Origin of the sequence: Candidatus Microthrix parvicella Bio17-1, from assembly GCF_000299415.1 — a bacterium.
Taxonomy (GTDB): Bacteria; Actinomycetota; Acidimicrobiia; order Acidimicrobiales; family Microtrichaceae; genus Microthrix; species Microthrix parvicella.
This window is the reverse complement of sequence record NZ_AMPG01000002.1, coordinates 57,525-115,195: the sequence shown is the minus strand read 5'-3', so window position 1 is coordinate 115,195 and position 57,671 is coordinate 57,525. Positions and strand designations below refer to the sequence as shown.

Here is a 57,671-nt window from a genome sequence, read left to right as displayed (position 1 = left end):
AGGCGCCGGGCGCTACAGGTCGGCAATGATGCCGGCGCGAATTGTCTGGTATTCCTCTGGGGTGAGGAGTCCCTGCTCGAACATGGCGGCCGCACGCTGCAGGCGGGCGGCCGGGTCGGGCTGCGCCGGCATCGTGCGGGGCGGCTCGGGCCGAACGGCGATTGCGGCCGCCTGATGCGGCAGGTAGCGCTCAAGGATCGGAATCAGGCCGGCCTTCAGCTCCACGAACGACAAACCGGGAACGGCGAGGATCCAGACACCGTCGGCGTCCTCGATCTCGATGAAGCTGTTGGTCATCGACTTCTTTGCGACGACCGCAAGTGCGCCGAGCAACATGACCCTCGTGGCCGTGATCTGTTCGGTGACCTGATCCTGGTCGAGAACGTCCACTCGTTTGATCGATGCCCACGACAGCCTCACCCCCGGGTTGCGACCCTCCGAGATGCTGATTCCCGCCGGGAAGAACGTGAGGTCAAGGCGGTCTTTCTGCCTCGGGATCTTCGAGTGGCTGCCCAAGTATCGAACCTTGCGGAGGCGCGAGATGCGACGACTCCAACCAGGCGTGTCCGGGTAAGCCATGGGCCTCACTCACAGTCGATCAATGTTCAGATCGCCAACTCGGTCTCGGGGGCTCAGGCGTCGAGCACCTGGGCGGCGATGAGGCGCTCGAGGTGCCGGTCGTCCCACCAGTTGAGCTGGAGGGACTTGGCCCGACGGAAGTACAGCTGGATGTCGGCTTCCAGGGTAAAGCCGATGCCGCCGAAGATCTGCTGACCGATTGCGGTCACGTCTCGGAACGTCTTGGCGGCAAACAGCTTGGCCATCGGCGCCAGCTTGGCAATGTCCCGACCGGTGTCGTGGCTCCATGCCGCCTCGTAGGTGAGCACCTCGGCACCGTCGACGGCGGTTCGGCAGTTGGCCATGTCGTGGCTGAGCGCCTGAAATTCGGCAAGTGCCTTGCCAAACTGCTTGCGCTCCTTGGAATAGTCGGCCGTGATCCTCAGCGCCTGGTCGGCGCCACCAACCGCCTGGGCGGCCAACAGGATCATCGCCTCGGTCAGGGTCTGGTTCCAGTTGTTCCAACCGGTGCCGGCGTCGCCGAGGCGCACAGCCGGGGTACCGGCCAGGTCCACCTGATACTGGGTGTCCGAGGCGATACTCATCTGCTGGGTCAGCGTCATCCCCTCAGCGCCGGCGTCGACGACGAACAGGTCGACCCTGTCGTCCGCAGCGCGGGCCGCCACCACCAGATGCCGAGCGGCCGAGGCGAAGAACACGTGGCGCTTGGTGCCGGTGAGCGCGAACCCGGCGTCGGTGGTGACCGCCTTCGTGGTGATGCCGGCGTCGGTGAACCCGCCCCCGGGCTCCTGCACGGCGACCGTCCAGACCGTCTCGCCCGAGGCCAGCGTGGGAAGCCATTGGGCCTGCTGGTCCTCACCGGCACCGCGGGCGATGAGCCCGCCGGCCAGCACCGAGCTGACCAGGTGCGGGGAGGGCACCAGGTTGCGACCAAGCTCCTTGTAGACCACGACGGCGTCCACCATCGACATGCCGGAGCCGCCGTGAGCCTCGGGAAGCAGCAGACCGATCAGGCCGAGCTCGCCGAGCTGAGCCCACAACTCGGGCGAGTATCCGGTGGGATCGTCCTCCAGGTCGCGCACCCGCGTCAGCGGGCTGAACCGGTCGGCCACCCCGGCGACCATCTCGGTGAGCATGTCTTGTTCGCTGCTGAGGTCAAGATCCAATGGCATGGTTCGGTGCTCCTAGGTGTATCGAATGAGAGAGGGGGTTGGCGTGGCGGGGCGGGATTGCCGGTTCAACGACCGGCGGCGGGTTGCCAGGCGTCGCCTTGGCGGGCCCACGGGTTGTCGTTCCGGTCGTTGGGCAGGGCGATGCGAGCCGAGCAGGTCGACCCGACCCGCGCGGTGTCTTCGGATGCGTCGGGGCCTCGGACCATGAGGGCCACATCGACGCTCACCCAGCCGCAGCCGGCGTCGTCGGTGTTGACCCCGGTGACCGTGCCCGAAAATGTCATCGTGTCGTCGGGGAACACCGAGGTGCGCATGCGAAAGGTCATCGAGCCCAGGCGTGCGTGCGGGCCGGCCCAGTCGGTGAGGTAGCGCTCAAACCAGGCCGCCTGGTTGGGGGTGTTCAAGAAGATGTTGGCCACGCCGTTGCGTTCGGTTGCGAACTTGAAGTCGTGGTGCATCGGCCGCCAGTCGCGGCTGGCCACTGCGCCCAGTACCACTGTTGTTGCGGTGACCTCGATGGCGAGTTCGGGCAGCAGGTCGCCGCTGGAGACATCACCGTGCAGCAGCACCGGTGCTGCGATGTCGCTGGATACGGGGCTCATGAGTCACTCCCGGCGGTTTCGGCCTCGTCGCGCCGGTAGCCAAAGCCGGTGTAGCTCTCGATGCCGACCAGGTCGTGGTTTTGATTGTGGTATTCCAGGTCGATCACCCAGAATCGGCCCGATCCCAGCTTGGTGGTTTTGGGGCCGCTGACCGACTTGAGCACCTGCGCGTGGCTGATCACATCGCCAGGGCGAACCGGGTCGTAGAAGGTGAGCGTGTTGTCGGTCATCACCGCCTCGGGAAGATCGAAGGTCGCTTTGAGGTCGAAGTGCACCTGAAGCGCCAGCTGTTCGCCTTCGGCACCCGGTTCCCAGTAGTGCGGTCGGATCCACAGCGAGAGCGTGGTCGGCGGGGCGATCGGGCCACCGGTCAGTGCCTGGGCCACGCCCTCATCCCAGTACAGCGGGTTGCCGTTGGCCGTGGCTGCGAGCGTGTTGAACCCGTAGGCACGCTCGACCGGAAAGTTGGCGGTCACCGGATACTGACGCTTGCCGATCAGCGCTGCGATCTCCGAAGGCACCCCGGTTTCGAGAGCGGCCTGACGGGCCTGGTCTGTGTGGGTGGTGTCGCTCATGCGGCGGCTCCCTCGGCGATGGTGGCGGTGATCTCGGTGCCGGTCCAACCTGCATCGGCGAGCAGCTCGGCCGTGTCGGTGGATGAGGTGTCGGGTAGCGACTCGGGGGCATCCCTGCGCACGGTGCCCGCCCAGATGCGGTCGAGCTGTGCCAGGTCGCCGTCCGTGGGGTGAACCGCCCGCCCGACGAGCCCTCGGGCCTCAACGTGTGGATCGATGGTCATCTCGGGGATGGTCATCACCGGGGCGACACAGCAGTCGGCGTCGCCGAGTTGCCCGGCCCAGTCGCCGCGGCTGCGGGTGGCGAACACCTTGGTCATGGCGGCTCGCAGATCGTCCTGCGCCTCGTCCTCGTACTGCGCGGATCCAAACCGCTCGGAGTCGAGGTCCAGCTCGCGGAGCAGGTTGGCGTAGAAGCGGGGTTCGATGGCGCCAACGCTGATCCAGCCGTCATCGGCGCACCGATAGATGCCGTACCAGGCGTAGCGGCCGGTGAGCACGTTGTGGCCGGGTCCGGGCTCGGTGCCGGTCACCAGGTACTCGTCGACGTAGAGCGACATCATGGCCACCACGCCATCGACGATGGAGACGTCGAGGTAGCGGCCCTCGCCGGTGTTACCCCGGCCGATCAGTGCGGCCATGATCGCCATCGCCGCCTGCATGCCGCCGGCGGCAATGTCGGCCACGGTGGCGCCTGGCAGGGCCGGGCCGCCATCGTCACGACGGCCGGAGCAGTCGAGAAAACCACCGACTGCCAGGTAGTTCAGGTCGTGGCCGGCCCGCTGGGATGCGGGACCGTTCTGGCCGTAGCCCGATGTGGAGCAGTACACCAGCCGCGGGTTCTGCGTTGACAGTTCGTTCCAGCCGATGCCGAGGCGGTCGGCCACGCCGGGACGAAAGCTCTCAATCACCACGTCGGAGGCGGCGGCCAGCGCCTGTGCGGCGGCCCGTCCCTTGTCGGCCTTCAGGTCCAGCTGCACCCGGCGGGTGCCGCGTCCACCCGAGTAGGCAAACGCAGGGGGGGTGATCGTCACAGCGCCGGCGCGGGGCACGGCCCCGACCTTGGTGATGGTGGCGCCGTAGTCGGCCAGGATCGCCGATGCCCGCGCCGCGGGGCCCACGGTGCCGAAGTCGAGTACGGAGACACCGGCGAGCAGGTCGGAACTCATCGGCGCGCCGGGTTGCTGGGCGTGCTGGTCACGGGATCCATCGAGTCGGCCCTAGAAGTTGCGGGGCAGGCCGAGGCCGCGTCGGGCGATGATGTTGCGCTGCACCTCGGAGGCGCCGCCACCGATCGTGTCGATCACCGTGTAGCGGTAGGTCGACTCGGCCCGGCCCGCCATCGGGGCCTCGGCGGTCTTCACCCGCAGCTGGCTGCCGGGGGCGCCAAGGTCCATCGATGCATCGGCAAGGCGTTTGGAGTATTCGGTGGTGAACAGCTTGTACTCCGAGGCCTCCACGGTGGGCGGCTGAAACTCGGTGGCCCCTTCGCGGTGGGCCTTTTCCACCTTGACCGCAGCGGCCACAAACTTCAGGCCGATGGCCCGGGCCACGGCGGCCTCGGTGTGCAGGTGGGCCATTTTGGCCCGGGTGACCTCGTCGTCGATCAGCGGCTCGCCATCTCGGGTGGCCTCCTGCACGTACTCGGTGAGCACGTCGAGGCGCTGCTTGATCGGCGCGTAGGTGAACATGGTGAAGCGCTCCAGATCGAGCGCCTGGGAGATGTACTGGAAGCCCTTGTCGATCTCACCGACCGCGTAGTCGCCCGGCACGAACACGTCGTCGAAAAACACCTCGTTGGTGCGTTCGTCGCCCATCGTCCAGATGCCGGTGATCGTGATGTTCTCGTGGTTCATCGGCACCAGAAACAGGGTGATGCCATTCCACTTGGGTGCATCCGGGTTGGTGCGGGCGCCCACCCAATACCAGTCGGCGAAGTGGGCCGAGGTGGTCCAGGTCTTCTGGCCGTTCAGCATCCAGCCCTCGACCCCGTCCACCGTGGTGGGCTCGGCCTTCAGCTTCATGGCGGCGGCATCGGAACCCGCGTCGGGCTCCGAGTAGCCGACGGCGAACTCCACCTCGGCGTTGAGGATCTGGGGCAGGAACTCGGCCTTGAGCTTGTCGGAGCCGTGGGCGATCAGCGTCTTGCCGATGATGCCGATGCCCTTGCCGATCTGGGGGCCGCCCCGCCCGGCGAGTTGTTCGTTCAGCAGGTACTCGTACACACCGTCGCCCTCGGTGCCGCCGTACTCGGTGGGCCAGGTGATGCCCAGCCAGTTCTTCTTGGCCAGCTTGCCCATGAACGCACGGCGCTCGGGGGTGTCGACGATCTGGGCCATGTTCTCCCGGGTGACGTCGAAAACCTCGGGATCATCATGTGCGTCGAGAAACGCCTCGACGTCTTTGGCGAAGGTCTGCTGCTCTTCGGAGAACTCGAAATCCATATCGCTCCCAAATCTGACGGACCGTCAGATTCTACGGAGACGCCGCCCCGGGTGCACGTTGCCCCCCCGCCGCACGCAGCTCGGTTCCTACGAGCCGCCGCTGATGACGCCGTCGGTGACCAGGGCGTCGAGCTGTCCGGCGGTGAGTCCCAACAGCTCGACAAGCACGTCGCCGGTGTGTTCGCCCACCCATGGCACCCGCCGTTCGGGTTGTTCGGGAACCCGGGAGAGCTTCACCGGGTTGCCGGGGGTCAGCACCGGCGCGTCGACACCGTCGGGACGGTCCATGGCCACCAGCATGTTGCGGGCGGCGACGTGCGGGTCGGTCAGGACCTCGGTGGGGGTGAGCGCCGAACCTGCCACCACTCCGGCGTCGGCCAGCGCCACGGCGGCCTCCTCCCGGGTGAGCCCGGCAGCCCAGGCTTCCAGCGCCGGGCGGATCACGTCGTCCAGGTGCTCCCCCCAGCCGGTGCGCTCGGCAAAGCGGGGGTCGCCGACCCACTCGGGGTAGCCGATCAGCTCGGCCAACCTCGCAAACTGGTGCTCGCGCACCAGTTGGATGACCAGCGAACCGTCGGCGGTCCGAAACGAGCTCAGCACGTAAGGCGCCGGGTCGGGCTCGCTGGCTTGGCCGAGCGAGGCAAAGTTGGTGACCACGTCGGTCATCGCCAGCACCGAGTCCAGCATCGCCACGTCTACGTGCTGGCCCTCTCCGGTCACATCACGTTGCCGCAGGGCCGCGAGCACGCCGATCACCGCAAACAGTCCGGCGGAGATGTCGCCCAGGGCGCCGACCGGATTGACGTGCAGCGGTTCGTCGCCGTGGCGTTTGAACTCGTAGATGCCGGACATGCCTTCCACGATGGATGCATACGCCGGTCGGGTGCGGTAGGGGCTGGCCGGGTTGCTGCCGAAGCCCGACACCGACACCAGCACCGCACTTGGGTTGGCATCGGCCAACACCTTCGGTCCGAGACCGAGGCGGTCAAGTGTGCCCGGTTTGAAATTTTCGGCGATCACGTCGGCGTGGGAGGCCAGCTCGAGCACCAGCCGTCGACCGGCCGCCGACTTGAGGTCGATACCAACCGAGTCCTTGCCCAGGTTGGAACGGAGGAACGTGGCGCCAACCGTTCGCCCCTGCGGGTCGGTGATGGAAGGTTGTGATTGGCGGCCCGACTCGCCATCCACCGGATGCTCAACCTTGATCACGCGGGCACCCAGCCGGCCCATCAGCTGAGTGGCAAAAGGCAGGGCCGCCATCTGCTCCAGTGCCAACACCACCAGCCCGTCCAGCGGCCGGCCCGCAAACGGCGACCGCCCGTCGGCAGCATGGTGAGGCGACCTTGGGCCGGTGGTGTGGTCGCTGTGCTGCTGGCTGGTCATGTCCCGAGTCTGCCGCAGAAGCCCCGCCGGACCGCTGGTCAGGAGTTCAGCCAGGAGGTCACCAGAGTGGCCGTTCGGTTCGGCCCCTCCAGGTGGGTGGCGTGGCCCGCACCGGGCACCGAACGGAACTGGCCCTGCGGGAGTTCGGCCGCCAGGCGCTGACCGATCGAGGTGAACTTCTCATCGTGTTCTCCGGCCAGCACCAGCACCGGCGTGTCGATTTCGACGAGTCGGGGCCACAGGTTGTCCTGAGCGCCGGTTCCGGCCAGCCTCAGTGAGCCCGCCAGTCCGGTGGCGGTGTTGGTGCGGCGCTCCTGACTGAACTTGGCCCATTCCGGCAGGCCCGCCCACATGGGCATCGCCAGCCACCGCTCGACAAATGCGTCGACGCCTTCGTGTTCGATCCGCTGGGCCAGCACCTCGTCGGCGGCCGCTCTGGCTCGACGCTCGGCCGGGTCTTCGATGCCGCCGGTGGCCCCAATCAACACGGCGCGACGAACGACCTCCGGGTGGGCCAGCAGCAGGTGCAACAGCATCCGCCCACCCAGTGAGTATCCGAGCCAATCGGTCGCTGGGGCTGAGCCGAGCCGATCGGCGGTTGTCCACCCGTCGGCTGCGGGCCCGCCCGCCCCATGACCGGGCAGGTCCAGGGCCTCGATGACCCGACCGGTGGCGAGGAGGCCTTCAACCGGTCCCCAACAGGCTCGACTCTGAGCAAATCCGTGCAGGAGCCGGAGCGTTGGTTGGTCCTCGATGGTCATGGTGAACCGATGCTGCCACCCGAGCGGCATCAGCTGCTGCTCCCTGCGCCCAACGTCCTGTGATGAGCTACAAATGCTGTCCGTCGCAGTCGTGGCGACTTTGAGCCTGATCGGCGGGTGCGGGTGCGCACCGGCTCCGCCACCGAACACCACCGTCTACTTCGTTGAGCAGTTGTACGACGGCAACGTCCTGCTCCCGGGAATGCGTGACGATGGCAACTGGACGGCCAAGGCCACGCCGGTGGTTCGCCCGGCCGGAATCAAGTTTGGCTCGGGAGAGATGTGGAGGGTCGACCGGTGGACGGGCTGGGGCACCGCTCGAGCGGTCGGCGCCGGCAGCTACGGCAACCATGGGACGCGGGTGCGGGGCAATGTGGTGCTGACCCAACCCAAGAAATGCGCCGGTCGTTGGATGTATACGCAGTTGGAGGCGAACTACACCGAGCGGGTTCCGTCCAACCTGAGGCCGTACGTCCCGACCGTGGTCCGCATCACCACCTGCTGAACCACCCAACCCACAGGTGCCGAAAACCCGGATCGGTGGGCATGTCGGCGCGCCCATAGTCTGCTGGGGTGTCATCCGACGATGGGCCCGTCCCGCATGATCCGGATGTGGCGGTCACTTTTGCCGCCACGTTGATCGATCAGTGGCGACGCAGAGGGGTCCGTCACGTGATCGTGAGCCCGGGGTCGCGCAGCACCCCGCTGGTGCTTGGCTTGCAGTGGGTGCTCGACCAGCAGGCAGCCGACGCCGGTGATGCGCTCCGGGCTCACCTGGTACTCGATGAGCGCAGCGCCGCATTCCAGGCGGTTGGCGTCGCCCGAGCCGGCGGCAGGCCCGCCGTGCTGATGTGCACCTCGGGTACGGCGGCGGTGGAGTACCACCCGGCGGTGGTGGAGGCGCACCTGGCGGCGTTGCCGCTGTTGATCTGCACCGCCGACCGCCCCCCGGAACTCCAGGGCACCGGTGCGCCGCAAACGATCGATCAACGAAACCTCTTTGGCACCTCGGTGCGCAGCTACCTGGAGCCCGGGCCACCGACGCAGGCCGGCAGCCGTGGCTGGCGCCTGCTGGCCGACGAGGCATTCCGCACCGCCACGGGACTGCGCCCCGGGCCGGTGCACCTCAACCTGGCGTTCAGGGAGCCACTGGTGGGTGCGGTGGGGCATCTGCCCCCATCGACCGATGTCGACGTGGGGGATCACCAGGTCCCGATGCGCGCCGCCCCGCTGCAGGAGCCGCTGGAGCGCTCGGTGCTGGAGCGTCTGGTGGAGCGCTGCTCGGGCCGACGGGTTGTGGTCATGGCCGGCGAGCGTGCCGTGCCCACTGACGCGCCGACCGACGTGAGGCAGCGAATGCTCGATGGTGCCGCGTCGTTGGGGTGGCCGGTGTTGGCCGACCCGCTGTCGGGACTGCGGCTCGACCACCTGGCGGTTGTTCCCAACTTCGACCCGATCCTTCGGTCGGAGGTGGTGGCTCGGTCCTTGCTGCCCGATCTCGTTATTCGGCTGGGCGGGCTCGTGTCCTCGAAGGTGGGCAACCGGTGGTTGGCTGGGGTTGCCGAGCAGGTGGCGGTCGATCCGGGCGGGTGGTTTCCCGACCCCGACCAGGTGGTGGCCGAGCGCCTGGACGCCGAGCCGGCGCTGCTCATCGAACGTCTCGTTGAGACACTCGATCACCGGCGCGCCGGGGTGACGTTCGAAGGTCCGGATCGCTCAGCGGCCGGTCACAGGCTGAAGGTGGCGCCACCGGCCTGGACCGATCGGTGGCGCCGCGTGAGCCAAGCGGTGGCGGAGGAGCTGTACCGGGCACGCCCCGACGTGGTGGAGTCGGCGGCGTTGGCCGCCGCCCTCGACGGCGTGCCCGCCGGTGGGCACCTGGTGGTGTCGTCGTCGATGCCGGTGCGCGACCTGGAGTGGTTCGGACCGCAGGTGCCGGCCGGGGTCACCGTGCACTCCAACAGAGGTGCAAACGGCATCGACGGGGTGATCGCCACGGCCGTCGGGGTCGCTCACACGGGTGCACCCACCGTGGCGGTAGTGGGTGACCTGGCCATGCTGCACGACGTCGGGTCGTTGATCTCGGCGGCTGCGGTATCCAACCTGGCGGTGGTGGTGATCGACAACGGAGGTGGTGGCATCTTCTCGTTCCTCTCGCAGCATGAACTGCTTCCGGACGACCAGTTTGAGCGCTGGTGGGGCACCCCCAGCGGGGTTGACGTGGTTGCCGCAGCGTCGGGGCTTGGCCTGGAGGTTGCCGACGTGAGGCCGTCAGAGCTGGCGGGCGAACTCCAGCGGCGCTTGGCGGCGGGCTTGTCTGAGGGGACCGCTGCAACCGGCGGTTCGGTGGCGCCGCGGCGCCGCACGGTGCTGTGTCGGGTGGTGTCCAACCGTGAGACCAACCTGGTCCAGCATCAGCGTCTGCTGAGCAAACTGGCGGCATCCGCCGAGGCGGCCTTGGGCATCGACCCCTGACCCGTATCGGCGCTGCGGAGTTCCGCGTCGTCGTGCCAGGCCCGAGCCTGCGACAGCGACCAAGTCAGCGGGCGTTGTGGATGATTGCCCGGACGCTTCTACGATGGAACCAGTCAGCGAAAGCCGCTTCCGTGGTTGGGAGTGCAGGGGAGGAACCAATGCCGGAATCCATGCTTGAACCGCAACCCGACCCGCACCACGACGAGGGCACGGTGAAGTTGCCCGATGGGCGTCGGCTTGGCTGGGCCTCGTACGGCGATCCCGACGGTGATCCGGTGCTGTGGTTTCACGGCACCCCGGGCGGCCGCTATCAGGTTCCGGTCGGGGTCAACCCCACCGGCCGATCAAACGGGCTTCGGGTGATCACGGTCGAGCGGCCGGGCACGGGCAACTCCACCAACCACGGCTACCGGTCCCTCAAGGGTTTCGCCGCCGACATCGACGCGGCCGCCGACCGGCTGGGTCTGGATCGCTTCGCCGTCGCCGGGCTGTCGGGCGGCGGCCCCTACACGCTGGCGGTGGCCCACGAGTTGCCCGACCGGGTGGTCACCTCGGCGGTGCTGGGCGGGCTGGCACCCAGCATCGGGCGGGGCGCCGTGTTCAGCTACACCCAGCTGACCACCGTGGCCCAGGCACTGCTCAGCCCGCTGCGGCGCACGGTGGGTGCCATGTTGTCGGTTGGTTTGGAGGGCGTGGCCGAGTACAGCCCGGCGGTCTACACCGCCTATGCCAAGTTCAACGGCCGAGCCGACCTCGAGGTGATGATGCGCCCCGACGTGATGGCGATGTTCCTCCACGACATCACCCAGACCGGTCCGCTGCGGGCCCCCTTTCACGACCTGACGCTGTTTGGTCGCCCCTGGGGTTTCGATCCGGGCAACATCGAAGGCCCTGTGCTGATCTGGCATGGCGATGCCGACCACATCGTGCCGCTGGTACATGGCCGACGCCTGGCCAAGTCGGTGCCCAACTCCCGTCTGATGCTCATGCCGGGCAAGGGCCACTTCGGAGGGTTTTCCGAGGTGACCGACGTGTTGGAGACCATCCGCGGCGTCTGGGACGGTGCCGATCAGGTGACCGGCCACCAGCGGCGCGACGCCGACGGCATGATCACCGATCGACGTCCGGCCGGGGGGACCGTCGACCACCCAACGGTTCCAACCAGCGAGGCGTCATGATCGACGGCTTTCGATGCCCCCGCTGCGACGTGGAGGTGGACGAGGAGTTCTACGGCCCATGTGGCAGCTGTCGCTCCGAGTTGCGGTCGGCGCACTCCGGCGAGGGTCGCACTGTGGAGCTGGCCGATTATGAGCCCAAGATGAACGTGACCCCCAACGCGGTGGCCACCAAGGAGTAGTGACCGGGCCTTACGGGCGGATGAGGTGGGGCAACACTGCGGCGAACTTGGCCCGTGTCTCCTCCAACTCCGCCTCAGGGTCGCTGTCGGCCACGATGCCAACTCCGGCCAGCAGCCGGGCCGTGGTGCCGTCGAGGAGTGCCGAGCGAATGGCGACGGCAAACTCGCCGTTCCCGTCGGCGTCAACCCAGCCCACCGCTCCGCCCACCCGGTCGCGGTCCAGGCCCTCCAACTCGTCGATGAGTTCCAGCGCCTCGGCGATTGGCCAGCCACCCACGGCGGGGGTGGGATGCAGCGCAGCCACCAGGTCCAGCACCGTCGGGGCCGGGTGGCTGAGCCGCCCCTCCACCAGTGTGGCCAGATGGAGGACCGCTCCTGCCTCTACCACCTGTGGTTCCGGTTGGGCGTCCAGGTAACTGCACCAACCCAGCAGTGCATCGTGGGCACGTTCGATGGTGACGGCATGCTCGTGCCGCAGCTTTTCGGAGCGCAGCAGTTCACCGGCGCGTCTCAGGTCGGTTTGTGGGTCGCCTGAGCGGGGCAGCGTGCCTGCCATCGGTTCGGCCCGCACGGTGTCGTCGATGCGGCTGACCAGCAGTTCGGGGCTGGCCCCGACGAAGCCGTCCAGACAGAACACATACCCGGCCGGCGCAGTGGGGAGGAGGCGGCGATACAGCGCGATCGGATCGAGCGGAGCCTCCGACGTGAGTCGCAGCTCGCGGAACAGCACCGCCTTTTCAAGTTGGCCGGCGGCCATGCGGCGGGTCAGCTCGTCAACCTTGGCCATCCATTCTGCGTCGCCGATCGATGCGCGCAGGCGCAACTCGGGGGGCGGCCCGCTGATCGCCGCGGTGTCTCCGCCCAACTCGGACCCTGTCGGGTCGGTCGCCAGGTGGTTCGTGGACCGGCCAGATGGGAACGGCGGGGAAGGCGTCGTTCCGGCGGCGGGATTGGCCGGAGAGATCGTGGTGACCCAGGACGACCCGTGCACGTCTCGCCCACGGACGAGTCGGGGGATGGTGACGGCGGCGGTCCGACGGCGGTCGAAGGGGAGGGCACAGAAGGCCACCGGGCCAGACGCCGGCTCGCCGTCACGCCCCTCGCGGTCAATGGCGGCCAAAGCCTCGCTGATCGCGGCCACGTCGTTGGCCCAACCGCCGGTCCGGCCCAGTTCGACCCTGCGGGCAACCCCGTGCGCCACCAGCGTGCGGTTGGGGGACCGAAACGCCATCGCCCCAGCGGCAAGATGATCGAGGGGGTCGTCGCCGGTGCCCGCCCGCGTCGTGACGGCGTGCAGTTCGTCGGCCTCGGTGCGACCGTCAGCCACGGTGGCGGGTGGCGGTGAACAGCTGAGCGATGCCGCCGGACAGTTGACGGTGATGGCCGCGGTCGAATCCGGCAGCACCGATGAGGCTCAACGTTTCGTCGGGCTCCGGGAGGTACTCAACCGAGCGGGGCAGGTAGGCGTAGGCGCGGGCGTCGGAGAACATGGCGCCGATTCGGGGCACCACCCGGCCGAAGTACTGCTCGTAGCCAAACTTCAACACCGGGTTGGATGGTTGGCCCACTTCGAGCAGACCGATGCGGCCGCCGGGTCGCAGCACCCGGGCCAGTTCCTCAAAAAATGGCGGCAGCGACTCGAAGTTGCGCAGCGCGAACCCGCAGGTGACCCCGTCCAGCGAGCCGTCGGGAAACGGTAGGGCCAGGGCGTCGCCCTGCGCCCGGGGAAACGGCCGCGGCGCCGCCGACAGCATGCCCATGGAAAGGTCCACCCCGACGGCCGACATGCCGTGACGTTCCAGTTCGTACACCAGGTCGCCGGTACCCGCGGCCAGGTCGGCGATCAACGAGGTGGGCGCCAACCCCAGCGCATCGACGGTGGTTCGCCGCCAGCGCACATCGAGGCGCCCGGTCATGATGCGGTTCACCTTGTCGTAGTTGGGGGCGATGGTGTCAAACATCGCCCTGACCGCCACCACCTTGTCGGGCCCGGTGGGAAGGGGCTGATCGCTTCGGGGGATCAGCTCGGAGGAGTCGTGCCGGGTGGCGGCTGCGCGCTGGGTTGCCATGGGCGAAGGCTACGGGGTGGTGTGGACACTGCCGAAGGCGAGGGTGGCGACCGTCCGCCGGCGAAGCCCGGCCGGTCGGTTCAGCCGGTGAAACGCGGTGCCAGCGGTTCGGCGGCGCCGCTGGGGCCGGCCGCCGGATCGTCGGCCAACGAGTCGGCCCCGTCGGTGCCGGATGTCGGGTTGTCGCACACGCCGGTTTCGCCAGGTGGAGGCTCGACGCAGGGCTCGAAGTTCACCATCACCAGGTCGAGCTCGTGGGCGACCCCCTCGTCGTCGGTCTGGGTACCCCGGTAGCTGATGCCGGATGTGAGGTCCAGGGCGACCGTGCCCTCCAGGTCCAGTGGTCGACCATCGCCTCGGTCGTCCAGGTGCAGCCGCACCTTGACCGCATCCAGTCCACCCGAGATGTCTGCGGTCAGGTAGCCGCCATCGAGCTCGACGCGGTCGGAGAACAGGCAGAACCGCGTGATGGAGAACCGCTTGCCGTCCACCACCAGCCGACCGGCGACCGCACCGGCCACGTCAAAATCGTTGGGCAGCGGGGTGCGCGGCTCGTCGAGACGGGAGGTGGGCACCGGGACGAAGTCGATCCGCTCGTACGGGTTTCGGTCGCCCGTCTCCACGACGAGACCCAGGGTGTCATCGTCGACCGCCACCAGGTCGCTGTAGGCGGCCGGTCCGGGCACGATCAGCGGTCCGGGAGCCCAGTCGGCGCCCGTCGTGGAGGTCCACAGTGCCAGGCCGCGTCGATACGTGGGATCCGAGGGCGAGGCGAAGACGGCCCGGTCGCCATCGGGGGTGGTCAGCAGCGACCCCTGCACGACCGGCACGGTCACGGACGGGTCGACTTCGAGCGCCTGCCCGGATGGCCACCGGTCGAAGGAGGCACCACCGTCGCTCGACCGGGCGAAGATGCGGCCGGAGGCCTTGCTCGACGCGTTTCTCGATGACAGCACGAGCGTGCCGTCGGCCAGCTCGGCGATCGCGGTCTCGTCGGGGATCGGCCCGGAGTCCGGATCGGAGATCAGGGTGGCCCCGATCCGCCAGGACCGGCCGCCGTCGTCGGACACGACGAGCACCAGCGTCGCCTTGCCGTCGGCCGACGTGTCCGCAGCCGCCACCAGGCGTCCGGCCGAAGGGCCGACGGTGAGTTCGACGCCGTGGCCGGGTCCGGGCCGGAACCGGTCGATGACCGACTGCGGCACCTGCGGAGTGGTGCCGAGACCCAACGGTTCGGGCGGGCTCCAGCTTGCGCCGTCGTCGCTGGAGCGGCTGATCCTCAGGCCGCTGCCCTCCCGGCAGTGGTGGATGATCAGCACCTCGCCGGCGGTCGGACCGGTGGCGGGCGCCAACAGCACCGGGTCGGAGGGGATGCAGCCGACACCTTCGGTGAGCACGGGCGCCACCTCGGCCTTCGCACCCCAGGTTCGGCCGCCATCGGTCGACCGGCGCGACACGAGGGAGTGCGGGTCGCTGTCCAGCGGGGAGAGCGTCCGCTGCTCGGCCGCCACCACGATGGCGCCCGTCGGCGTGGTGGCGGCGCCGGGAATGCGGTAGGTGTCGACCCCGTCGGTGTCCCCCTGAAAGATGGTGACCGCACCCTCGGCCCGGGGGGCCGGCACGGCCGGTCCGGTTCGTTGCGGCGCGTCGGTCGTATCGCAGACGGCTGCCGAAGCGGATTGCCCGAACAAGGCCAGCAAGGCGAGGGCCGGTCCGACCAGGGCAAAGCGCCGGACACCACGGGGAGCGTCTGTCCGGCGCCACGTCGCTGGATTGATCATCGAGTTCATCTCCTGGTTGACCTGTGCGGTGAGCGTATCGGCCCTTGCGTCTCAGCTTGGGTGGCCTGCGCTCAGCCCTCGGTCGCCTGCGCTCAGCCCTCGGTCGCCTGCGCTCAGCCCTCGGTCGCCTGCGCTTTGGCCCAGCGGTAGTCGGCCTTGCCGGCGGGGGAGCGCACGATCTCGTCTCTCCAAACGATCGCCTTGGGCAACTTGTATCGGGCCACGTGCTTGGCGGCCTCGGTGAGCAACTCGTCCTCGGTGGCCGACGCGCCCTCGGTCAGCTTGACGATGGCGACCACCTCGTTGCCCCAGCGCTCCGAGGGTCGCCCGCACACCACCACGTCGATGACCCCCGGATGGGCGGAGATGGCCTGCTCCACCTCCTCGGCGAAGATCTTCTCGCCGCCGGAGTTGATCGTCACCGAATCGCGGCCGTACAGCTCGAGCGTTCCGTCGGCCAGGATGCGGCTGCGATCCCCCGGCACCGCATAGCGGACGCCGTCCAGTTCGGGGAACGTGCGGGCGGTCTTGGCCTCGTCGCCCAGATAGCCCAGCGGCACTCGGTTTCGCTGTCCCAGCCATCCCATCTCGTCGTCGCCGGGTTCGAGGACCCGGGTGAGGTCCTCGTTGAGCACGACCATGCCGGGGTGGGGCGAGAAGCGCCCGGTGGAAACATCGCCGCCGGCGCTCGAAACCTGTCCGGCCTGGGTGCCCGTCTCGGAGCTTCCCAGCCCATCGATCAACATGATGTTTGGGAGCGACTCCAACAGACGCTCCTTGATGGGCGCCGACAGGATGGCACCACCGGATGTGAGGACGAACAACGCGCTCAGGTCGGCGGGTTTGCCGCTCGCAGCCGAGGCATCGACGGCGTCCAGCAGGGGGCGGGCAAACGCGTCGCCCACCAGCAGCAGCACGTTGGCCTGCTCCCGTGCGAGCAGGTCGACCACCGAGGGCGCATCGAAGCGGTCGACCACGTCGGTCACCACCACGGTTCCCCCATTGGAGAAGGCGGTGAATGCCGCCCAGTGTGCCGCGCCGTGCATGAACGGCGGTGCGGGCACCGTCTTGGTGGGGTTGGCGGCTGCTGCGGCCGCCACGAGGGCGTCAACCGATTCCCATTCCTCGGGTGCGCCGAAGGGCCTGCCGCCAAGCGAGGAGACGTAAATGTCGGCCTGGCGCCACATCACGCCCTTGGGCATGCCGGTGGTGCCACCGGTGTAGAGGATGTAGAGGTCGTCCGGCGACCACGAGGCGCGAAGCGCCGGGTCGAGGTCGGTCGATGCGTCTGCCAAAGCCGCCTCATACCAACGGGCACCGTCCAACAGCGCGTTGCCCGAGTCGTCGTCCACCTGCAACAGCACCGTCAGATGGGGGAGCTGCGGCAATACCGCTGCCAGTGTGGGGGCGAACGCCGAGTGGTAGATGATGGCCCGGGCGCCGCTGTCCCTCAGCAGGTACAGCAACTCCTCGGCCACGTAGCGGTAGTTGACGTTGAAGGGGGCGGTGCGGGCCATGTAGGCGCCGATCATGCCCTCCAGGTATTCGTTGCCGTTGTGGAGGTACAGCGCCAGGGCATCCTGGCCGATTTCGTGGCTGGCCAGTTCGCCACGTTCGGTCTGGACGCCCAAACCTGCATCGGTCAGGACGTTTGCCAACTGATGGCAGCGATCCTGCACCTGGGCGTAGGTGAGGCGGAGGTCCCGAAACACGATGCACTCTCGGTCGGGTATGGCAGTGGCCAACGACTCGAACACCTCGGCGATGTTGGTCTGCAAGCTGGGCATGGGCACGCGGTCCCCCTGGTGCGACGGTTGAGCGATCGAGCCTAGGTGAGCAGGGGCTCCGTGCCGAAGAGAGGCGACCCCGGCGTAGGTCGAGCCCTCAGTCGCGGCAGACGGTGCCGTCCTCGGGCACGTCGAGGTGAACCAGGTATGCAGCGGTGATTTCGTCCACGCAGGGGTTGCCGTAACTGGTGTGTCCGGTGCCCTCATGGGTGAGAAGCACCGCGTTGTCCAGGTTCTGCGCCATCGCCTCGGCTTGGGCAAACGGCGTGGCTGCGTCCCCGGTGTTGCCCACCACCAGGATCGGGTTTGATGCGACGGCCTTGGGAAAGGGTCGGGGTTCCACCGGCTTCACGGGCCAGTTGGCGCACGGCAGCAGTTCGTTGCCGATGCTGCCCCCAAGACGGGGGGAGGCCTTCTCGAGTCGGGCGACGAACTCGGCCCACTCCTTGTCGCCGTCCGGGTGAGCCTGGTCGATGCACTCGATCGCCAGGTACGGGGTGTACTCAGCGCCTCCGTAATAGCGGTCGGCCAGGTTCAACAGCGCACTCGGGTCGCCGTCTTCGGCCTCGGTCAGGGCCTCTGCAAATGCCGGGCCCTCGTCGGGCGAGTAGGTGGCGGAGATGGCGGCGGTGGCCAGTTCGGCCGGGCCCAGGGTGAGGTCACCCGACCCGATCGGTTCGGACTCCACCCGCTTGGCCAACCTGTCGTACAACTTGGCTGTGCCGCCTTTGGGGCATGACGATCCACACGATGCAAAGATGGCGTCCAACGCGTCCTCGAAACCCTGGGTTTGGGCGGTGAGGAACTCTTCCAGATCGGCGTCGGGGTCGACCACGCCATCGAGCACGATCGCTCGGACCCGATCCGGGAACTCGTCGGCGTAGAACGATCCCAACGCGGTGCCGTAGCTGAAGCCGTAGTACGTCATCTGGTTTTCACCGAGCGCTCGCCGGAGCGCATCCATGTCCTTCACCGAGTCGCTGGTGGAGACATGAGGCAGCAGGTCGGCCGACGACGTCTCGCAATCGTTGGTGATCTGTTGGGCGGTGTCGTTGAGCGCCTTGGTTTCGGCAGCGTCGTCGGGTGAGGGGTCGAGTGCCCGGAAGTCGTCGACCGAATCGTCGCAGCTGACCGAGTCGCTGGAGTTGGTGCCGCGGGGGTCCCATCCAACAACATCGAACCGATCGTTCAGTTCGTCAAATGCCGGCTCCTGAAACACCCACTCCACCGTCTCCACCCCGGAGCCGCCCGGCCCACCGGGGTTGACCAACACCGAACCCTGTGATCTGCCGCTTGATGGTCGACGGGAAACGGCCAGGTTGAGGGTGTCGCCCTCCGGTTTGCTCCAGTCAAGCGGCACCACAAGGGTGGCGCACTGGAGTTGGCCGCAGTCGCTCCAGGACAGAGGTTCGGGGGCGTAGCCGCCGAGCGGGTCGTCCTCGACCAACACCGTGGTGGTGGGGCCGGAGGGTCTCGGCGACAGCACCGTCGTGCCGGATGCCTCACCCGAACCGCCGTCGCTGCGTCCGCCTGCCGCGTCGCCTCCCAGACCGGTGGAGCAGCCGCCAAAGAGGAGCGCAGCAAGCAGCACCATGGTGGTCGGCAGCCGAGTGGGTCGAGCGCCGTTGGCCGTGATCACCGAGATCGAGTGGATTGGGTCACTCGTAGTAACGGAAGATGATCTCGGCCACGCAGCTGGGCTTTGGCGCGTCCTCCACCTCGAAGGTGAACGTCATCGTGACCTGGGCGCCGTTGTTGGGCAGGTCCTCCAGCGAGTCCAGCTTGGCGCCGAGGCGCAACCTGGAACCGACCGGCACCGGCGAGGGAAAGCGAATCTTGCCCGCTCCGTAGTTGACGCCCATCTTCATGCCGGTGACGGTCATGATGCTGGGCATCAGCGCCGGGCCGAGTGACAGCGTGAGATAGCCGTGGGCGATCGGTCCGCCGAAGGGGCTCTCCTTCGCGGCGCGCTCGGGGTCGACGTGGATCCACTGGTGGTCGCCGGTGGCGTCGGCAAACGTGTTGACGCGCTCCTGGGTGATATCGAGGTACTCCGAATAGCCGAGGTGCTGCCCGACGAGTTCCTTCAGTCCTGCAATGCCATGTACTTCGGTAGCCATGGGCGAGAGTCTGCCACGCGCCGCCGGCGTGCCGGCAGCGGAGCCGGCTACTTGAACCAGGTGCTGACGTATCGCTGCGACTGGGAGTGCAACAACAGTGCCACCAGGGCGGCCTCGAAGAGCAGGTTGAGCGGTGAGCGCAGACCGATGATGTAGAGCAGGTCGAATCGTTCGACGGCGAAGGAGATGTATGCCCGAAGGATGAACGGGCTGAACGATGCCACCACGGCGAGGATGTAGCCGCGTTTTTCCTCGTTGGCGAGGCCGAGGCCGCCGACGAGGTAGGCAACGACGGAGAGGACCAGCAGAAGCATCCCGATCCCACCAAACCCCTTGGGACCGCCCAGGATGCCGATCACCAGAAAGAAGGCGTCGATATAGAGCAGAATGTTGGCGATCTGAAGTGTTTGGGGGAGTGACCGATTGGTCCAGCGACGTACTTCCATGAGGGTAAGTGTGCCAGGCGCGACGCAAACCGATCTGGTCGGCGTGTGCCTGGCGGCCGGCGCCGGCAGTCGGCTGATGCCGCTCACCCTGGAGCGGCCCAAGGTGTTGTGCCCGGTCGGTGGCCGCCCGATGCTGTCGTGGGCGCTCGATGCGCTGGTGGGGGTGGTTGAGGAGGTGGTGGTCAACGTGCACCATCACCCGGCGATCATGCTGGAGTACCTGAGCTGGGCGGTCGACACCGAGCGGGCGGGCGGCGGGCCGACGATGCAGTTTTGGCGGTCGTTTCATGGTCAGCGCCACGAGCGGCCGGTGGTTTCGAGCCTTCGGTCGCTCGGCTCGCTGGTGGGCGCGGCTCGGTCGCCCGACGTCTCCGGAATGCCTGCCGGCACCGGGGCACCGTCGCCGACGATCCAGGTCGTCGCCTCGGTGGAGGGTCCGGACGCGTTGGGTACGGCGGGGGCATTGGCCAACCTGGCCCATCACCTTGACGGCCGCTCGGTGCTGGCCGTCAACGCCGATTCCGTCTTCGACGCCGATCTGGCCGACGTGGTCGCAGCCTGGGACGGCGAGCGCCCGCTGGTGGCCCATGGCGGCCGGGATGGGTTCCGGCCCGGGGTGCCCGTCGTCGCCTCGATCACGCCGTGGAGTGCGATCGAGGCGTTGCCACGGTCGCCGTCGGGCCTATTTGGCCACCTCTGGCGGGACGCCCATGCCGAAGGTCGCCTGCAAAGCGTGCAGTTGGATTCGCCGGTGTTGGACTGCGGCACTCCGGCGTCGTACCTGGCGGCCAATCTGGCGCTCTTCGGTGGCGCCACTTCGGTGGAGGTCGGTCAGGTCGACGCAACCGGCGCAGGTGACATCGCCCGAGAGAACCCGGGCGACACCGTCGAGCCACACGAGGGTGTGACGCGCAGCGTGCTGTGGAGCGGCGCCAGGGTGGGTCCGGGGGAGCGCCTGGACGGAGCCGTGCGTACGTCGGACGGACGCACGGTCCTGGTACGGCCGGTGCCGTCAGCGCCCTGGTGAACGGGTGGGCGGCGCCACCTGAACCGCTGTTTCGGAGCTCGATGAGTCGGGGTTGGAGCGCGTGTGTGTCGAGGTGGCAACGGTCTCGGCCTGCTCGCGGCTGCGAGAGGCGAGCTGCCCACAGGCCGCGTCGATGTCGTCGCCACGGGTGTCGCGCACGGTCACGGTGATGCCGGCGCGGTCGAGCCGATCGCGTGCGGCGCGAACCCCGGCCGGGGCCGTGCCGGTGGTTGGCCATCCGGGCGTCGGGTTGAGCGGAATGAAGTTGACGTGCGCCCGGGCACGACGCGCAAGTGTAATGAGGGCGTCCAACTGCTCGGGGGTGTCGTTGACGCCGTCGATCAGCGCCCACTCGAAGCTGACCCGTCGCCCGGTGGTTGCCCGCCATGCGACGGCGGCGTCAACCAGTGATTTCAGGTTGTGGCGCCGGTTGATCGGCACCAGCTCGTTGCGCAACTCGTCGGTGGCGGCGTGCACGGAGATGGCCAGGCTGACCGGCAGGCCTTCACCTGCCAGCCGGGTGATGGCGGGCACCATGCCAACCGTTGACACGGTGAGGTGGCGTGCCGACAGCCCGACCTCGTCACGCAGGCGTCGCACAGCCGCCACCGTCGGTCCATAGTTCGCCAGCGGTTCACCCATGCCCATGAACACCACGTTGGACAGTCGCCGAGGCGACGCCTGCCGGGCCACCATCACCTGCTCGACGATCTCGCCCGCTGTGAGGTGCCGGGTGAAGCCGTCCTGACCGGTGGCGCAGAACCCACACGCCATTGCACATCCGGCCTGGCTGGACACGCACACGGTGGCACGGTCTCCGTAGATCATGAGGACCGTTTCGATGGTGGCGCCGTCGTGAAGACTCCAGAGCCACTTGGTGGTGTCCCCACCGTCACCGACGCTGCGACGAACCTCGGTGAGTCCGGAGGGGAAGGTCTCGGCAAACCCTGCCCGAAGCGACTTCGGCAGGTTGGTCCACGCTTCGGGCGGCGTTCCCTGCGTGTACAACCCGTCCCAAACCTGGTCCACCCGGTAGGACGGCGCCTTCGTAGGGCCGCGCCCCACAGCGGTTGCATCGCCCGAAAGCCAGGCGGCGATCCCGGCCCGGTCGACGTCGTAGGGCCCGATCGGACCCACCACACGACGGCTCATGAGCCGGCCCCCGGCCCGTAGGCGACATTGGTGTGGTGCACCGTGTAGCCGAGTCGTTCGTACAGCTTGAGCGCTCTGGTGTTGTCCGATTCGGTCCACAGCATGGCCTGCTCGGCGCCCCGAACCCGGTATTGATGGTCCATGCCCGCCTGCACCAGGGCCTGGCCCAGCCCCCGGCCCCGAGCGGAGGAAGCCGTTGCGATGACGTACACCTCGCCGAGCGCCACATCCGCGCCGGAGGCGTCTGTGGCGGAGGTGGCCGGGTGAAACTTGGTCCAACAGAAGCCCGCCAGCGCGTGGGTGGTGTTGGGTGGTCGGGTGCCATCTTGGATCGTCGCCGCCTCGAACTGCGCCGCATCGACGACGAAGAACCCGTCCAGGTCGACCCACGCTGCGGTCAACGTGGCAGCCATCCCGGCGTGGTTCTGGTGGCCTTGTTCGGGGTGCCACGAGAACGCCTGGTTGTTGAGTTCCAGCCAGGCATCCACATCCCGATCGGGGTCGAAGGTGCGCAATCCGGGAATGGGAGGGGGCGCCTCCATGGGAAGCGGGCGACGGAGCTGTACCAGGGTGCGGAGCCTCACCCATCCGGCCTTGGCCGCCACCCGTTCAACGACCTCTGGAGGTGCCTCGATCCACCACTGGATCTCCCCGCCGTCGTTCGCCAGTTCGCGCAGGTCCGCCGTCACCCCGGCCGCCTGCTCGGGTTGGTCCCAGGCGATGGCCGGGTAGCTGACGCGCAGGCCGGAGTCGGTGCGTTCTTCGGTGCGTGTGATGGGACCCATGCCATCAGGGTAGGTCCGACGTAGGGAGAACGACCCATGTGACCAAAGTCATAACTAGGTCGTTGGACGCGAAGAGTGGCCAAGGCCGCCGGCCAAAATTGAGAAGTCTCACCGCAGGACAGGCGTGTTTCCCCACGTCGTGGGGCGTTGGCCGCGGGGATGGCTCGCAGAGGGACTGAGATGGCCGGTCACGGCACAAAATGCACTCTGAGTGGTCGGTAGGGTCGGTCCATTCCTCACTGTGGGTGTGGATTTGGCGCGGTAGAAAGGTGGACACCGGGCGACGGGTTCGTTACATTTCTGCTTCGGCCAGGCTCCCGCCGCCTGGCCAAGCGGCGACATCGGGATCCCGCCACCCGGTTCGCCAACTGGAGCCCCTCCGGGGGCTCCAGTTTCTTTTTGGGTCATTGTGCTCAACCTTGGTGCAGAGGGCGCCATGGGTGGAACTGCCCACGACGGTGCCGGCCCTCCTCCCTCCGGCCCCCTCCCGTAGCATCGACCACATGCGTGCTGTTGTGCTCAAGTCGTACGGAGGCCCCGAGGTTCTGACCATTCGGGAGGTGCCTGATCCGACCCCCGGACCCACCGAAGTGGTGGTGGACATCGCCGCCACCGCGCTCAACCGGGCCGACCTGTTGCAGCGCCGGGGCCTGTATCCCGGCCCGTCGATGGATCACGAGATTCCAGGCATGGAGTACGCAGGCACCGTGCGGGAGGTGGGCAAGCGGGTCCACCAGCTTGCGGTGGGCGATCGGGTGATGGGCATCGTCGGTGGCGGGGCCTATGCCGAGGCGATCGCGGTCGACGAGCGCCAGGTCATGGCGGTGCCCGACGCGGTTGGGCTGCCCGCTGCGGCGGCGATCCCCGAGGCGTTCCTCACCGCATTCGACGCGTTGGTCGTGCAGGGCGGGCTGACGTCGGGCCGTTGGGCCTTCATCCACGCCGGGGCCTCCGGGGTGGGTACGGCAGGCATCCAGATTGCCAAGGCCATCGGTGCCCGGGTGATCGTTACGGCGTCGGAAACCAAGCTGGAGGCCTGCTCGGCCCTGGGCGCCGATCTGGTGATCGACTACCGCAACGAAGATGTGGTCGCCCGCACCAAGCAGGCCACCGGCCCTGTCGGCGTCCACACCGTACTGGACGTGGTCGGCGCCGACACGCTGGCCGCCAACCTGAAGATCGCAGCGATCGGGGCCCGCATCATTCAGGTGGGCACCATGGGGGGCGGCAGCGGCGACATCAACCTGGGTGCGCTCATGATGAAGCGGGTGGCGCTCATCGGCACGGTGCTGCGATCCCGACCGGCGGAGGAGAAGGCCACGCTCACACAGCGGGTGGCCACCGAGCTTCTCCCCATGTTCGACGGCGGACTGCTCAAACCGGTGATCGACACCACCTTCGCGGTTGAAGACATTGCAGCCGCACATGAACACATGGAGGCCAACGCCAACGTGGGCAAGGTGCTGATCACCATCGGCCCTGGGGCGTGAGCACGCCGCACATCTCGGCGCCCGACGGCGCGTTCGCTCCGTCGGTGCTGCTGCCGGGTGATCCCCTGCGTGCCCGGTGGATCGCCACCGAGTTGCTCAGCGACGCTTCGGAGGTGACCGAGGTCCGGGGCATCCTGGGCTACACCGGCAGCTGGCGAGGCCGACGTGTGTCGGTTATGGGCACCGGTATGGGCGTGCCCTCGATGAACATCTACGCCACCGAACTGGCGCGCCACTATGGAGTGACGCGCCTGGTTCGCATCGGTTCGTGCGGCGCCATCGACGACAGGGTGGGCCTGCGCGACCTGATCGTCGTGTCGGGCGCATCAACCGATTCCAGCGTCAACCGTCGCCTCGTGGCGGGCCACGACTTTGCGGCCACCCCCGACTTTGCGCTCACCCGGGCTCTGGTGGAACGCGCCGAGACGTCGCCTGCAAACGCCTCCCCCGAAGGCGGGTCGACATCGACCACGCACGTCGGACGGGTGTTCACCTCCGACACCTTCTATGGCCAGCCGGCCTCGGAGCTCGACCTCCTGCGTGCCAGTGGCCACCTGGCCGTGGAAATGGAGGCTGCCGGGCTGTTTGGTGTGGCGGCGAGCGAAGGTGTGGCCGCAGCGGCACTGCTCACCGTGTCGGACCATCTCAACGGCGACACCCACCTGAGCGCGCAGGAGCGCCAAGTGGGTTTCTCGGCAATGGCCGAGGTTGCCCTCGATGCGGTGACCGTCTGACTCCGTCGCCGTTTGGCTGACGCCGGGGCTCAGCGAATGGAGAAGGGCACGTAGTCGCGCTCGCCCGCACCGACGTAGATCTGGCGGGGGCGGATGATGCGCTGGTCCTGCTCGAGTAACTCGGTGTAGTGCGACAGCCAACCGGCCACGCGTGGGATGGCGAACAGCACGGTGAACATGTCCATCGGAAACCCCATCGCCTGGTAGATCAGGCCGGAGTAGAAGTCGACGTTGGGGTAGAGCTTTCGGTCGACGAAGTAGTTGTCGGCCAGCGCCACCTCCTCCAGCTTGAGCGCAATATCCAACAGCGGGCTCTTGCCGGTGACGTCGAACACCTCGTAGGCGGTGTTCTTGATGATCGTGGCCCGGGGATCGAAGTTCTTGTAGACCCGGTGGCCGAAGCCCATCAGGCGCTCCTCGCCGGCCTTGACCCGGTCGATGAAGGCGGGCACGTTGTCGATGGAGCCGATGCGTTCCAGCATGTGCAGCACCGCCTCGTTGGCGCCGCCGTGGCGGGGTCCGTACAGCGCCGAGGCCGCAGCGGCCGTGGCCACGTAGGGGTCGGCGTGGGCCGAGCCGACGGTGCGCATTGCGGTGGTTGAGCAGTTTTGCTCGTGGTCGGCGTGCAGGATGAACAGCACGTCGAGCGCTTTGGCCAGCACCGGGTTGGCGTCGTAGCGGGGCTCGGCGGTCTTGAACAGCATCGACAGGAAGTTGGCCGAGAAATCGAGGGAGTTGTCCGGGTAGACGAAGGGCATGCCCCGGCTGAATCGGTAGGCGCCGGCGGCCAGGGTGGGCATCTTGGCGATCAGGCGCACGATCTGCTTGCGCCGCACCTCGGGGTCGAAGATGTCCTTGGCCTCGGGATAGAAGGTGGACAGCGCCGCAATGGTGGCCACCAGGATGCCCATCGGGTGGGCGTCGTGATGGAAGCCTTCGAGGAACTTCTTGCGCACGTTCTCATGGATGAACGTGTGATGGGTGATCTCGTAGCGCCAGGTTTCGAACTCTTCGGCGGTGGGCAACTCGCCGTTGACCAGCAGGTACGCCACCTCGAGGTACGACGAACGTTCGGCCAGCTGCTCGATCGGGTAGCCCCGGTAGCGCAGAATGCCGTTGACGCCGTCCAGTTCGGTGACGGTCGAATCGGCGGCGGCGGTGGTGCCGAACGACGGATCGTTAAACCAGACGCCGGGCATCAGCTGGTTCCAGGGTTTGGAGTCCACCCCGCCCTGATCGATGGGAATCTCGACGGATTCGCCGCTGCGGTTGTCGGTGATGGTGATGGATTCGGTCACATGCTCATGGTAGCGAGACGCGCCGATGCTCACTGCCCACCCTGGGGTGATCTGGCCCGAAGCCCACCCTGTTTGGCGGCCGACTCACTCACCACATCGATAATCGCCTGCGCAACGGTGCGGGCCGCCGCCGAGGGCATCCGCTTTCGTCGACGCGCCAGCCCCACGGTCCGGCCTTCGATGTCGGTAATGGGTAGTGCCACCCAACGGTCACCGCCGTCGAAGGGAGCGGCTGACGCGGGCAGGATGGCGGCGCCGAAACCGGTGAAGGCCAGCGATGCGATCAGCCGCAGGCCCTCGATCTCCGCCTTGGGCTTCAGCACCACCCCGGCCGCAGCGCAACGTTCGTCGAGCAGTGCCCGGTACCGACTCCCAGGCACATCGAGAATCATTTCCCAACCGTCCAGGTCGGCCACGGACACCTGGGTGCGGTCGGCCAGCGGGTGGTCCGTGCCCACCACCAGCACCAGGTCCTCGTCGAACAGCGATTCCATGGAGATTGCGGGGTCGTTCCCCGCGTAGGACACCACGGCGAGGTCCAGGTCACCCTCCGCCACCCGGGGCAACAGCACCGAGGTGGTGCCGTCCAGCAGGGTCAGCGCAATACCCGGGTGGTTCGCGGCCAGGTGATTGAGCAGCAGCGGCACCAGCCACCTGGCGGTGGTACCGATCACCCCCAGCCGTACTGCGCCGATCACCTCGTCGCGCAGCGCCGCCAGGTCTGACGCCAGCGCATCAAGCTCCCGTTCGATGCGCAGCGTTCGGGAGGTCACCAGCGCGCCTTCGGGGGTGAGTTGGTTGTTTTCCCGGTCCACCAGCGTGACCCCCAACTCCCGTTCCAACCGGGCGACGTGGGCCGACACGTTGGACTGCACGGTTGACAGCGACCGGGCCGCCGCCGAGAAGCTGTGATGGTCGCCGACGGCGCTGAGTGCACGAAGTGCTTTGAGTTCCACGTCGGCAGCGTACCCGACCCATCTGAATTTACGATGTAAAGTATCTTCTCAAACTGTTTGCAGCATTGCGTGCTCGGGCTTATGGTGTCTTTATCAAGTCGCCGAGGGGAATCAATCCCCCCTCATCTCCTCGGCCTCCAACCGACGGTTACGTCCCCCCGTACCGCGGTTCACACTGAAGGGCCGGCTCCCCCCGCCGGCCCTTCAGTTCTTTTTGGGGACGGGTTCTGCGGAGCTTAACTGGGCGTGAGTTCGGGGATGCACGGACCCAATCCAAGCTCGTGGAGCCCTCGAAGGTCACCGTCGCCAAAGTGGGTCGTTTCGATGTTGCTCTCGGGGTACATGAGCTGCGACGGGTCATCAACGTGATCAAGACCAACCAGGTGACCGGCCTCGTGTTGCACCACCGACCTCGCCGCTGACTGGCCGTCCGGTGCTTCGGCGATGATCTCGGCGATCTGCGAGCCATCCAGCATGATGATGCCGGTGACGTAACCGGTCGATTGCCTGCTCACCTCGCTGTCGGCAGTCGAGCGGGTGACGCGGTACGAGGTGCTCCCGGCCTGTCCGGCCACGGCTCCGGCCAGGCCGGGTACCACATCGGGGTTGCTCCAGGCGATCAGCACCGGTGCCCAGTCGGCGCCGTAGCGGTTCGGCTGGACGCTCTCCCTGTTGGGTCCGGGTGATTCGTCCGTTCGTCCCACGGGTTTGAACACCAGGCCGGTGGCGGCGCTCACCTCGGCCAACGCATCAGTGATCAGCCGGTCGCCGTTCGGCGGCGCGTCCGCGTCGTTGATGACGTAACGAATGGGGCGGCATGGGTCGTAGGTCACCGGTGCGTCCGCGTCGGGGCGCATGGCGATGAACCGGTAGGGGCCGCTTCCGGTCGGAAGTGCCGGCGGGCCTCCCAGGGGGGTTTCCGATTCTGCAACAGGTTTCTGGTTCGTTTTGCCCGCTGGGTCCGCAGGCAGCTCTTTCGGCTCAACCCGGTCGACCATTGCGTCACCTCCGGTCCAGGCCGGTGCTGCGCGTTCGGTCAGCTTTGGCGTCAGAACGACCGCGAGCCCGGTGGCAACCATGGCTGTGATGACGGCGATCAGCAGCAATCGCAGCACGGACGGCGGTCGAGACCTTCTCTGGGGACGAATCTCGGCGGCGCCCCAGCCACCGCGCGGAACCGGGGCGGTTTGCGCCGGAGCGATGCTCTCTGCGGTCAGCCGTTCGTGGAGGGCCCGCTGGCGTTCAAGCCGTGCAGCCTCTCGTTGGCGCTCCTCGGCGGACGGCTCCAGCGGCGGCGCACCATATTTGCCACCGGCTGTAAGTTCGGCCGGGTCAAACCACCACGGCGAGTTGCTGGATCCTGATTCGCCGTCGGTGGGGTCCCACTGGTCATCAGCAGGGGAGTCGGGTGGCGCCACCCTGAAAGCGTAGCCAGGACGGCATTCAGGCTGGTTACCTGTTCAGGATCAACCTTCTTCTGGGCAGGGTTCGGTGATCACAGTTCCGGGATGCAGGGGCCCTGGCCCAGCTGATTCAGGCCGCGTCGGTCGCCTGCCTGAAACTCGTTGATTCCGAGGGAGCCCTCGGGGTTCATCAGCTGCGTGGGGTCGGGCACGTGATCGAGTCCCAGCAGGTGGCCCACCTCGTGCGTCACGACCGCCAACGCTGCTCGGCGGCCCTCGGGTCCTTGCGCGAGGAGCTCGGCGATTTGTGGTCCATCCAACGCAATGTGGCCTGAGACGAACACCGAGGTGCGGTCCACGCGTTTGCCGTCCACTTCGACGTCGTCCACCTCCAACCATGAACTCCCGCCCAGACCGGCGACGGCACCTGCAAGCGTCGACTCGTTCTCGGGGCTGGTCCACCCAATCAGCACGGGCGCCCAGACGTCACCGTAACGATCGGGTTGGTAGGCCTTGCGAGCGGCCGAGGGGGCCTCGTCGGTGGGGCCAACCGCTTCGAACACCAGGCCGGTGGCATCGCTGGCCGCAACCAGCGCCTCCTGCACCATCAAGTCGGCCCCGGGCGGGGCCTCGGCGTTGTTCACGACGTAACGAATGGTTCGGCAGGGGTCGTAGGTGACGGGGCGTTCGGGGGCGTCGGGCCGCATGGCGATGAAGGCAAAGTTCCCGTCGGCGGTGGGTAGGGGAGGAGGCGTTCCGAGCGGGGTGGGCGACGGGTCGTCTTGGGGCGTCGGTCGGTCCACCTGGGTGCTCTGCTCGCCGAAGTTGCCGGTACCGCCCGCCCAGCCCAGGCCGCCCTCACCCGACCCGGCCCAGCGTTCGGCCGTGAGGACGGTGGCGATCAGCGCAATCACAGCCAAAATTGCGACAAAACGGTTGTTGCCAGGGCGTCTGCGTCGTCGCCTCAGCCGACTCTTTGTTGGGGCGGAGGCCATCCGGGCATTGTCGAGCTGTTGTTGCGCCGCCAATCGCTCGGCCAGGGCTCGCTGACGGCGGACACGCTCGGTTTGTTGCTCGTCGGGTGGCCAGGAGCCCGGTGGTGGCCTCATCGTCACCCTTTGATGCTACCGACCGCCACCCAGCCTCCGGTCCTCGCTCTGAGCGTCCGCTGTTTGGGTCATGCGCGCAAGAGGTCCCAAGCGAGGTCAGCCGCCCTGCCACTGCAAGCGTGAGGCAGAGTGGCGCAGTTCCGGGATCATGGCTTCCCGGACAGTGCAGAGCAGCGTCGGGTTGGCGACGCTGTTGTGACCCCTTCCTGAGAGCGCCGGCGCCTGGTCGGTGACGGCCCCACCGTGGGGGCCTGGGTCACGTCCGGCCCGGCCAGTTTCCATCGGTGCTGTTGCACTCGTGTGCAGAGCCTCAAGGGACGCTCCGACATGCTCCGCTGCGCTGGTTCCTCGCTTCGCTGTCCATGTCTGCGCTCTACGCCCTTAACCCGCCGCCCCCGAGCCCACCCTGTCGACACATGGTCGAGGCGCCGTTCCGGACGCCTCAACCGTCCCGAAACCTCAGTACCGACAGGAGCCACCCAACATGGGCCGATCACTTGCGGACCTCGCAGCACTCGCCACCGATCCGAACCTGGACCCGGACGAGCGCATGTGCCACGCCGCAACGCTCACCAACCGAGCGCACGCCACGACAGCCGCACTCGCCCGTACGTGCGCCGTCCGGGGAGAGGAGACCTTGGAGGACTCGGGGAACGTTCTGGCCATGTCAGCGGGGGACGTGGGCCGCCTGGTTGGCTGGAAGCAACTGCGCCTTGTTGGCGTTGGCTGAGTGTCGGCGGGCGCCCCGAGCGTGGCGCCGTACTGGGCGGTGCTCGCTGTGCTGCGCTCCGCTCCGCTCCGGGCGGCGCTCCTGTTCGGCGCTGCCGCCGTCGTTCAGACACCGGCCCGGACCGCCAAGTTCGACCCAGCACCAACCAACCTGAGCCACGAACCCCGATCACCAAGCCACGTATTTACCGGATGCAGTGATACAGAACGGCACCCCACCTGGTACGTCTCCTCCGCCAGCGAGGAGGACAACCGTCACATCGGAAACAGGCGGGGTCGACGCTCACCGGGCGAACTGCAGGTGGGCGACCATGACTGGAGCGCTCCAGTCGGGGGCGTCGTCGAGAGACTGGGGCCCTAACGCGATCAGGATCCAAGCCCAGGTAGTCGCAACGGGCGTACCCTGCCGCTGCGCAGCAAGAAGACCAACGGTTCGCCATCGGCAGTCACACCGGGTCGCTACGATTTGACTACACACATCGGTTCGGAGCAGCGGTGCACAGCAGTCACGACGGGATACAACAGAACGCGCTGACCGCAGCAGTGCCACTGAGCAGCCAGGGGACTGGCGGGCACCTCAACCCCGCACCGCCCTCTCGGCCTGCGGTCGAAACGCTACGTTCATGAAGGGAACGGCAAACAACTGATGGGATTCCTAGACAAGCTGAGGGGCCGCAAGGTCGTCAGCGGTCCTCCCACCTCAGGGCAACCGGTTTCCCGGCCATCTCGCACCCGTCCGCAAAGTGGAGAGATCACGTGGGTTCCGGCTGGTCAGCCTTTCCAGGTGGACGGACAGGTAATCGCAGGCGGGCTGCTCTATGTCGGGTCACGGGCACGTTCCGGCGACGGCCAGACCTTCGAGCCCGCTCTGATTGACCCATCACTTCCTGTGCAGTGGAGGCGGCCCGACCTGACCGGGGCCACGATGGGCTACTGGCCGTCCTACGGTGCCCTGGACCCGTCGGCCCGCGCCGGCTACCTCAACTGGCTGCTCGGTGGACGGTCCGATCCCAACGCGTATATCGGCTTCGTTTTCTTGTACTTCTACGGGTTTGAGCGCCGCTTCCTTGTCGACCTTGGATCGAACTCGAACCACCCTGACGCTGCGCTCATCACCGCCGAGGTCCTTCGACTCCTGGCGATCTACGGCGACAACGGGTCTTTCCAGATGTACGCAGGTCGTTTCCTCGCGCTGATCGAGACCATTTCAGCAATGACGGCCCCAGTCACCCCACCTGCTTGGGCATCAGTGCCACGAAGCTGGGAGATCCCGCCGGTCGTTCGGGTCGGCCTCGGCCGGTACGTCGCCGCTAAACAACCGATCCCTGCCGAGTGGGCTCTCGCGTTTCTACGGTTGCACCCCGAGGCGAACCTGCGTACCCCTGCCACTCGGTGCACCGACGAGTTCGACGAGCTTTTCGTTCAGCGGTACCGGGCCAAGTTCGGCGACGGGATCGTGGCCCGGATTCCCAAGGCCCGCGTCGAAGTTCACTATCAGCCTGCATCGGGCGGTCTGCGCGGCGACTACCGCCAGCGGCTCGAAGACGTCCCCGATGTCTGTGCATCCAAAGCACTGTTCGACAAGATCCGTGAGGTCGAGGCGAGCTGCACTGACTCCCTCGACGCTTACAGCCGGTTCCTTGGACGGAACCCAGATGGTGCCAGCGAACCTGCAGCGCTCGGCCTGCTCCCCGACGAACTACTCGCTACCCGTGGCGGTGCCACCCTCGACAGTCTCCGAACCTGGGGTGCAACTCTCGCTGAACAGGGCGCTGTGGCAGTACTGCTCGACGACGTCGTGCAGCGTTGGGCCCCCGGGCGCACAGAGAAGCTCACGAAGAAAGACGCGGTATCCCTCGCTTCGCTGCTTGCCAAGTTCAACATCGGTATCGAACCCGACGTCCGGTTCGGTGGCAAGACACCCACGCCAGGTTCCACAGCGGTGGTGTTCATCCTGCCAGACCAAGCACCCGCGGCACCATCGGCCCCATACGCTGCGGCTGCAGCCCTCGTGCATCTCACAGCGGTCGTTGCGTCATCCGACGGCAGCATCGACGACGGCGAGCGGCTCCACCTCGCACGGCACCTTGAAGCATCGCTCGAACTCGACGGACCCGAGCGGGCCCGGCTCAACGCCCACTTCACCTGGCTGACCGTCGGCAAACCAAGCCTTACCGGCGTCAAGACCAAGGTCAACGCGCTCTCTGTGGCGCAACGCAGTGCCATCGGCCTGTTCCTCGTCGACCTCGCCGCCGCAGACGGGGTCGTCAGCCCCGAAGAGATCACCACGCTCACGAAGCTCTACAAGCTGCTCGGAATCGACGAAAGCGAGCTCTACCGGACGGTCCACACCCTCGGCACCGACACCGACACCGGCCCGCTGACCGTCCGCACTGCCGACTACGACGCGCCCCGCCATGCCATCCCAGCACCAGACCCTGCAGGTACCGGTATCCGCCTCGACCCAGCCAAAGTCCAAGCACGAATGGCCGAGACAGCAACTGTCACCGCCCTACTCGCCGACATCTTCACCGAAGAAGACCCCCCGGCCGATCCGGTGCCGTCAGCGCCTTCACCAGATGACTCCGACGGTGTGACGATCGAGGGCCTCGACAGCGCCCACAGCGCTCTCGCCGCGCACCTCCTAGCCCAAACCACATGGGAACGGGCCGACGCTGAGAAAGCCGCTGGGAACCTCGGGCTTCTAATGTTGGCGGGTGCCATCGACCGCATCAACGAGGCCGCCATGGACATTTGTGGCGAACCTCTCATCGACGGGGATGACCCGCTCGAACTCAACCACTACGCCGCCCAGGAGCTCTACGAATGACCGGACAACGCTCAGCACCCGCACCGATCCGGCCCCGCGAACGCGACGCCATCTTGCAGTCGCTGCGCGCCGGAGTTGTCCCTCGCATCGGCCAACAGCACATCCAAGTCGGTAGAGCCAACGAGGTCACCGCCCTTCTGGCTGACATCGAACGCATCGCCGACGGCGGGTCCGCAATCCGGTTCGCTATCGGCGAGTACGGCGCCGGCAAGTCGTTCTTTCTAAACCTCATTCGTTCCATCGCTCTCGAGCGAAAACTCGTCACCGTGCACGCCGACCTCGCCCCAGACCGCCGTCTCCACGCCACCGGTGGTCAAGCAAGAAGCCTGTACGCCGAACTAATGCGCAACGTGTCCACCCGGGCCAAGCCTGACGGCGGTGCCATGCCCTCGATCATCGAAAGGTTCGTTGCCGACAGCCTCACCGCATCCACCAGTCGCGGCGTCGCACCCGAGATCGTGATCCGTGAGCGGCTCGCCGAACTCGAAGAGATGACTGGCGGCTACGACTTCGCTGAGGTTATCGCCGCGTATTGGCGAGGACACGACACCGGCAACGAACAACTCAAGGCAGATGCCGTGCGATGGTTGCGTGGCGAGTTCACCACCCGCACCGACGCCCGCGCCGCGCTCGGTGTCCGAACGATCATCGACGACTCGACGTTCTACGACCACCTCAAACTCTTCGCCCGATTCGTGCGCCTCGCCGGCTTCTCTGGCCTGCTCGTCAACCTCGACGAGCTCGTCAACTTGTACAAACTGTCGAACACACAGGCCCGCAACGCCAACTACGAGCAACTCCTACGGATCCTCAACGACTGTCTTCAAGGTTCCGCCGTCGGGCTCGGGTTCGTTCTTGGCGGCACCCCCGACCTTCTGCTCGACACCCGACGTGGCCTCTACTCGTATGCAGCACTCCAATCTCGTCTCGCTGAGAACACTTTCGCCGGCGCTGGCCTCGTCGACTACTCCGGGCCAGTGCTTCGCCTCCCGAACCTGGCACCTGAGGACATGTATGTCCTGCTCGACAAGCTCCGTCACGTCTACGCCGGCGGGATCCCCAACAATTACCTGGTACCTGATGAGGCGCTCACAGCGTTCATGACCCATTGCTCAACACGGGTCGGCGACGCCTACTTCCGGACCCCTCGCACCACGATCAAAGAGTTCATCAACCTTCTCGCCGTCCTGGATCAGAACCCCGACATCGAGTGGTCCGAGCTTGTAGAACGAGTCGAACTGGCTCCGGAAACCAACCCGGACCTTGCCCCGCTCAGCGAAGACGAGCCCGCACAGCCTCTGACGGCTACTGCTCCCACGCAGGCACCGGACGCCCCGATCGAAGAGGACGATGACGACCTCGCCACCTTCAAGCTCTGAATCGAGCGGATCGCAGTCATTCCCCCGGCTGCACCCGTCCATGCAGCGATGGGTGCATGAACAGGGCTGGACGACGCTCCACGACGCTCAGGAGCGAGCGATCGGGCCGATCCTCGACGAGCACCACGACGTCATCATCTCGGCGGCCACAGCGGCAGGTAAGACCGAAGCTGCCTTTCTGCCGATCTGCTCAGCGTTAGCTCACCAACGCGACGTTGCCAGAGGAGCCCCAACCGCTGACCCGTGGGAAGGCCACGACCCTTGGGCGCCACCGGTGCCACCGCCTGCCCCAGGCATCGAAGTCCTGTACCTGTCGCCGCTGAAAGCACTGATCAACGACCAGTACGACCGGCTGGACATGATCTGTGACCGGGCCGATGTCGCGGTCCACCGTTGGCACGGTGACGTGGCCGGAAGCGAAAAGCGCAAAACCGTGAAGCACCCTTCGGGGGTGCTGCTCATCACCCCGGAGTCACTCGAAGCCCAGTTCGTCAACCGTGGCAACGAGATCGCAACGATGTTCGCAGGTCTTCGCTACGTCGTCGTCGACGAGCTCCACTCATTCCTTGCCACACCCCGAGGTGCCCAACTCCAGTCGCTGCTGAACCGCATCGAGCTGGCCGTCCGACGACGACCGCCACGCATCGGGCTCTCTGCCACGCTCGGCGACATGTCTGCCGCAAAGGCGTTCCTCCGTCCTACCGGACCTGACAACGTGCTTGTGATCGAGTCAACCTCTGACGGTCAGGAACTCAAACTTCAGCTCCGCGGATACCGCGCGGCAGCACCCGATCTCCGTGGCCGCCAAGTGCGGGCCGCCGAAGCCGCCGGGCAGACCGTCGAGATCGAACAGGTCGTGAACGGTGACCAGCTCGACATTGCAGAGCATCTGTTCAAGTCGCTGCGCGGCTGTGACAACCTCGTGTTTGCCAACGCAAGAAGCGACGTCGAGACGTACGCCGACTTGTTGGCCAGGCGCTGCGAACGCGCCAAGGTTGCCAACGAGTTCTGGCCGCACCACGGGAGCCTTGCGAAGGATGTCCGAGAAGTCGTCGAGGCGCAGCTCAAGGACCGAACCCGGCCGGTCACCGCAGTGTGCACGTCAACACTCGAGATGGGAATCGACATCGGCTCCGTTGCGAGCATCGCCCAGATAGGTCCGCCGCCTTCGGTGGCTTCGCTTCGACAGCGACTCGGACGTGCCGGACGCCGGGGCGAACCAGCGGTGCTTCGCATGTACGTCACCGAGAAGGAGCTCGATATTCGATCGGCGCCAGCAGGTGAGCTTCGATGCAGTCTCGTCCAGACCGTGGCCATGGTGCGCCTGCTCCTTGAACGTTGGCTCGAACCTTCCGACGATGCAGGACTGAACCTATCGACGCTGATCCAGCAGGTCCTGTCCGTCATCGCGCAGCACGGCGGTGCCACGGCAGCTGAGCTTCACGGCGCCCTGTGCGGACCTGGGCCCTTCAGCGACTCGGATCCGGCACGTTTCAGTCGGCTCCTTCGATCCATGGCCGCCCAGGATTTGATCGTTCAATCCGGGGACGGCCTGTTGCTGCACGGCCAGTTAGGCGAGCGGGCTGTCAACCATTACTCCTTCTACAGCGCATTTCAAACCCAGGAGGAATGGCGGCTCATCGCTGACGGCAGGCCTCTCGGCACGCTGCCGGTCACCCAGCCTCTCGCCATCGGCGGGCTACTCATCTTCGCTGGTCGTCGCTGGCGCATCACCGGCGTCGATACGGTCGGCCACGTCGTCGAGCTGACCCGAGCCGCCGGCGGAGTACCTCCGCCCTTTGGTGGCGAAGTCGCACTCGTTGGGGATCGGGTCCGTGAGGAGATGGTCGCGGTCTATCAAGGCACCGATGTGCCCGTGTGGCTGGATGCCGAAGCCAAGACTCTTCTTGCCGAGGGTCGTAAAGCTTGGCGGCGCCTCGAGCTCGACCAACATGTTCTCGTTGCAGCCGGCAACGACACCATCATTCTTCCTTGGGTGGGGGATCGCGGTCTGTCCACCGCCGCGCTTGCCCTGGCAACACAAGGGCTAGTCGTGAGCGTCGACGGTCCCACTTTGACGGTCACCGACTCCTCCCCCGACCAGGTCGTTGCCGCCGCCAGATCCCTCCTCGCCAAGCCCGTCCCGGACCCATTGGAGTTCGGACGGCATGTCGAGAACTCCGAGGTCGACAAGTGGGACTGGGCGCTCGATGCCGAGCTTGCTGCCGAAGCAACCGCAGCCCGCATCATTGACGTAGCGGGTGCTTGGCGTGTCCTCGTTGCTGTCGACGCACAGCCCGGTTCGAAGCTGGGCTCACCAAGCGACCCCACCGCCCCATCGGTACCGTCGCCGCTACTTCCCCCCCCCCCACCCCCACCCCCACCCCCACCCCCTCCGCTTCCTCCTCTTCCTTCTCCTCCGGAGCCGAAGGGTCCCAAGCCAGGGTCGCTACTTGGTCATCTCCTCGAAGGTGGTGGACGTCTCGCCGTCATCGATGTCGAAACCACCGGCCTGTACAACAAGGACCGCGTCGTCGAGGTCGCCATCATCACGATCGACGAACATGGGACGGTCGACGAGATCTTCGAAACCCTCGTCAACCCTGGCCGTGACGTCGGGCCGACCTGGCTTCACCAGGTCACCGCCGAAATGGTCACCGACGCACCCATGTTCTACGACGTCGCCCATCACGTCGCTGCCAGGCTCGACGGAGCTGTCGTTGTTGGTCACAACCTGTCCTTCGACCAGCGGATGCTGTCCTCCGAACTCGCCGCTGCCGGCATCCTCATCCAGTGGGGTGACGGCCTCGACACCCTCAAAGTGACCGGCTGCAAGCTTGGTATCGCATGCGCTGAGAACGGCGTCGAGTTCGGTGGCGACGCCCACAGCGCCAAAGTCGACGCCTACGCAACCGCCGGGCTGTTGCTCTCGGTCGCCCAAGCTTTCACCCGGCCAGGCACACCTGCTTCGGCACAACCCATCGAAGTCCGACCGGCCCGCCTTCACAGCCGGAGCAGATCGAGCCAGGCTGAAGAACCTGCGCCTTACCTGGCGGCCCTCGCTGCTGGTATCCGGACTGCCGCCGATGTCGCCCCGTACGTCGTGTTGCTCGGTCAGGCGCTCAGCGATCTCAAACTCACTCAGGAAGAACGGGCCGAACTTGCTGCGATGGCAGACGATCTCAATCTCACGGGCGAGCAGGTCGAACGGGCACACCGGGAGTTCCTGAGCAGGCTCATAGATGCCGCACTCGACGACCACATCGTCACCGAAGCCGAGTACGACCAGCTGTGTCGTGCCGCAGCACTCCTCGGAGTCGACGTCTCTGTTGTCTCTCAACGCACCGACGGGTACCGGTCGACAGGTGGCGACCTCACGCTCACCGAAGGGCTGCAGGTCTGCTTCACCGGTGCCGCTCTGGATGCCCACGGCCGTGAGCTCTTACGCGCCGAGCTCGAGGAGCTTGCCCAGGACAGAGGTCTCATTCCAACGAACAGCGTGACGGCTAAGGCATGCGACCTTCTCGTTGCTGCCGACCCGGCATCCCGGTCCGGCAAAGCGGGCAAAGCCCGGAAGTTCGGCATCCCGGTAGCAGCAGTCGCCGCCTTCCTCGCCGCATCCGGCCCCGGTGACAGCCTTCCGGTATCCCGGTTGGAGTCCTCTGGCAAAGCGCTCGTGTGCGTGCGCTGCGGTTCATCCTGGCTCGCATCCCGGTCCTCAAGCCGGCCGGTCTGTGTCGAATGCCGAGAAACAGCCTGATATCAGGCAGAACAGCCCCGCACAGGGCGACACTCCATTCGCCGAAAACCCCTTCAACTGCAGGATAGACGAGGGCTGAAAGGCACTAGCCGCAATGCCGTTAACTTACGAGGGTGAGGGTGATTTCGGGTAGGTGGACTGGTTGTGGCCAGTCGGCGTGAGCCGCCCGTTTGACGTGCCACTTGGTGTACTTGCGTTTGACGACGCGGGGGAACGATCTGGCTCGTCGTTTGGGGTTGAGACGCCGAGCGAGGAGGGTGGTGGCGATGTTCCAGAGCCTGGCGAGTTCCAGCTCAGGGGGAAAAGCCGCCCTGTTGGGCGGTGTCTCGGGCGATCCTGAGTGCGGCAACGAACGAGACCCGGTCTGGGTCTCGGCCGCCGTTGACCTCGACGTCGGCCATCATCAGCCGGATGGCGTAGTGGCAACACAACATGGCCCACAGTTCCTGGTGGACCAGCTCCGGTGACTTCGACCGCAGCACACCCCGAGCACCACGCTGATGGGTCTTCAACTCATCGAAAACCGTTTCGATCTCCCACCGCTGCCAATACGCCGCGGCGAGGTCGCCGGCATCAATGTCGGCGGGGTCCAAGACGGTGGTGATCAACCGGAACCCGCCGTCGGTGTTGTCGTCACCGTCGGTGTCGAGTGTGCCGTTGTCGACGGTGTAGTCGATCACCCGCACCCTGACCGGGTTCGCTTTGCGGCCCGCCCGGCCTCCACGGCGGATCTCGCCGAGCCATGACCCGTCACCAAGGTCCTCCACGAACACAGGTTTCAGGTTCTTCTTGACCCGCCACAACAGATCGGCTCCGGTCGCTTCGGCCCGAACCCACAGGTCGTAGCCATAGAACCCCCGATCGGCGATCACCAGGCTGCCCGGTGTGAACCGGTCGACCAGCCCTTTCGACAGGCCGACCTCCGACGTTGTGTACGGGCCGATCTCCGCGTCCAAGATCGCATGGGTGCCACACTCCGCGACCGCGACCAGGCGGGCCAACGGAAACGCGGAACGTTCACCCTTGGACACACCAGCCCGACCGAAATGCTCATCATTGGCGGTCGTGTCGGGCACATCCATCGTGGTCCCATCGATCGCCAACAAACGCCGGCCACCCAGAAAACAGTCGTCCCAGTCCGGTTTGCCGATCGGCACAGCACCCCGACGGAACAACATCTCCAACGGCTCCGGGCCCAACCGGACACGGGCCTTGAACAACGCCACCTTCGACGCCATCTGCGGCGGACCGTCACCACCCTGGGCCCACACCAGCCCCGAAGACACCATGCCCAACACGTCCTCATAGGACCCGTCAGACCAAAGCGCCAACCCCAAACAGAAATAGGCCATCACCCGGGCCGGGAGCGCCCTCACCCGCTGCTCCTTCCGGCCACACGCCTCGACCACCTCATCGACAAGCGCTCGTGAGAACGCCTTCTCCAACACTCCCACCGACACCGAATCCGCCAACTGACCACCGGCAACAGCCGTTCTCTGTCCAACACGAGCCATCCGCCGATACTACACCCATGTAGTTCTAAGTTAACGGCATTGGCACTAGCCGCGATCCGGCACGTTTCTCCGGTGTTGGCGGCCTGAAAGCCGTTTTGGTGTGAGGGGGGTTGGTATCGGATGTGGTGGGGTGCTCGTGGCGGGTTCAGAGGGCTGCTACCCGGCTGTCCAGTGTGTTGAGGTGTGTTCGGGTTGGTGTGTGGGGTCGGTGAAGTAGCCCGGCCGAAGGTTCGGGCTGGTGGACTGGCTGTCTGGAGTAGGTGACGGTCAGATCTGGAGTGGTGCGGGCGGGTTCATGGTCCGGAGGCGGCGTCCTGCGTTGCGGAGGTGGGGGTTCCATGGCCATTGTTTGGGCCATAGCGTCCAGGTTTGCCGGTTGCGGACGCGGAGGATCGCGGGTGTGTTGAAGAGGCAACGTCTCAGCTTTTTGGGGTGGGCGTGTTCGAACTCGGTGCCGGCGAGGAGGTCGAGTTGGAACCAGCGACAGAGGGTGTGGGCCCAGCCGACCATTGAGGTCCAGACCTTGTTGCGGGCGGTGTCGGGGAACGGGAACCGGTCGAGGCCACAGGTTTTGAGTCGTTTGATGTTCTCTTCGACGTGGGCGTGTTCGCGTTGGAGCCGGTCGATCTCCAAAGCTGATTCGCCTGGGAGGTCGGAGATGATGATGGTGTGGCGCCAGCCGTTCGTGTCGAACATCCGCTGCTGGGCGCCGGGGTGTAACGGTTCGCGTCGGACGACGACTCGGGTGCCGGGCGGGTAGTGAACATCGAGGTCGTCTTTGGGTCGTTTCTTCAGCCCAACCCATCTGGCGATGGCTGGGTCGTCGGTGACCTCAACGACTTGGGCTTTGCGGGCGTCGACGTCGGAATGCTCGTCGTCGAGGTCGACGTTGTGGGGTTCCAACGCCTGTTCCCAGTTGGTGTTGTCGTCGAAGCTGAGGATCACCGAGCTCAAGACGGTGTTCGACCTTCCGGTGACACAGAACCGGACGTTGCGGTCCCACATGTCCCACATGAACCCGAGGGTGTGCCCGGCCGAATCGGATCTGACGAGGATTTCGTTGGCCGCGTCAGCAGCGACAGCGCCGGGGCGATGGGACCGGGCGACGCTTTCGGGGAGCGCGTCCAGTCCTGCGTCGACGATCCCAACGAGATCGGCGATGGTGTTCGCGCCGGCGTTGCCGGGCCGGTGCTCAACAGCGAGAGCCTCACCGGAGCAGTCAGCGAAACACGCGACCGGGTGGAACCCGTACCCGCGTTTGTAGTTGCCTTTGGCGTCTTCTTTCTCCGAGTGCACACGGGTGAGGGTGGCGTCGATGTCCAAGGTCACCCGACGGCCGGGGTCCGACCAGCCGTGTTCGGCCCACACCCGGGTGCGGACCTCGGCCATCACGCCGTCGATAGCACCAGTCGATCCGGGTGTTTTGGCGAAGTCGGCGATCATCCGCCGGAACGTCGTGTCCGAACCGACGTCACCCAGCACACCTTCGGCGGCTTGGACCATCGCCAGGTCGGTGCAGCAATCTCCTCCGGCGTTCAACATCAACAAGCCATGGACCAACAACCCGCCCCGGTCAACAACCGGTATTCCCGGGCCCAAATAGGGCACAGCACCGGCGAACCCGCCGGTCACTCCCAGCCGGTCGGTGTACTCAGCGAGCGGCCCCAAGCCAGCCAACGCGACGATCTTGTCGGTCTCATCATCGCCGTCATAGCGGACCGGTTCCGACGCGCTACATTGCACCTGACGGGTGCGTTCCATCCCAGCCTCCTTGTGTGTCTCGACAACCACAAGTTTGCCGGAACGGAGCGCATTTGTCGCGTCCGAACCTAGTTCTTCACGGTTCTACCATGCCGGATCGAGGCTAGACGGCAGGACCGACGCGGGAGTTCAAGTCCCCCTCCGACACAACTGTGACGTCTCAGGACTTCGGAACCTCCCAAACCCCGGGTTTGGAGGTGCTTCAAGGGCCGGAGGGTGACCGGTAGGCAGAGTCCGCCCTGAGTCCTAAAGGGAGCCGAGGCGCCGATTTGAAGGCGAGTCTCCGAACGTCGCCCGATTGCGTGAATTCTCACAAGGGGGGAGGTGTGTTCGACCACTTGCGAGGTTGCCGAGGTCGGTCCTACCACTACTTGTCAGACTGGCGCTGCGAAACGTCCGTCGGCTGCCGACGGCGAGTTGGGCAGCCTGCACCCTGCCGGACTCGAAGCGCTTCGGCTTGCTCGAAAGACGGCGACCCCGGCGGGGACAGGGGATCGATCCTCAACAGATTGTTCGCCATGTTTGTCTGCGTGGCGGGACGCGTCAGGTGGCAGGTCGGGTAGCTTGCATCCAATGGCAACGACCTCTGATTCGACCGGCGCCACATCCTCCCGACATCAGGCGACAGACCGCGGTGCGGCGTTCTTCGACCTCGACCGGACGCTGCTGCGCGGTGCCTCGGGCCGGGTCTACGGCGAGGCGCTCCGACGGGTGGGGCTGGGTCCCCGTCGAACCGGCATCGAAGACCTGGTCTTTGGGATCTTCGACACCATCGGCGAGACGTTGCCGGCCATGTTCATCACCCGCCAGGGGGTGCGGGCCACCAAGGGCTGGTCGCAGGCAAAGGTGCAGGAGGCGGCTGAGTGGGCTGCGCCCCACCTGGCAGACATCCTTCAGCCGTGGGCACATCAGCTCTTCGACGAGCACCGCGAGGCGGGTCGTCCGTTGGTGATGGCCACGACCACCCCGTATGACCTGGTCGCCCCGTTGGCTGAGGCGCTGGGCCTGGATGCTGTGGTGGCCACCCGGTACGAGACCGATGGCGAGGATCGTTACACCGGCCGGGTGGCGGGTCATTACGTGTGGGGCCGAGGCAAGCTCCAAGCGGTGGCCGAGTGGGCCGAGGATCACGACATCGATCTCGATGCCAGCTATGCCTACAGCGACAGCTTCTATGACCAACACCTGCTGGGTGCGGTCGCCCACGGTGTGGCGGTGAACGCCGACCCTCGCCTGGCGCTGCTGGCCATTGCCCGGGGCTGGCCGCAGATCCACCTGGATTCACCCCCCGGGGTGCCCAAGTTTCTGGGCATCGAGCCTCAACAACTGTTGTTTCAGCTTGTCCGAAGCGAGTTTTTCCCCTACGTGCGCTTCGATATGGACGGCATCGACCTGCTGCCGAAGGAGGGTCCGGCGATCATCGTGGCCAACCACCGCTCGTATTTCGACCCGTTGGCGGTGGGCGTGATGGTGGCCCGGGCCGGCCGGCCGGTGCGCTTCCTTGGCAAGAAGGAGGTGTTTGACGCGCCGCTGGTGGGCGATATCACCAGAGCGCTTGGTGGCATCCGCGTGGAGCGGGGCAGTGGATCGGACGAGCCGCTGGCCGCCGCCACCGACGCACTTGCCGCAGGCGAGGTGGTGGCCTTGATGCCCCAGGGCACCATCCCCAGGGGCCAGGCGTTCTTCGACCCCGAGCTGAAGGGCCGCTGGGGAGCGGCTCGGCTGGCCCAGGAGTCGAGGGCACCGGTGATACCGGTGGGAGTGTGGGGTACCGAGCACGTTTGGCCCCGCAGCTCCAAGTTGCCCCACGTGTGGAACGTGTTGTCGCCTCCCACGGTGAGACTGCGGGTGGGTGGGCCGGTGGACCTGAAGTACCGGTCGCTGAAAAAGGACACCGAGCGCATCATGGATTCGCTGGTCGACCTGTTACCCGCCGAGGCACGAGAGCACCGCACACCGACCGAGGAGGAACTGGCCCGCACCTATCCCTCCGGTCGGGTGGAGACCGACAGCGACCACGAGGCCGACCGCCGCCCCGGCAGCGACTGAGGGACCGAGCAACCTCATCGAGGAGTGACATGGCACCGACCGCGTTTCTGCATCCCTTCGCCCGGCCCGCAGCCGAGCAGTTCGTCAACATGGTGCGCGGGGAGGGTGCTGCGGTTTGGGACGACGCCGGCAAGCGCTACGTCGACGCGATGGCGTCGCTTTGGTACTGCCAGGTCGGTCATGGACGCACGGAGATCGCCGAGGCAACTGCCGCCCAGATGGAGACGCTGGAGGCGTTCCACACCTTCGAGATGTTCACCAACGACCCGACCGAGCAGCTGTGCGCAGCGTTGGCCGAGCGATCGCCAATGGACGGCACCCGCGTGTTTCTCACCAACTCCGGCTCGGAGGCGGTGGAGACGGCCCTCAAGCTCAGCCGTCTGTTCTGGGCGTGGCAGGACCAGTCGGAACGACGGGTGATCATCTCGCGTCGACGCGCCTACCACGGGGTTGGGTACGGCGGCACCACCGCACAGGGGCTGCCCGCCAACCGGGAGGGTTGGGGCGAGTTGTTGGCCGACGTGGTGCATGCTGACGCCGACGACCTGGCACAGGTGAAGGAACTCTTCGCCACCTACGACGGGCGGGTGGCGGCGGTGATCGCCGAACCGTTGCAGGGAGCCGCCGGCGTCTACCCGCCGCAGCCGGGCTACCTGGAGGGGTTACGTGCCCTCTGCGACGAGCATGGGGCGCTGCTGATTTTCGACGAGGTGATCAGCGGATTCGGTCGGCTCGGTCACTGGTGGGGTGCACAGCGGTACCAGGTGACCCCCGACCTGATCACGTTCGCGAAGGGCGCCACGTCGGGCTATTTGCCGCTTGGCGGGGTGCTCACCGGCGCAAAAGTCAACGAGGTGCTGCAGGCCGATGACACCCGGATGCTGCGTCACGGCTTCACCTACTCGGGGCATCCCACCGTATGCGCGGCGGCGCTGGCGAACCTGGCGATCATCGAGAACGAGGGGCTGATGGCCAAAGCGGTGGCCATCGGTGAGCGACTCGGCCCTGCGCTGAAGCAATTGGTCGACGAAGGGCTCGCAACCGAGCTGCGAGGCAGCGAAGCCATCTGGGCCCTCGGTCTGAACGAGGGCGTCGCACCGGCGGCGGTGCGCGACCACATGCTGGCCAACGGGGTGATCCCCAGGCCGATCCCAACCTCAACCGTGGCCTTCTGCCCGCCGCTGGTGATCGGGGACGACGACTTGGACCTCATCGTTGCGGCCACCCGGTCGGCTCTCGCTGAACTTGCAGGGACTCAGGCATGAGCATGCTGGGTCGGTCGGGCTCCGCCGGTGATGCACCCAAGCCGGGTGACCCCGCGGTCGCCGCCATGCTGGCGGATTCTGAGCTGGCACCGTTTTGGCTGAACCGCCCGGAGGTGGCACTGCCCGCCCGGCCTCCGATCCGTGGGCATCATCAGGCCGACCTGGTGGTGATCGGCGCCGGGTTCACCGGGCTGTGGGCGGCACATCAGGCACTGGACGACGAACCGAACCTTGACGTGCTCGTCATCGACGCCTCCGGGCCGGGCGACGGCGCCTCGGGCCGCAACGGGGGGTTCTGCGACGCGTCGATTACCCACGGCGTAGCCAACGGCATGGCGCACTGGCCGGAGGAGTACTCAAACCTGCACCGTCTTGGCAACGAGAACCTGACGGGTTTGCTCGCCGACCTGGAACGTCACGGCATCGACGCCTGCTGGGAGCCGGTTGGTGAACTTGACGTGGCCAACGCCGACTGGCAGTTGGAGGATCTGCTGGGAGGTGTGGCGGCGCTGCGACGGGCGGGCGACCGGGTGACCGTGCTCGACCGGGATGCGGTACAGGCCGAGGTGGCGTCGCCCACCTTCGTCGGTGGGGTGTGGCGCCACGACAACGTGGGCCTGGTCGACCCCGGGCGCCTGGTGGCCGGGCTGCGGCAGGCCCTGGTTGGCCGCGGGGGTCGCCTGGCCGACCACACGTCGGCGGACGGCCTGGAACGGTCCGACGCCGGCGTGGTCGTTCGGGGCCCTGGCCTGGAGATTCGTGCCGGGCGGGTGATGGTGGCGACCAACGCGTTTCCCGGCTTGGTGCCGGCCATCCGCCACCAGGTGGTGCCGGTGTACGACCACGTGCTGGTCACCGAACCACTCGATGCCGCCCGCCTCGAGTCGCTGGGTTGGGCCAACCGCCAGGGCGTGGGCGACGCCGCCAATCAGTTTCACTACTTCCGGCTGACCCCCGACAACCGGGTGCTGTGGGGCGGGTACGACGCCATCTACCACTACGGAGGCAAACTTGGCCCGGCGGTGGAGTCCAACGAGCCCACCGAGTCGATGCTGGCCGCTCAACTGCTGGAGTGCTTCCCACAGTTGGAGGGCGTGCGGATCAGCCATCGTTGGGGCGGACCGATCGGAACGACCACGAGGTTTGCCTTTACCGCCGGGTGCCGGTGGGACCGGCGTGTGGCGTGGGCGGTCGGCTACACCGGGCTGGGAGTCGGCGCCACGCGGTTTGCGGCCCGGGTGGCGGTCGACCTGCTGGCGGGCGTGGACAACGAGCGCACCCGCCTGGCCATGGTGCGCAGGGGGCCCGTCCCGTGGCCTCCGGAGCCGGTGCGCTGGACCGGCATCACGCTCACCCGACGGGCGATTGCCAAGGCCGACCGCAACGACGGCCGACGTGGGCCATGGTTGCGGCTGTTGGACGCCGCCGGGGTCGGTTTCGACAGCTGAACCGTCCGCCTCGTCCGCTGGGCGACTGGGCGACTGGGCGACTGAGCGAGTGAGCGAGTGAGCGACTTAGCGGGCACCCCAGGCGTAGGACTGCTTTTCCAGGTGGAGGTAGGTGAAGACCTCCGTGCTGCGCACCCCGTCCAACGGACGAACGCTGCTGTCCAGCAGACCGAGCAGGTCTTCGGGGCCGGTGCACACCATCTCCAGCAGCAGGTCGAAGCGGCCTGACGTGACGACGACGTAGTTGATCGCCTCCACCTCAGCCAGTTGTGCGGCCAACACCTTGAGATCGCCACTTGCCCTGACCCCCACCATCACCTGAAGGGTGAAGCCCATGCGCATGGGGTCGGTCACCGCCACCACCTGCATCACGTGGTCGTCGGTGAGCCGCTGCACCCGCTGACGCACGGCGGCCTGCGACAGGCCCACCTTGGGTCCCAGCCGGGCGTAGCTCATGCGGCCGTCCAGCTGGAGTTCCCGGATGATCGCCTTGTCGATCTCGTCAAGATGGGCGGCGTTCTGCGGGCCCTCGTCGGTCACGGTGTGCTCCACGACCGATGAGCGCTCATGTTGGGAGGGTTTCGGGGAGCGAGACGGCGACCTTGCCGATCGATTCGGCCACAGCGGCGTTGGTCAGGTGCCCGCCGGCGGTGTTGACGCCAAGGGCGAGCGCCGGGTCGGCGGCGGTGGCCCTGGACACACCGTGCTCGGTCAGAGCGGCCAGGTAGGGGAGCGTGACGTTGGTGAGCGCATAGGTGGAGGTGTGTGGCACCGCACCGGGCATGTTGCCGACGGCATAGTGCACCACGTCGTGCTGTTCGAACGTGGGATTCTCGTGGGTGGTTTCGTGCGACGTCTCGATGCAACCGCCCTGGTCGATGGCAATGTCGACGATGACCGCTCCGGGCTTCATCCCACGCACCATGTCGTCTGAGACGACCACTGGAGCGCGACCGCCGGGCACCAGTACGGCGCCGATCACCAGGTCGGCCTCGGCGACCGCCCGTTCGACCTGCCCGCGGTTGGACGTGAGCGTGGTGATCGAGCCGGTGCGAACCTCGTCGACCCAACGAAGACGATCGACGCTCTTGTCGAGCAGGTCCACCTCGGCGCCCAAACCGGCGGCCATGCGGGCGGCGTTCCATCCGACGTTGCCGGCGCCCAGAACCGCCACCCGGGCGGGCCGAACGCCGGGCACCCCACCGAGGAGCACGCCGCGGCCGCCATGGTGGCGTTCGAGGAAGTGGGCGCCCACCTGCACCGACATGCGGCCGGCCACCTCGCTCATCGGCGCAAGCAGGGGCAGGGCGCCTTCGCTGGTTTGAACCGTCTCGTAGGCGATGCCGGTGACCTGGTGTTCCATCAGAGCGTCGGCCACCAAGGGATAGGCGGCCAGGTGGAGGAACGTGAACAGAGTGAGCCCCGGGCGGAAGTGCTCGAACTCCTCGGCGAGCGGTTCCTTGACCTTGCAGACCAGGTCGGCGCGTTGCCACACCTCGGCAGCGTCGGCGACGATCTCGGCTCCCGACGCGGCATAGGCCTCGTCGGGGATGGCGGCCCCGGCCCCCGCCCCAGCCTGCACCAAGACCGGCGCCCCGTGCCGGCTCAGTTCGCGTACCCCGTCGGGGGTGATCGCCACACGGTGTTCGTCGTTCTTGATCTCGGTGGGGACACCCACGCACAAGGGCCGGCTCTCCGGAGCGTCGGAGGGTTGGGGCAGCGTCGAGTTGCTCATGCCGACAGTGCTCCCATCGATTCGGTCAATGCGGTTCGGATCACGTCGGCGATCATGTCGAACTCGTCGGTGCCGGCCACCAGCGCCGGCGACAGTTGCAGCACCGGGTCGCCACGGTCGTCGGCCCTACAGATCAGTCCCAGCTCAAACAGACGCGGGGTCAACAACTTTCGCAGCAAACGCTCGCCCTCATCGGCACTGAACGTCTCCCTGGTGTCGCGGTCCTTCACCAGTTCGATCGCATAGAAGTAGCCCATGCCGCGGATGTCTCCCACCACCGGCAGGTCGGCGAGCGTGTCGAGCGCCGCTCGGAACTCGTCCTCATGGCCGAGCACGTGGCCGTTGAGGTCCTCGGCCTCGAACACATCCAGGTTGGCCATCGCCGCCGCGCAGCTCACAGGATGCCCGCCGAAGGTGATGCCGTGCATGAACATGGAGCCGTCTTCGAGGAACGGTTCGGCCACCTTGTCGGACACCATCACCCCGCCCAGCGGCGCATATCCGGAGGTGAGGCCCTTGGCCATCGTGATCATGTCGGGTTGCGAACCCACCCGCTCGGCCCCGAAGTAGGCGCCGATGCGACCGAAGGCGCAGATCACCTCGTCGGACACCAGGAGCACGCCGTGGCGGTCGCAGATCTCCCGCACCCGCTCGAAGTAACCGGGGGGCGGGGTGAAGCAACCGCCAGAGTTCTGCACCGGTTCGAGGAACACCGCCGCGACGGTGTCGGCGCCCTCCCGCAGAATGGCCCGCTCGATGTCGTCGGCGCACTGGAGGGTGCACGAGGGACCCGATGCGCAGAACGCGCAGCGATATCGATTGGTATTCTCCACGTGGATGCCGCCCGGCACCAGCGGTTCGAACAGGCCTCGAATTTCTGCCACACCGGTGAGCGAGAGCGCCCCCATGGTGGTGCCGTGGTAGGCGGTTTGGCGGGCGATCGCCTTGTAACGCTTCGGCTCGCCTCGGGTGGCGTGGTATTGGCGGGCCAGCTTCCATGCCGACTCGACCGCCTCGCTGCCGCCGGTGGTGAAGAACACACGATTGAGGTCGCCCGGGGCCAGCTTGGCCAATCTGGCCGCCAACTCGATCGCCACCGGATGGGTGTAGGTCCACAGGGGGAAGTAGGCCAGCGACTCGGCCTGTTGGGCCATGGCGTTGGCGATCGAACTCCTTCCATGACCGGCGTTCACGGTGTACAGCCCGGCCAGGCCGTCGAGGTACCGCTTGCCGTTGGCATCCCAGACGTAACAGCCCTCACCTCGATCGATGACGGCAATCTCGGATGGATTCGAAGGCGCCAACTGGGAAAAGTGGCCCCAGGTGTGGCGGGCTGAAAGTTCTTGAAGTTCGCTGGCTGTCCGTGACACGGCGCTCCTCGGCTGGCGATGGTGGATGGAGGTTCACCCCCGCAGGGTTCAGGCTGGGGAGAGTGGGTGACGTTTGGGGCTTGCGCCGGTGGCGTTCCGGTCGGTCTTAGTCGGGCGCCCGACGGCTGCGCAGTCCGCTCAGCCCCAGGAGGATCAGGCTGACCACGAGGATGGCGGTGGCCAACACGTTGACCTGCGGGGGCAACCCGTTCTTGACGGCCGCGTTTACGTACAGCGGGTAGGTGGAGGTGGACCCGGCGTTGAAAAAGGTGATGATGAAGTCGTCCAGCGACAAGGCGAAGGACAGCATTGCCGCAGCGATGATGCCGGGCAGGATCATCGGCAGCGTCACCTTCCAAAACGTGCGGCGAGGGTTGGCGCCGAGGTCCATCGAGGCGTCCTCCAGCGTCCAGTCGTGACCTCGCACCCGGGCACGTACGGTGAGAGCCACGAAGCTCACCTCGAAACCGATGTGGGCGATCACGATCGTGCCGAAGCCACGATTCCAGCCCAGGTCGAGGAACAGCGTGAGCAACGATGCGCCCATCACCACTTCGGCAGCGGTCAGTGGCAACACCAGGAACGTGTCGAGCGTGTCACGACCCACGAACCGCTGGCGGACGAGAGCGATCGCCACGAAGCTGCCCAGCACCACCGCCACAATCGTCGACAGCGTGGCGATTTCCAGGCTGTTGGCCATGGCCTTGGTCAACTCGGGATACCGAAACGGGTCGGTCCAGGCGTCCAAGCTGAACTGACTCCACTTGAGGTTGAACTTCCCCTGGGGTTTGTTGAACGAGAACATCACGATCACGAAGATCGGAGCGAAAAGGAACAACAGCACCAGCACCGCTGATGCCTTCAGTGCCAGCTCGCCGAAGAACCCAAACTGCCGTGGCTTTGCCGGCCGTGTGTTCGGCGCAACCGGCGACGAACCGGTCAGCTCGCCGGTGCCCTGTTGGACGATCCCCTCCATCGACATCAGACCAGATCCTCCGTGCCCAACGCCCGTGTGTAGACGAGCACCATGGCCAGGACGATCGCCATCAGCACAAACGACATTGCAGCGGCGGTCGGGTAGTCCTTCACGATGAGGAACTGTTTCTGAATGACGGTGCCCATCATGGTGGTCTTGGTGCTGCCCAGATACTCGGCGTTGATGAAGTCGCCACTTGCGGGAATGAAGCACAGCAGGCTTCCGGCGAGCACGCCCGGCATCGAGAGGGGCAGGATCACCTTGCGAAATCCTCGCCCAGTCGAGGAGTACAGGTCTCTCGACGCCTCAATCAATCGAGGGTCGATCTTCTCCAGGCTGACGTAGATCGGCAGCACCATGAACGGTAGGAAGTTGTAGACCAACCCGCCGATGACGGCCCAGGGCGTGGACAGGATGCGACCCTCTGCTGGAAGCAGGCCGATGGCACCCATCGCATCGACGACGAAGCCGTCATCGGCCAGGATCGTCTTCCAGGCGATGGTGCGCACCAGGAACGTGATGAAGAAGGGCAGGATCACCATGCCCAGCATCAGGTTCTTCCAGCGACCGGCCTTGAAGGCCAGCACGTAGGCCAATGGGTAGGCCAACACGATCATGATGGCGGTGGCCAGCCCGGCGTATGAGAACGAGCGAACGATCTCCTCCCGGTACTGGGTGAATGCCGCTGAGTAGTTGCCCCATTCCCAGTTGAACTTCTGCACAGGCACGTAGAGCGAACCGGTGTTCACCGAAAGGGAGGTCTTGAACAGGGTGAAGATCGGGATGACGAAGAAGACCACCAGGAAGATCATCGTGGGCGCGACCATGGCGTACGGCACCCACCTGGCAGTGCGGCGTCCACTGGACGCGGTGCCGGCCATCAGCTCCCTTTCGTCCGGGTCGCTTCGTCAAGCCTCACCGACTCAACCTCCGGTGACTTCGGCGTACGCCTTGATCATCGCGGCCTCTTCGGCCTCCTTGAGGGGGCCCCACTCCTGTGCCTTGGCCAGCATCTCGGGGGAGGGATTGACCAGCGGGTTGTCGACGAGCTCCGGGTTGACCTTCGCCAGGGCGTCGTCCATGTCGGTGAGCACCGGGATGTACTGCACGAAGTCGGTGAGCGAGGCGTAGTTGTCCCTGTCGTAAACAAAGTTCATCCACGCCTCGGCCCCCTTGAGGTTGTGCGTGGTGATGGGCGCCACCATCGTGTCGACGAACATGGAGCAGCCGCCCTCGGGCACCAGGAACTCAATGTCGGGGTTGTCCTCCTGCAACTGTGCAACGTCACCGGAGTACACCTGGGCGACGATCACGTTGCCGCTGGTGAGATCGTCTTGAAAGTCGTTGCCGGTGAAGCGGCGGATCTGGCCGCCCTGGTTCTTCTCGGCCACCAGGTCGGCGGCGGCCTGCACCTGATCGAGCGTGACGTCGGTCAGGTCGATGCCCTGGCTCTTCAAAATCATGCCGAGTCCGTCCTGCATATCGGAGAACATCGAGACGCGGCCCTTGAACTTGGGGTCCCAAAGATCATCAACCGAGGTGATCTTCCGGCCGGTCTCGGCCTTGTTGTAGGCCATACCGACAAACCCGCTGAAGTACGGCATGGAGTAGACGGCGCCCGGATCCCATGCACCGTCGATGAGTTCCGGGCGAACATTGGCCATATTGGGGATTGCGGCATGGTCGAGCTTGGTCAGCCATCCCAGATTGATCAGCCGGGCGGTCATGAAGTTGGTGGGGATCACCAGGTCGGCGCCGATGTCCTGGTTCGCTGCGAGGGCGTCCTTGTTGGCTGCAAACCAAACCTCGTTGTCCTGAAAGTTCTCCTTGTAGCTGACCTTGTAGCCGGTCTCCTTCTCGAACTTCGCGTTGAAGCCCTCGGCCATGTACAGCGGCCAGTTGGAGATACGCAGCGTCTTCCCGCCCGAGTTCTGGTCGGCGCCGGAAGCGGTGGTCTTGGAGTCGCCACCGCATCCGGCGAGCAGGGTTGGGCCCAACATCAGCCCGCCGCTCAGGGCGGCGCCGCCCCCCAGAAATCGCCGTCGCGACCAGTTCGCTTGTGCGAACTGCCGGGTGGCGTTGGTCGAGTCGTCGGTCATGGTTGCTCCTCTGAGGTTCTGTGAACGGCTGGCGTGTCGCGGGCTATTCGTCGACCGCGTCGGGGTCGTCGACTGCGGGGAGTGGTGCGTCGGGCAGCACACAGGCGGCGTCATCGGGCCAGTGCGCCCACACCCGGTCGCCGGGCCGCAGGCCGGGCAGATGGTCCTCCGGGCCGAGGTGGGCGATGACGCTGTGGCCATCGGCCGCCCGCATCGACAGGCGAACCACCGGGCCCTGGAAGGTGAGGTCGGTGACCGTTCCCTGCACGGCGGAGGTGTCGTCGGGGCGCTCGATGGCCACGGAGAGGCGTTCGGGGCGCACCATCACCACCACCTTGCCGGGCCGCACCTCCGGTGAGAAGCACCTGGCACCCACGGTGGAGCCCAGTGTGGCCGCCGTGGCATGGCCGTCTGCCAAGGACTCGACCGTGCCGGGCCACAAATTGGCCTGCCCGATGAACCCGGCGACGAACACCGAAGCGGGACGTTCGTAGACGTCGGTCGGTGTTCCGATCTGCTCCACCCGGCCTGCGTTCATCACGGCCATGCGATCGGCCATGGTGAGGGCCTCCTCCTGGTCGTGGGTGACGTGAACGAAGCTGATGTCGATCTCGCGTTGGATGCGCTTCAGCTCGAACTGCATCACCTGGCGCAACTTCAGGTCGAGCGCGCCAAGCGGCTCGTCCAGCAGGAGCGCCGCTGGTTCGTTCACCAGCGCACGGGCCAGGGCCACCCGCTGTTGCTGGCCACCGGAGAGCTGCGAGGGCTTGCGTTCGGCGAACTCGCCGAGGCGCACCACCTCGATAACGGCGTCGACCTTCTCGCGGACCTTGGCGGCGTCCCACTTTTTTGAGCGGGGCCCGTAGGCCACGTTGTTCCACACCGTCATGTGAGGGAAGAGGGCGTAGTGCTGGAACACCGTGTTGACGTTGCGCTTGTGCGGGGGGGTGCGGGATACATCCTCGCCGTCGAGACGAATCGCCCCACTGGTGGGGGTCTCGAACCCTGCGATCATGCGCAGGGTGGTGGTCTTGCCGCAGCCTGATGGACCGAGCATGGCGAAGAACTCGCCCTGTCCGATGGAGAAGTCGGCGTCGTCGACGGCGATGAAGTCGGTAAACGACTTGGTGACGTGGTCGATCTCGATGATGGGGGCCTGAGCGCCCGCACCCTTGTCGCCGGTCGCAGCAGTACTCACACCATTCGTCCCCTCGTCGGTGCCGAACCACTCTGACGCCGGCGGCGTCGCCCCCTGGACGATCGAATCCTCGATCCGCCGGCTCGGTTCCGTGTAGGCCAACTGTGCCACCTGCCACCAGCGCCTGCAAGCGATTCCGATCCCCCAGAGCCGCTGGGCAATCGATTCCCTTGCATTCTTCCGCGCCAGCGCCCAGCATCTGCACTCGGGGATCACGACACACCACGGGGAGCAGCAACACATGGCCATGCAGAACTACATCGGCGGCGAGTGGCGGGACGCCGCATCAAGGGGCACCGACGAGGTGCTCAACCCTGCCACGGGCGAGTGCATCACCGAGGTTGCCGCCAGCGACGCCGACGATATCGACGCCGCGGTGGCCGCCGCCACCGACGCCTTCGTCTCCTGGGGCCGCACCAGCCCGCGGGAGCGCTCAGAAAAACTGCTGGCGCTGGCCGATGCCGTCGAGGACAACCTGGACGAACTGAAGCGTCTGGAGATGGAGAACGTCGGCAAGCCAACGTCCATCATCGAGTTTGAGTTCGATCTCACCGTGGACAACCTGCGGTTCTTCGCCGGTGCCGCCCGAACGATGAACACGCAGGCCGCGGGGGAGTACATCGAGGACCACACGTCGATGTTGAGGCGTGACCCGCTGGGAGTGTGCGCCGGTATCGCTCCTTGGAACTACCCACTGAACATGGCGGTGTGGAAGCTGGGCCCGGCGCTCGCTGCCGGCAACACGTTCATCCTCAAGCCCAGCGAACTGACCCCGATGACGGCGCTGAAGTTGGCGGAGATCTCGGCGGACATCTTCCCGCCCGGCGTGTTCAACGTGGTCACCGGTCAGGGAGAAGCCGCCGGTGACGCGCTGGTGAAGCACCCCGGCGTGGCCATGGTGAGCATCACCGGCGATGTCGACACCGGCAAGCTGATCGCCCGCAATGCGGCCGACAGCCTCAAGCGGGTCCACCTGGAGTTGGGCGGCAAAGCGCCCGTCGTGGTGTTCGACGATGCCGACCTTGAGACGCTGGTGGCCACCCTGGCCGAGACCGGGTATTACAACTCGGGGCAGGACTGCACCGCGCCGTGCCGCGTGGTGGCCGGCCCGCGCATCTACGACGACCTGGTTGCCGGGCTGTCCTCGGCGGTCGGCGACCTGGTGACGGGCGACCCCATGGACGAGGCGACGGCGGTGGGGCCGCTGGTGTCCGCTGGCCAACAGGCGCGGGTGGCCGGCATGGTCGGTCGGGCCGTTGAAGGGGGCGCCGAAGTGACCGTCGGCGGCGACACGCTGGACCGAGCAGGCTTCTTCTATGCGCCGACGGTGGTGGCCAACCCGGCCCAGGACGCTGAGATCGTGCAGCGAGAGGTGTTTGGGCCGGTCATCTCGGTTCAACGGTTCTCCGATGACGACCAGGCGCTCGCCTGGGCCAACGGTGTCAACTACGGCCTGGCAGCATCGGTGTGGACCAGCGACGTGTCACGGGCCATGCGCATGAGCGCGCACCTCAGGTTCGGCACCGTCTGGGTCAACGATCACATTCCCATCGTGTCCGAGATGCCCCACGGGGGCTTCAAACAGTCGGGCTACGGCAAGGACATGTCGATCTATGCCGTCGAGCACTACACCGAGCTCAAGCACGTCATGGTGAAGTTCTGAAGGCGCACCGCCGCCATCGCGGATCGGGACCGGTTCGCCACCCGAGTTGCCGATTGGCCGGCTACCCACCCGGATGATGCGGGCGGAGACAGACCAGCACGAACGCACGCTCATGGCGTGGCCCACCGAAGTGCGTCGCAGCTTCTTCGGAGGCCACCTGACCGCGGCACGCCGGGCCTGGGCAGGCGTGGCACGGGCCATCGCCGATTTTGAGCCGGTCACCATGGTGGTCAACCCGGGCGAACGCAGCAGCGCCGAGGCGTTGCTGGCCGAGGCGTTGAATGCGTCGCGCCACGAAGTTGAGCTGGTGGAGTTGGCAATTGACGACGCATGGATGCGTGACTCCGGCCCGGTCGTGGTGCGCGACCGCGGCGTCAAGACGGGGGACGATCGGCTGGCGATTCAGTTTGGGTTCAACGCATGGGGCGAACTCGTCCAGCCCTTCGACAACGACGCGGTGGTGGCCACGGCGGTCGCCGAACACCTTGGGCTGCCGGTGACGCGGGCCCCGTTCGTGTTGGAGGGCGGCTCGATCGCGGTTGACGGTGCAGGCACGTTGGTCACCACCGAGCGTTGTCTCCTCAACCCCAATCGGGGCCCATTGCCCGATGGCTCGCCCCGGAGCAAAGCAGGCTTGGAGCTGCTGCTTGCGCGCTGGCTTGGCGCGACGCGGGTGGTGTGGCTTGCCGACGGCCTTGCAGACGACACCGACACTGACGGGCACGTCGACAACGTGGTTGCCATTCCCCGTCCAGGCTTGGCGCTGCTGCAGGGATGCGACGATCACGACGACCCGGATCATGCGACTGCGGTTGAGAGCGCACGACGCCTGCGTCACGCCGGGTTTGACGTGGTCCAGCTGGAGGTACTGCCCCGCACGGTGTGCTTCGACCGCGTGGTCGAGGTGCCGTATGTCAACTTTTGTCTGGGCAACGGGTTTGTGGGGGTTCCGGTGACCGGCCACCCGTACGACGAGGAGGCGCTGAGCTTGATCGGTGAGCACTATCCAGGCCGCACCGTCGTGCCGGTGGAGGGCGCCATGATCGCGTTCGGGGGCGGCGGCCCGCACTGCATCACCCAGCAGGTCCCAGCCAACGGTGAATCGACATGCGGCTGATCACCAGGTTGGGTGGCCTGGACTCGCCGGCCCGCAGGCGTCAGCCGGTGAGGGGCACGTTTCGGGTGGGCGTCGTGCAGACGTCATGGCACGCCGACGCCACCGAGCACCGGGCCGTTCTGACCACGGGCGTGGAGTTGGCGGCCAAGGCGGGAGCGCAGCTGGTGTGCCTGCAGGAGCTGACGCTGTCGCCGTACTTCGCCATTGTCCCCGACGGTGCTGAGGCTTTGGGGGTCACCCCCGAGCCGCTGCCCGGCGGCCCGACGCACCAGTTTGTCGTCGAGTTGGCCGCACGCTTCGAGCTGACCGTCCATGCCTCGCTGTTCGAGGCCCCTCGTGATGGAGAGCACGTCGTGGCGGCGGCCGGCTATAACACCGCCATCGCGGTCGACCCCAGCGGTGAGCTCTTGGCCCGCACCCGGAAGCTGCACATCCCCGTCACCGCCGGTTATTACGAGGATCGATACTTCGCACCGGGTGACACCGGTTATCCGATTGTGGAGGTCGGCCCGGCTCGTGTTGGGCTGCCCACGTGCTGGGACCAGTGGTTCGCCGAGCCGCCGCGCCTGTATTCGCTGGCCGGCGCCGACCTGGTCGTCTACCCGACGGCGATCGGATCGGAGCCCGATCATCCCGATTTCGACACTCAACCTCTGTGGCAGCAGGTGATCGTGGGCAACGGTATTGCCAACGGGCTCGCCATGGTGGCGGTCAACCGAATCGGCACCGAATACGCGAGCGACCTGGCCTCGCCGGACGACCCGCGCGGGCGCTCCGACGACTCGATCACCTTCTACGGCAGTTCGTTCATCTCCGATCCCTACGGGCGCATCCTGGCCCAAGCGCCGCGCGACGCCGACGCAGTACTGGTGGCCGATGTCGACCTCGACGCCCGGCGCGACTGGTTGGAGCTGTTCCCCCTGCTGGCCACCCGTCGCCCCGACACCTACGGACCGCTCGGCGCCCAACATGACGGCGCCGTCGGGCTGCCTGACTTGTAACGAGCAGATCAGGAGTTCGAGCCCTCCCATGGATGCTCCGGGGCGCTGGGTCACCCATTGCTGCCTGACCGCCATCACCGGTGGACCCCCACCACCCCCGGCCCCTCAACGGCGACCGCCGATCGTTGCACAGGGCTGACACCGCTCACATCCCGAATCCGGCCCCCTGTTCCTCATTTTCTGCACCCTGTTAGCCTCACACCAAGCAGCTCCCCGAACCTGACACCCGGGGATCGCACAAGCGAGCTACACATCCTGGCAGGACTCAATCC

General features: G+C 66.6%; 48 protein-coding genes (1 of these 48 only partly in view). 18 read left to right on the top strand and 30 right to left on the bottom strand.

Annotation, left to right across the window (positions count from 1 at the left end; genetic code table 11):
- On the top strand, window positions 1-2 hold a 2-nt sliver of the coding sequence (locus MPARV_RS0108690) for a 1,4-dihydroxy-2-naphthoate polyprenyltransferase (RefSeq protein ID WP_020377967.1). 931 nt of this gene lie to the left of the window's left edge; just 2 of its 933 coding nucleotides fall inside the window; its start codon lies beyond the left edge, outside the window; its stop codon straddles the left edge of the window (only 2 of its three bases are visible, at window positions 1-2).
- 10 nt (window positions 3-12) lie between these two features.
- On the opposite strand, the gene MPARV_RS0108685 is transcribed toward MPARV_RS0108690, so the two are convergent.
- The 8 genes from MPARV_RS0108685 to MPARV_RS0108650 form a co-directional block, all read right to left on the bottom strand.
- A complete protein-coding gene (locus MPARV_RS0108685; protein WP_155852528.1) occupies window positions 13-516 on the bottom strand; it encodes a hypothetical protein in 504 nt (167 codons plus the stop codon).
- A gap of 116 nt (window positions 517-632) precedes the next feature.
- On the bottom strand, window positions 633-1,751 hold the full coding sequence (locus tag MPARV_RS0108680; RefSeq protein ID WP_020377965.1) for an acyl-CoA dehydrogenase family protein: 1,119 nt from the start codon (window positions 1,749-1,751) through the stop codon (window positions 633-635).
- 65 nt (window positions 1,752-1,816) lie between these two features.
- Complete coding sequence (locus MPARV_RS0108675; protein WP_020377964.1) at window positions 1,817-2,353, bottom strand: hotdog family protein; 537 nt, start codon at window positions 2,351-2,353, stop codon at window positions 1,817-1,819.
- Entirely contained in the window at window positions 2,350-2,928 is a 579-nt protein-coding gene (locus tag MPARV_RS0108670; RefSeq protein ID WP_020377963.1) for an FAS1-like dehydratase domain-containing protein, read from the bottom strand. The genes MPARV_RS0108675 and MPARV_RS0108670 overlap by 4 nt, the downstream gene beginning before the upstream one ends.
- Window positions 2,925-4,097, bottom strand: coding sequence for a CaiB/BaiF CoA transferase family protein (locus MPARV_RS0108665; RefSeq protein ID WP_020377962.1), 1,173 nt, complete (start codon window positions 4,095-4,097; stop codon window positions 2,925-2,927). The genes MPARV_RS0108670 and MPARV_RS0108665 overlap by 4 nt, the downstream gene beginning before the upstream one ends.
- Before the next feature lie 51 nt (window positions 4,098-4,148).
- Window positions 4,149-5,372 (bottom strand): acyl-CoA dehydrogenase family protein, encoded by a 1,224-nt coding sequence (locus MPARV_RS0108660; protein WP_012228881.1) that lies wholly within the window; start codon window positions 5,370-5,372, stop codon window positions 4,149-4,151.
- 87 nt (window positions 5,373-5,459) lie between these two features.
- Window positions 5,460-6,755: a CaiB/BaiF CoA transferase family protein gene (locus MPARV_RS0108655; protein WP_020377961.1), complete on the bottom strand. Its 1,296-nt coding sequence runs from the start codon at window positions 6,753-6,755 to the stop codon at window positions 5,460-5,462.
- Between the two features lie 38 nt (window positions 6,756-6,793).
- Entirely contained in the window at window positions 6,794-7,516 is a 723-nt protein-coding gene (locus MPARV_RS0108650; protein ID WP_031277886.1) for an alpha/beta fold hydrolase, read from the bottom strand.
- 73 nt (window positions 7,517-7,589) lie between these two features.
- Here MPARV_RS0108650 and MPARV_RS0108645 point away from each other — a divergent pair, with 73 nt between their 5' ends.
- From MPARV_RS0108645 to MPARV_RS0108630, 4 genes are all read left to right on the top strand, one after another.
- A complete protein-coding gene (locus MPARV_RS0108645; protein ID WP_020377959.1) occupies window positions 7,590-8,021 on the top strand; it encodes a hypothetical protein in 432 nt (143 codons plus the stop codon).
- Between the two features lie 68 nt (window positions 8,022-8,089).
- On the top strand, window positions 8,090-9,991 hold the full coding sequence (menD, locus tag MPARV_RS0108640) for a 2-succinyl-5-enolpyruvyl-6-hydroxy-3-cyclohexene-1-carboxylic-acid synthase (protein ID WP_020377958.1): 1,902 nt from the start codon (window positions 8,090-8,092) through the stop codon (window positions 9,989-9,991).
- A gap of 158 nt (window positions 9,992-10,149) precedes the next feature.
- A complete protein-coding gene (locus tag MPARV_RS0108635; protein WP_020377957.1) occupies window positions 10,150-11,169 on the top strand; it encodes an alpha/beta fold hydrolase in 1,020 nt (339 codons plus the stop codon).
- Complete coding sequence (locus tag MPARV_RS0108630) at window positions 11,166-11,348, top strand: hypothetical protein (protein ID WP_020377956.1); 183 nt, start codon at window positions 11,166-11,168, stop codon at window positions 11,346-11,348. Before MPARV_RS0108635 ends, MPARV_RS0108630 begins: the two co-directional genes overlap by 4 nt.
- Window positions 11,349-11,358: 10 nt before the next feature.
- Here MPARV_RS0108630 and MPARV_RS0108625 read toward each other — a convergent pair whose 3' ends face one another.
- The 7 genes from MPARV_RS0108625 to MPARV_RS0108590 all read right to left on the bottom strand — a co-directional run bounded on the left by MPARV_RS0108625 (window position 11,359) and on the right by MPARV_RS0108590 (window position 19,551).
- Window positions 11,359-12,753: an isochorismate synthase gene (locus MPARV_RS0108625; RefSeq protein ID WP_051011951.1), complete on the bottom strand. Its 1,395-nt coding sequence runs from the start codon at window positions 12,751-12,753 to the stop codon at window positions 11,359-11,361.
- Window positions 12,668-13,417: a ubiquinone/menaquinone biosynthesis methyltransferase gene (locus MPARV_RS0108620; protein WP_012228871.1), complete on the bottom strand. Its 750-nt coding sequence runs from the start codon at window positions 13,415-13,417 to the stop codon at window positions 12,668-12,670. Before MPARV_RS0108620 ends, MPARV_RS0108625 begins: the two co-directional genes overlap by 86 nt.
- An 80-nt stretch (window positions 13,418-13,497) precedes the next feature.
- Window positions 13,498-15,198: a sialidase family protein gene (locus tag MPARV_RS0108615; RefSeq protein ID WP_157789527.1), complete on the bottom strand. Its 1,701-nt coding sequence runs from the start codon at window positions 15,196-15,198 to the stop codon at window positions 13,498-13,500.
- A gap of 113 nt (window positions 15,199-15,311) precedes the next feature.
- Complete coding sequence (locus MPARV_RS0108605) at window positions 15,312-16,985, bottom strand: acyl-CoA synthetase (RefSeq protein ID WP_020377953.1); 1,674 nt, start codon at window positions 16,983-16,985, stop codon at window positions 15,312-15,314.
- 97 nt (window positions 16,986-17,082) lie between these two features.
- Window positions 17,083-18,624, bottom strand: a complete 1,542-nt coding sequence (locus MPARV_RS0108600) for an alpha/beta hydrolase (RefSeq protein ID WP_020377952.1) — start codon at window positions 18,622-18,624, stop codon at window positions 17,083-17,085.
- A gap of 19 nt (window positions 18,625-18,643) precedes the next feature.
- Window positions 18,644-19,105, bottom strand: coding sequence for a MaoC family dehydratase (locus MPARV_RS0108595; RefSeq protein WP_012228867.1), 462 nt, complete (start codon window positions 19,103-19,105; stop codon window positions 18,644-18,646).
- Window positions 19,106-19,152: 47 nt separating this feature from the next.
- Window positions 19,153-19,551: a hypothetical protein gene (locus tag MPARV_RS0108590; protein WP_012228866.1), complete on the bottom strand. Its 399-nt coding sequence runs from the start codon at window positions 19,549-19,551 to the stop codon at window positions 19,153-19,155.
- Here MPARV_RS0108590 and MPARV_RS0108585 point away from each other — a divergent pair.
- Window positions 19,550-20,578, top strand: a complete 1,029-nt coding sequence (locus MPARV_RS0108585) for a nucleotidyltransferase family protein (RefSeq protein WP_081582189.1) — start codon at window positions 19,550-19,552, stop codon at window positions 20,576-20,578. The two genes, MPARV_RS0108590 and MPARV_RS0108585, sit on opposite strands and share 2 nt — an antisense overlap.
- Here the strand turns inward: MPARV_RS0108585 and rlmN are convergent.
- Both rlmN and MPARV_RS0108575 read right to left on the bottom strand, forming a co-directional pair.
- Window positions 20,564-21,730: a dual-specificity RNA methyltransferase RlmN gene (gene rlmN, locus MPARV_RS21135; RefSeq protein ID WP_012228860.1), complete on the bottom strand. Its 1,167-nt coding sequence runs from the start codon at window positions 21,728-21,730 to the stop codon at window positions 20,564-20,566. The genes MPARV_RS0108585 and rlmN overlap by 15 nt on opposite strands.
- Window positions 21,727-22,515, bottom strand: a complete 789-nt coding sequence (locus MPARV_RS0108575) for a GNAT family N-acetyltransferase (RefSeq protein ID WP_020377950.1) — start codon at window positions 22,513-22,515, stop codon at window positions 21,727-21,729. Before MPARV_RS0108575 ends, rlmN begins: the two co-directional genes overlap by 4 nt.
- Before the next feature lie 503 nt (window positions 22,516-23,018).
- Here MPARV_RS0108575 and MPARV_RS0108570 point away from each other — a divergent pair.
- Complete coding sequence (locus MPARV_RS0108570) at window positions 23,019-24,005, top strand: NAD(P)H-quinone oxidoreductase (RefSeq protein WP_020377949.1); 987 nt, start codon at window positions 23,019-23,021, stop codon at window positions 24,003-24,005.
- On the top strand, window positions 24,002-24,739 hold the full coding sequence (gene deoD / locus MPARV_RS0108565; RefSeq protein ID WP_020377948.1) for a purine-nucleoside phosphorylase: 738 nt from the start codon (window positions 24,002-24,004) through the stop codon (window positions 24,737-24,739). The genes MPARV_RS0108570 and deoD overlap by 4 nt, the downstream gene beginning before the upstream one ends.
- Before the next feature lie 29 nt (window positions 24,740-24,768).
- Here deoD and MPARV_RS0108560 read toward each other — a convergent pair whose 3' ends face one another.
- From MPARV_RS0108560 to MPARV_RS21125, 4 genes are all read right to left on the bottom strand, one after another.
- A complete protein-coding gene (locus MPARV_RS0108560; RefSeq protein WP_031277876.1) occupies window positions 24,769-26,037 on the bottom strand; it encodes a citrate synthase in 1,269 nt (422 codons plus the stop codon).
- A gap of 29 nt (window positions 26,038-26,066) precedes the next feature.
- Window positions 26,067-26,993, bottom strand: a complete 927-nt coding sequence (locus tag MPARV_RS0108555; protein WP_012228854.1) for a LysR family transcriptional regulator — start codon at window positions 26,991-26,993, stop codon at window positions 26,067-26,069.
- A 236-nt stretch (window positions 26,994-27,229) separates the two neighbouring features.
- Entirely contained in the window at window positions 27,230-28,411 is a 1,182-nt protein-coding gene (locus MPARV_RS21130) for a matrixin family metalloprotease (protein ID WP_020377947.1), read from the bottom strand.
- Between the two features lie 77 nt (window positions 28,412-28,488).
- A complete protein-coding gene (locus MPARV_RS21125) occupies window positions 28,489-29,505 on the bottom strand; it encodes a matrixin family metalloprotease (protein ID WP_081582188.1) in 1,017 nt (338 codons plus the stop codon).
- Window positions 29,506-29,989: 484 nt separating this feature from the next.
- On the opposite strand from MPARV_RS21125, the gene MPARV_RS0108540 reads away from it, so the two are divergent.
- The 4 genes from MPARV_RS0108540 (at window position 29,990) to MPARV_RS24645 (ending at window position 38,203) form a co-directional block, all read left to right on the top strand.
- Window positions 29,990-30,235 carry a hypothetical protein gene (locus MPARV_RS0108540; RefSeq protein ID WP_020377945.1) on the top strand — a complete coding sequence of 82 codons (246 nt, stop codon included), beginning with the start codon at window positions 29,990-29,992 and terminating at the stop codon, window positions 30,233-30,235.
- A 645-nt stretch (window positions 30,236-30,880) separates the two neighbouring features.
- Entirely contained in the window at window positions 30,881-33,064 is a 2,184-nt protein-coding gene (locus tag MPARV_RS0108530; RefSeq protein ID WP_081582187.1) for a tellurite resistance TerB family protein, read from the top strand.
- Complete coding sequence (locus MPARV_RS0108525; RefSeq protein ID WP_020377942.1) at window positions 33,061-34,443, top strand: ATP-binding protein; 1,383 nt, start codon at window positions 33,061-33,063, stop codon at window positions 34,441-34,443. Before MPARV_RS0108530 ends, MPARV_RS0108525 begins: the two co-directional genes overlap by 4 nt.
- A 52-nt stretch (window positions 34,444-34,495) precedes the next feature.
- Window positions 34,496-38,203: a DEAD/DEAH box helicase gene (locus tag MPARV_RS24645; protein WP_202948823.1), complete on the top strand. Its 3,708-nt coding sequence runs from the start codon at window positions 34,496-34,498 to the stop codon at window positions 38,201-38,203.
- A gap of 293 nt (window positions 38,204-38,496) precedes the next feature.
- On the opposite strand, the gene MPARV_RS0108515 is transcribed toward MPARV_RS24645, so the two are convergent.
- Entirely contained in the window at window positions 38,497-39,717 is a 1,221-nt protein-coding gene (locus tag MPARV_RS0108515) for an IS4 family transposase (protein WP_020377940.1), read from the bottom strand.
- Window positions 39,718-39,984: 267 nt separating this feature from the next.
- Entirely contained in the window at window positions 39,985-41,478 is a 1,494-nt protein-coding gene (locus tag MPARV_RS0108510; RefSeq protein WP_031277526.1) for an IS1380 family transposase, read from the bottom strand.
- A gap of 573 nt (window positions 41,479-42,051) precedes the next feature.
- Here MPARV_RS0108510 and MPARV_RS0108505 point away from each other — a divergent pair.
- Genes MPARV_RS0108505 through MPARV_RS0108495 form a run of 3 tightly spaced genes read left to right on the top strand, consistent with a single transcriptional unit; the run spans window position 42,052 to window position 46,240 of the window.
- The gene (locus MPARV_RS0108505; RefSeq protein WP_051011949.1) at window positions 42,052-43,527 is read left to right on the top strand and encodes an HAD-IB family hydrolase; all 1,476 of its coding nucleotides are present in this window, start codon (window positions 42,052-42,054) and stop codon (window positions 43,525-43,527) included.
- A 29-nt stretch (window positions 43,528-43,556) separates the two neighbouring features.
- Entirely contained in the window at window positions 43,557-44,792 is a 1,236-nt protein-coding gene (locus MPARV_RS0108500) for an aminotransferase family protein (RefSeq protein ID WP_020377939.1), read from the top strand.
- Complete coding sequence (locus MPARV_RS0108495; protein WP_020377938.1) at window positions 44,789-46,240, top strand: NAD(P)/FAD-dependent oxidoreductase; 1,452 nt, start codon at window positions 44,789-44,791, stop codon at window positions 46,238-46,240. The genes MPARV_RS0108500 and MPARV_RS0108495 overlap by 4 nt, the downstream gene beginning before the upstream one ends.
- A gap of 66 nt (window positions 46,241-46,306) precedes the next feature.
- Here MPARV_RS0108495 and MPARV_RS0108490 read toward each other — a convergent pair whose 3' ends face one another.
- The 7 genes from MPARV_RS0108490 to MPARV_RS0108460 all read right to left on the bottom strand — a co-directional run bounded on the left by MPARV_RS0108490 (window position 46,307) and on the right by MPARV_RS0108460 (window position 53,570).
- Window positions 46,307-46,780 (bottom strand): Lrp/AsnC family transcriptional regulator, encoded by a 474-nt coding sequence (locus MPARV_RS0108490; protein ID WP_031277859.1) that lies wholly within the window; start codon window positions 46,778-46,780, stop codon window positions 46,307-46,309.
- 25 nt (window positions 46,781-46,805) lie between these two features.
- Window positions 46,806-47,975 (bottom strand): alanine dehydrogenase, encoded by a 1,170-nt coding sequence (gene ald / locus MPARV_RS0108485; RefSeq protein WP_020377937.1) that lies wholly within the window; start codon window positions 47,973-47,975, stop codon window positions 46,806-46,808.
- Window positions 47,972-49,345, bottom strand: a complete 1,374-nt coding sequence (locus MPARV_RS0108480; protein ID WP_012228845.1) for an aspartate aminotransferase family protein — start codon at window positions 49,343-49,345, stop codon at window positions 47,972-47,974. The genes ald and MPARV_RS0108480 overlap by 4 nt, the downstream gene beginning before the upstream one ends.
- A gap of 106 nt (window positions 49,346-49,451) precedes the next feature.
- Window positions 49,452-50,327: an ABC transporter permease gene (locus tag MPARV_RS0108475; protein ID WP_020377936.1), complete on the bottom strand. Its 876-nt coding sequence runs from the start codon at window positions 50,325-50,327 to the stop codon at window positions 49,452-49,454.
- The gene (locus MPARV_RS0108470) at window positions 50,327-51,202 is read right to left on the bottom strand and encodes an ABC transporter permease (RefSeq protein WP_012228843.1); all 876 of its coding nucleotides are present in this window, start codon (window positions 51,200-51,202) and stop codon (window positions 50,327-50,329) included. The genes MPARV_RS0108475 and MPARV_RS0108470 overlap by 1 nt, the downstream gene beginning before the upstream one ends.
- Window positions 51,203-51,244: 42 nt before the next feature.
- Window positions 51,245-52,420: a polyamine ABC transporter substrate-binding protein gene (locus MPARV_RS0108465; protein ID WP_012228842.1), complete on the bottom strand. Its 1,176-nt coding sequence runs from the start codon at window positions 52,418-52,420 to the stop codon at window positions 51,245-51,247.
- A 43-nt stretch (window positions 52,421-52,463) separates the two neighbouring features.
- Complete coding sequence (locus MPARV_RS0108460; protein WP_031277856.1) at window positions 52,464-53,570, bottom strand: ABC transporter ATP-binding protein; 1,107 nt, start codon at window positions 53,568-53,570, stop codon at window positions 52,464-52,466.
- 289 nt (window positions 53,571-53,859) lie between these two features.
- Here MPARV_RS0108460 and MPARV_RS0108455 point away from each other — a divergent pair, with 289 nt between their 5' ends.
- From MPARV_RS0108455 to MPARV_RS0108445, 3 genes are all read left to right on the top strand, one after another.
- Window positions 53,860-55,281 carry a gamma-aminobutyraldehyde dehydrogenase gene (locus tag MPARV_RS0108455; protein ID WP_020377934.1) on the top strand — a complete coding sequence of 474 codons (1,422 nt, stop codon included), beginning with the start codon at window positions 53,860-53,862 and terminating at the stop codon, window positions 55,279-55,281.
- A gap of 76 nt (window positions 55,282-55,357) precedes the next feature.
- Window positions 55,358-56,398, top strand: coding sequence for an agmatine deiminase family protein (locus MPARV_RS0108450; RefSeq protein ID WP_031277854.1), 1,041 nt, complete (start codon window positions 55,358-55,360; stop codon window positions 56,396-56,398).
- Window positions 56,389-57,399 (top strand): nitrilase-related carbon-nitrogen hydrolase, encoded by a 1,011-nt coding sequence (locus MPARV_RS0108445; RefSeq protein ID WP_020377932.1) that lies wholly within the window; start codon window positions 56,389-56,391, stop codon window positions 57,397-57,399. Before MPARV_RS0108450 ends, MPARV_RS0108445 begins: the two co-directional genes overlap by 10 nt.
- Window positions 57,400-57,671: the final 272 nt, after the last annotated feature.

Coding starts and splice junctions, on each gene's coding strand:
- MPARV_RS0108680 (WP_020377965.1), bottom strand. CDS start 1,751: ATGCCATTGGATCTTGACCTCAGCAGCGAACAAGACATGCTCACCGAG.
- MPARV_RS0108675 (WP_020377964.1), bottom strand. CDS start 2,353: ATGAGCCCCGTATCCAGCGACATCGCAGCACCGGTGCTGCTGCACGGT.
- MPARV_RS0108670 (WP_020377963.1), bottom strand. CDS start 2,928: ATGAGCGACACCACCCACACAGACCAGGCCCGTCAGGCCGCTCTCGAA.
- MPARV_RS0108665 (WP_020377962.1), bottom strand. CDS start 4,097: ATGAGTTCCGACCTGCTCGCCGGTGTCTCCGTACTCGACTTCGGCACC.
- MPARV_RS0108660 (WP_012228881.1), bottom strand. CDS start 5,372: ATGGATTTCGAGTTCTCCGAAGAGCAGCAGACCTTCGCCAAAGACGTC.
- MPARV_RS0108655 (WP_020377961.1), bottom strand. CDS start 6,755: ATGACCAGCCAGCAGCACAGCGACCACACCACCGGCCCAAGGTCGCCT.
- MPARV_RS0108650 (WP_031277886.1), bottom strand. CDS start 7,516: ATGACCATCGAGGACCAACCAACGCTCCGGCTCCTGCACGGATTTGCT.
- MPARV_RS0108645 (WP_020377959.1), top strand. CDS start 7,590: ATGCTGTCCGTCGCAGTCGTGGCGACTTTGAGCCTGATCGGCGGGTGC.
- MPARV_RS0108635 (WP_020377957.1), top strand. CDS start 10,150: ATGCCGGAATCCATGCTTGAACCGCAACCCGACCCGCACCACGACGAG.
- MPARV_RS0108630 (WP_020377956.1), top strand. CDS start 11,166: ATGATCGACGGCTTTCGATGCCCCCGCTGCGACGTGGAGGTGGACGAG.
- MPARV_RS0108620 (WP_012228871.1), bottom strand. CDS start 13,417: ATGGCAACCCAGCGCGCAGCCGCCACCCGGCACGACTCCTCCGAGCTG.
- MPARV_RS0108615 (WP_157789527.1), bottom strand. CDS start 15,198: ATGATCAATCCAGCGACGTGGCGCCGGACAGACGCTCCCCGTGGTGTC.
- MPARV_RS0108605 (WP_020377953.1), bottom strand. CDS start 16,985: ATGCCCAGCTTGCAGACCAACATCGCCGAGGTGTTCGAGTCGTTGGCC.
- MPARV_RS0108595 (WP_012228867.1), bottom strand. CDS start 19,105: ATGGCTACCGAAGTACATGGCATTGCAGGACTGAAGGAACTCGTCGGG.
- MPARV_RS0108585 (WP_081582189.1), top strand. CDS start 19,550: ATGAGGGTAAGTGTGCCAGGCGCGACGCAAACCGATCTGGTCGGCGTG.
- MPARV_RS0108590 (WP_012228866.1), bottom strand. CDS start 19,551: ATGGAAGTACGTCGCTGGACCAATCGGTCACTCCCCCAAACACTTCAG.
- rlmN (WP_012228860.1), bottom strand. CDS start 21,730: ATGAGCCGTCGTGTGGTGGGTCCGATCGGGCCCTACGACGTCGACCGG.
- MPARV_RS0108575 (WP_020377950.1), bottom strand. CDS start 22,515: ATGGGTCCCATCACACGCACCGAAGAACGCACCGACTCCGGCCTGCGC.
- MPARV_RS0108570 (WP_020377949.1), top strand. CDS start 23,019: ATGCGTGCTGTTGTGCTCAAGTCGTACGGAGGCCCCGAGGTTCTGACC.
- MPARV_RS21125 (WP_081582188.1), bottom strand. CDS start 29,505: ATGAGGCCACCACCGGGCTCCTGGCCACCCGACGAGCAACAAACCGAG.
- MPARV_RS0108540 (WP_020377945.1), top strand. CDS start 29,990: ATGGGCCGATCACTTGCGGACCTCGCAGCACTCGCCACCGATCCGAAC.
- MPARV_RS0108530 (WP_081582187.1), top strand. CDS start 30,881: ATGGGATTCCTAGACAAGCTGAGGGGCCGCAAGGTCGTCAGCGGTCCT.
- MPARV_RS0108525 (WP_020377942.1), top strand. CDS start 33,061: ATGACCGGACAACGCTCAGCACCCGCACCGATCCGGCCCCGCGAACGC.
- MPARV_RS0108515 (WP_020377940.1), bottom strand. CDS start 39,717: ATGGCTCGTGTTGGACAGAGAACGGCTGTTGCCGGTGGTCAGTTGGCG.
- MPARV_RS0108510 (WP_031277526.1), bottom strand. CDS start 41,478: ATGGAACGCACCCGTCAGGTGCAATGTAGCGCGTCGGAACCGGTCCGC.
- MPARV_RS0108505 (WP_051011949.1), top strand. CDS start 42,052: ATGGCAACGACCTCTGATTCGACCGGCGCCACATCCTCCCGACATCAG.
- MPARV_RS0108500 (WP_020377939.1), top strand. CDS start 43,557: ATGGCACCGACCGCGTTTCTGCATCCCTTCGCCCGGCCCGCAGCCGAG.
- MPARV_RS0108495 (WP_020377938.1), top strand. CDS start 44,789: ATGAGCATGCTGGGTCGGTCGGGCTCCGCCGGTGATGCACCCAAGCCG.
- ald (WP_020377937.1), bottom strand. CDS start 47,975: ATGAGCAACTCGACGCTGCCCCAACCCTCCGACGCTCCGGAGAGCCGG.
- MPARV_RS0108475 (WP_020377936.1), bottom strand. CDS start 50,327: ATGTCGATGGAGGGGATCGTCCAACAGGGCACCGGCGAGCTGACCGGT.
- MPARV_RS0108470 (WP_012228843.1), bottom strand. CDS start 51,202: ATGGCCGGCACCGCGTCCAGTGGACGCCGCACTGCCAGGTGGGTGCCG.
- MPARV_RS0108465 (WP_012228842.1), bottom strand. CDS start 52,420: ATGACCGACGACTCGACCAACGCCACCCGGCAGTTCGCACAAGCGAAC.
- MPARV_RS0108455 (WP_020377934.1), top strand. CDS start 53,860: ATGGCCATGCAGAACTACATCGGCGGCGAGTGGCGGGACGCCGCATCA.
- MPARV_RS0108450 (WP_031277854.1), top strand. CDS start 55,358: ATGCGGGCGGAGACAGACCAGCACGAACGCACGCTCATGGCGTGGCCC.
- MPARV_RS0108445 (WP_020377932.1), top strand. CDS start 56,389: ATGCGGCTGATCACCAGGTTGGGTGGCCTGGACTCGCCGGCCCGCAGG.